The 56,497-nt window shown below is 61.0% G+C and carries 52 protein-coding genes (2 of these 52 cut by a window edge); 30 read left to right on the top strand and 22 right to left on the bottom strand.

Going from position 1 to position 56,497, the window contains the following annotated elements:
• The 7 genes from murG to lpxC all read left to right on the top strand — a co-directional run.
• Positions 1-186, top strand: the 3' portion of a protein-coding gene (gene murG, locus EXN22_RS22650) for an undecaprenyldiphospho-muramoylpentapeptide beta-N-acetylglucosaminyltransferase (protein WP_130266163.1). 894 nt of this gene lie to the left of the window's left edge; only the last 186 of its 1,080 coding nucleotides appear in the window; its start codon lies beyond the left edge, outside the window; its stop codon occupies positions 184-186.
• Positions 179-1,633 (top strand): UDP-N-acetylmuramate--L-alanine ligase, encoded by a 1,455-nt coding sequence (gene murC / locus EXN22_RS22645; RefSeq protein WP_130266162.1) that lies wholly within the window; start codon positions 179-181, stop codon positions 1,631-1,633. Before murG ends, murC begins: the two co-directional genes overlap by 8 nt.
• Positions 1,630-2,589 (top strand): D-alanine--D-alanine ligase, encoded by a 960-nt coding sequence (locus tag EXN22_RS22640; protein ID WP_130266161.1) that lies wholly within the window; start codon positions 1,630-1,632, stop codon positions 2,587-2,589. Before murC ends, EXN22_RS22640 begins: the two co-directional genes overlap by 4 nt.
• A gap of 4 nt (positions 2,590-2,593) precedes the next feature.
• Positions 2,594-3,463, top strand: a complete 870-nt coding sequence (locus EXN22_RS22635; protein ID WP_130266160.1) for a cell division protein FtsQ/DivIB — start codon at positions 2,594-2,596, stop codon at positions 3,461-3,463.
• Positions 3,464-3,478: 15 nt separating this feature from the next.
• On the top strand, positions 3,479-4,735 hold the full coding sequence (ftsA, locus tag EXN22_RS22630) for a cell division protein FtsA (protein ID WP_130266159.1): 1,257 nt from the start codon (positions 3,479-3,481) through the stop codon (positions 4,733-4,735).
• Between the two features lie 56 nt (positions 4,736-4,791).
• On the top strand, positions 4,792-5,982 hold the full coding sequence (gene ftsZ / locus EXN22_RS22625) for a cell division protein FtsZ (protein WP_130266158.1): 1,191 nt from the start codon (positions 4,792-4,794) through the stop codon (positions 5,980-5,982).
• A 112-nt stretch (positions 5,983-6,094) separates the two neighbouring features.
• The gene (gene lpxC, locus EXN22_RS22620; RefSeq protein ID WP_130266157.1) at positions 6,095-7,006 is read left to right on the top strand and encodes a UDP-3-O-acyl-N-acetylglucosamine deacetylase; all 912 of its coding nucleotides are present in this window, start codon (positions 6,095-6,097) and stop codon (positions 7,004-7,006) included.
• A 54-nt stretch (positions 7,007-7,060) separates the two neighbouring features.
• Here lpxC and EXN22_RS22615 read toward each other — a convergent pair whose 3' ends face one another.
• Together EXN22_RS22615 and EXN22_RS22610 are read right to left on the bottom strand one after the other, a co-directional pair.
• Positions 7,061-7,954: a carbohydrate binding domain-containing protein gene (locus EXN22_RS22615; RefSeq protein ID WP_130266156.1), complete on the bottom strand. Its 894-nt coding sequence runs from the start codon at positions 7,952-7,954 to the stop codon at positions 7,061-7,063.
• A 98-nt stretch (positions 7,955-8,052) separates the two neighbouring features.
• Positions 8,053-8,520, bottom strand: coding sequence for a DUF721 domain-containing protein (locus EXN22_RS22610; protein ID WP_130266155.1), 468 nt, complete (start codon positions 8,518-8,520; stop codon positions 8,053-8,055).
• A gap of 282 nt (positions 8,521-8,802) precedes the next feature.
• Here EXN22_RS22610 and secA point away from each other — a divergent pair, with 282 nt between their 5' ends.
• The 4 genes from secA (at position 8,803) to EXN22_RS22590 (ending at position 14,536) form a co-directional block, all read left to right on the top strand.
• The gene (secA, locus tag EXN22_RS22605) at positions 8,803-11,535 is read left to right on the top strand and encodes a preprotein translocase subunit SecA (protein WP_130266154.1); all 2,733 of its coding nucleotides are present in this window, start codon (positions 8,803-8,805) and stop codon (positions 11,533-11,535) included.
• 126 nt (positions 11,536-11,661) lie between these two features.
• Entirely contained in the window at positions 11,662-12,879 is a 1,218-nt protein-coding gene (gene argJ / locus EXN22_RS22600) for a bifunctional glutamate N-acetyltransferase/amino-acid acetyltransferase ArgJ (RefSeq protein WP_130266153.1), read from the top strand.
• A gap of 83 nt (positions 12,880-12,962) precedes the next feature.
• Positions 12,963-13,595, top strand: a complete 633-nt coding sequence (locus EXN22_RS22595; RefSeq protein WP_130266152.1) for a glutathione S-transferase family protein — start codon at positions 12,963-12,965, stop codon at positions 13,593-13,595.
• Entirely contained in the window at positions 13,592-14,536 is a 945-nt protein-coding gene (locus tag EXN22_RS22590; protein ID WP_130266151.1) for a Nudix family hydrolase, read from the top strand. The genes EXN22_RS22595 and EXN22_RS22590 overlap by 4 nt, the downstream gene beginning before the upstream one ends.
• A 67-nt stretch (positions 14,537-14,603) precedes the next feature.
• Here EXN22_RS22590 and EXN22_RS22585 read toward each other — a convergent pair whose 3' ends face one another.
• From EXN22_RS22585 to EXN22_RS22575, 3 genes are read right to left on the bottom strand one after another with little or no spacing between them, the layout of a single operon-like run.
• A complete protein-coding gene (locus EXN22_RS22585; RefSeq protein WP_130266150.1) occupies positions 14,604-15,164 on the bottom strand; it encodes a cob(I)yrinic acid a,c-diamide adenosyltransferase in 561 nt (186 codons plus the stop codon).
• 2 nt (positions 15,165-15,166) lie between these two features.
• A complete protein-coding gene (locus tag EXN22_RS22580) occupies positions 15,167-17,179 on the bottom strand; it encodes a sensor histidine kinase (protein WP_130266149.1) in 2,013 nt (670 codons plus the stop codon).
• Positions 17,180-17,230: 51 nt separating this feature from the next.
• On the bottom strand, positions 17,231-18,148 hold the full coding sequence (locus EXN22_RS22575; RefSeq protein ID WP_130266148.1) for a putative 2-dehydropantoate 2-reductase: 918 nt from the start codon (positions 18,146-18,148) through the stop codon (positions 17,231-17,233).
• A 113-nt stretch (positions 18,149-18,261) separates the two neighbouring features.
• Here EXN22_RS22575 and EXN22_RS22570 point away from each other — a divergent pair, with 113 nt between their 5' ends.
• From EXN22_RS22570 to EXN22_RS26260, 3 genes are all read left to right on the top strand, one after another.
• Positions 18,262-18,747, top strand: a complete 486-nt coding sequence (locus EXN22_RS22570; protein WP_130266147.1) for a YajQ family cyclic di-GMP-binding protein — start codon at positions 18,262-18,264, stop codon at positions 18,745-18,747.
• Positions 18,748-18,863: 116 nt separating this feature from the next.
• On the top strand, positions 18,864-19,706 hold the full coding sequence (locus EXN22_RS22565) for a mechanosensitive ion channel family protein (RefSeq protein WP_130266146.1): 843 nt from the start codon (positions 18,864-18,866) through the stop codon (positions 19,704-19,706).
• A gap of 198 nt (positions 19,707-19,904) precedes the next feature.
• A complete protein-coding gene (locus tag EXN22_RS26260; RefSeq protein WP_165392251.1) occupies positions 19,905-20,054 on the top strand; it encodes a hypothetical protein in 150 nt (49 codons plus the stop codon).
• Between the two features lie 24 nt (positions 20,055-20,078).
• Here the strand turns inward: EXN22_RS26260 and EXN22_RS22560 are convergent, their stop codons facing one another.
• Both EXN22_RS22560 and EXN22_RS22555 read right to left on the bottom strand, forming a co-directional pair.
• Entirely contained in the window at positions 20,079-21,620 is a 1,542-nt protein-coding gene (locus EXN22_RS22560) for an AmpG family muropeptide MFS transporter (RefSeq protein ID WP_130266145.1), read from the bottom strand.
• A gap of 43 nt (positions 21,621-21,663) precedes the next feature.
• Positions 21,664-21,969 carry an MGMT family protein gene (locus EXN22_RS22555; RefSeq protein WP_130266144.1) on the bottom strand — a complete coding sequence of 102 codons (306 nt, stop codon included), beginning with the start codon at positions 21,967-21,969 and terminating at the stop codon, positions 21,664-21,666.
• A gap of 201 nt (positions 21,970-22,170) precedes the next feature.
• Between EXN22_RS22555 and EXN22_RS22550 the strand changes: the two genes are divergently transcribed.
• The 7 genes from EXN22_RS22550 (at position 22,171) to groL (ending at position 30,281) form a co-directional block, all read left to right on the top strand.
• Positions 22,171-23,178 carry a DUF481 domain-containing protein gene (locus EXN22_RS22550; protein WP_130266143.1) on the top strand — a complete coding sequence of 336 codons (1,008 nt, stop codon included), beginning with the start codon at positions 22,171-22,173 and terminating at the stop codon, positions 23,176-23,178.
• 238 nt (positions 23,179-23,416) lie between these two features.
• Entirely contained in the window at positions 23,417-25,273 is a 1,857-nt protein-coding gene (locus EXN22_RS22545) for an FAD/NAD(P)-binding protein (RefSeq protein WP_130266142.1), read from the top strand.
• A 179-nt stretch (positions 25,274-25,452) separates the two neighbouring features.
• Positions 25,453-26,604: a hypothetical protein gene (locus EXN22_RS22540; protein WP_130266141.1), complete on the top strand. Its 1,152-nt coding sequence runs from the start codon at positions 25,453-25,455 to the stop codon at positions 26,602-26,604.
• A 126-nt stretch (positions 26,605-26,730) separates the two neighbouring features.
• On the top strand, positions 26,731-27,462 hold the full coding sequence (locus EXN22_RS22535; RefSeq protein ID WP_130266140.1) for a HugZ family pyridoxamine 5'-phosphate oxidase: 732 nt from the start codon (positions 26,731-26,733) through the stop codon (positions 27,460-27,462).
• A gap of 64 nt (positions 27,463-27,526) precedes the next feature.
• Positions 27,527-28,030: an FxsA family protein gene (locus tag EXN22_RS22530; protein ID WP_130266139.1), complete on the top strand. Its 504-nt coding sequence runs from the start codon at positions 27,527-27,529 to the stop codon at positions 28,028-28,030.
• A gap of 257 nt (positions 28,031-28,287) precedes the next feature.
• Complete coding sequence (locus EXN22_RS22525) at positions 28,288-28,581, top strand: co-chaperone GroES (protein ID WP_008032125.1); 294 nt, start codon at positions 28,288-28,290, stop codon at positions 28,579-28,581.
• Between the two features lie 47 nt (positions 28,582-28,628).
• Positions 28,629-30,281 (top strand): chaperonin GroEL, encoded by a 1,653-nt coding sequence (groL, locus tag EXN22_RS22520; RefSeq protein ID WP_130266138.1) that lies wholly within the window; start codon positions 28,629-28,631, stop codon positions 30,279-30,281.
• Positions 30,282-30,342: 61 nt separating this feature from the next.
• Here groL and EXN22_RS22515 read toward each other — a convergent pair whose 3' ends face one another.
• Positions 30,343-31,080: a phosphatase PAP2 family protein gene (locus EXN22_RS22515; RefSeq protein ID WP_130266137.1), complete on the bottom strand. Its 738-nt coding sequence runs from the start codon at positions 31,078-31,080 to the stop codon at positions 30,343-30,345.
• 180 nt (positions 31,081-31,260) lie between these two features.
• On the opposite strand from EXN22_RS22515, the gene colR reads away from it, so the two are divergent.
• From colR to EXN22_RS22490, 5 genes are all read left to right on the top strand, one after another.
• Complete coding sequence (gene colR / locus EXN22_RS22510) at positions 31,261-31,944, top strand: two-component system response regulator ColR (RefSeq protein ID WP_045197381.1); 684 nt, start codon at positions 31,261-31,263, stop codon at positions 31,942-31,944.
• A complete protein-coding gene (locus EXN22_RS22505) occupies positions 31,934-33,232 on the top strand; it encodes a sensor histidine kinase (RefSeq protein WP_130266136.1) in 1,299 nt (432 codons plus the stop codon). The genes colR and EXN22_RS22505 overlap by 11 nt, the downstream gene beginning before the upstream one ends.
• A gap of 136 nt (positions 33,233-33,368) precedes the next feature.
• A complete protein-coding gene (locus EXN22_RS22500) occupies positions 33,369-34,049 on the top strand; it encodes a class I SAM-dependent methyltransferase (RefSeq protein ID WP_130266135.1) in 681 nt (226 codons plus the stop codon).
• A 7-nt stretch (positions 34,050-34,056) separates the two neighbouring features.
• Positions 34,057-34,767, top strand: coding sequence for a lipopolysaccharide kinase InaA family protein (locus EXN22_RS22495; protein WP_130266134.1), 711 nt, complete (start codon positions 34,057-34,059; stop codon positions 34,765-34,767).
• Positions 34,767-34,994 carry a hypothetical protein gene (locus tag EXN22_RS22490; protein ID WP_130266133.1) on the top strand — a complete coding sequence of 76 codons (228 nt, stop codon included), beginning with the start codon at positions 34,767-34,769 and terminating at the stop codon, positions 34,992-34,994. Before EXN22_RS22495 ends, EXN22_RS22490 begins: the two co-directional genes overlap by 1 nt.
• Here EXN22_RS22490 and EXN22_RS22485 read toward each other — a convergent pair.
• The 9 genes from EXN22_RS22485 to EXN22_RS22445 form a co-directional block, all read right to left on the bottom strand.
• The gene (locus tag EXN22_RS22485; protein WP_130266132.1) at positions 34,984-38,016 is read right to left on the bottom strand and encodes a multidrug efflux RND transporter permease subunit; all 3,033 of its coding nucleotides are present in this window, start codon (positions 38,014-38,016) and stop codon (positions 34,984-34,986) included. The two genes, EXN22_RS22490 and EXN22_RS22485, sit on opposite strands and share 11 nt — an antisense overlap.
• A 13-nt stretch (positions 38,017-38,029) precedes the next feature.
• Entirely contained in the window at positions 38,030-39,172 is a 1,143-nt protein-coding gene (locus EXN22_RS22480) for an efflux RND transporter periplasmic adaptor subunit (RefSeq protein WP_130266131.1), read from the bottom strand.
• Between the two features lie 125 nt (positions 39,173-39,297).
• Positions 39,298-40,395, bottom strand: a complete 1,098-nt coding sequence (locus EXN22_RS22475) for a DUF1513 domain-containing protein (protein ID WP_130266130.1) — start codon at positions 40,393-40,395, stop codon at positions 39,298-39,300.
• A gap of 2 nt (positions 40,396-40,397) precedes the next feature.
• Positions 40,398-41,462, bottom strand: a complete 1,065-nt coding sequence (locus EXN22_RS22470; RefSeq protein WP_130266129.1) for an imelysin family protein — start codon at positions 41,460-41,462, stop codon at positions 40,398-40,400.
• Between the two features lie 15 nt (positions 41,463-41,477).
• On the bottom strand, positions 41,478-42,905 hold the full coding sequence (locus tag EXN22_RS22465; RefSeq protein ID WP_130266128.1) for a di-heme oxidoreductase family protein: 1,428 nt from the start codon (positions 42,903-42,905) through the stop codon (positions 41,478-41,480).
• Between the two features lie 183 nt (positions 42,906-43,088).
• Entirely contained in the window at positions 43,089-44,414 is a 1,326-nt protein-coding gene (locus EXN22_RS22460) for an imelysin family protein (RefSeq protein WP_130266127.1), read from the bottom strand.
• Between the two features lie 148 nt (positions 44,415-44,562).
• Complete coding sequence (locus tag EXN22_RS22455; RefSeq protein WP_407691984.1) at positions 44,563-46,644, bottom strand: putative bifunctional diguanylate cyclase/phosphodiesterase; 2,082 nt, start codon at positions 46,642-46,644, stop codon at positions 44,563-44,565.
• A gap of 319 nt (positions 46,645-46,963) precedes the next feature.
• On the bottom strand, positions 46,964-47,560 hold the full coding sequence (locus tag EXN22_RS22450) for a superoxide dismutase (RefSeq protein ID WP_009394731.1): 597 nt from the start codon (positions 47,558-47,560) through the stop codon (positions 46,964-46,966).
• 189 nt (positions 47,561-47,749) lie between these two features.
• Positions 47,750-48,349 carry a LysE/ArgO family amino acid transporter gene (locus tag EXN22_RS22445; protein WP_130266125.1) on the bottom strand — a complete coding sequence of 200 codons (600 nt, stop codon included), beginning with the start codon at positions 48,347-48,349 and terminating at the stop codon, positions 47,750-47,752.
• Positions 48,350-48,471: 122 nt separating this feature from the next.
• Between EXN22_RS22445 and EXN22_RS22440 the strand changes: the two genes are divergently transcribed.
• From EXN22_RS22440 to EXN22_RS22430, 3 genes are all read left to right on the top strand, one after another.
• A complete protein-coding gene (locus tag EXN22_RS22440) occupies positions 48,472-49,362 on the top strand; it encodes a LysR family transcriptional regulator ArgP (protein ID WP_130266124.1) in 891 nt (296 codons plus the stop codon).
• 52 nt (positions 49,363-49,414) lie between these two features.
• Positions 49,415-50,419 (top strand): NAD-dependent epimerase/dehydratase family protein, encoded by a 1,005-nt coding sequence (locus EXN22_RS22435; protein ID WP_130266123.1) that lies wholly within the window; start codon positions 49,415-49,417, stop codon positions 50,417-50,419.
• An 87-nt stretch (positions 50,420-50,506) separates the two neighbouring features.
• Complete coding sequence (locus EXN22_RS22430) at positions 50,507-51,349, top strand: ATPase (protein WP_130266122.1); 843 nt, start codon at positions 50,507-50,509, stop codon at positions 51,347-51,349.
• Positions 51,350-52,151: 802 nt separating this feature from the next.
• Here the strand turns inward: EXN22_RS22430 and EXN22_RS22425 are convergent.
• From EXN22_RS22425 to EXN22_RS22415, 3 genes are read right to left on the bottom strand one after another with little or no spacing between them, the layout of a single operon-like run.
• Positions 52,152-53,201, bottom strand: coding sequence for an alkene reductase (locus EXN22_RS22425; protein WP_130266121.1), 1,050 nt, complete (start codon positions 53,199-53,201; stop codon positions 52,152-52,154).
• Between the two features lie 17 nt (positions 53,202-53,218).
• Positions 53,219-54,388 (bottom strand): MFS transporter, encoded by a 1,170-nt coding sequence (locus tag EXN22_RS22420; protein WP_130266120.1) that lies wholly within the window; start codon positions 54,386-54,388, stop codon positions 53,219-53,221.
• A gap of 13 nt (positions 54,389-54,401) precedes the next feature.
• Positions 54,402-54,704, bottom strand: a complete 303-nt coding sequence (locus EXN22_RS22415; RefSeq protein WP_038998919.1) for an ArsR/SmtB family transcription factor — start codon at positions 54,702-54,704, stop codon at positions 54,402-54,404.
• Between the two features lie 155 nt (positions 54,705-54,859).
• Between EXN22_RS22415 and EXN22_RS22410 the strand changes: the two genes are divergently transcribed.
• Positions 54,860-55,432 carry an acyl carrier protein phosphodiesterase gene (locus tag EXN22_RS22410; RefSeq protein WP_130266119.1) on the top strand — a complete coding sequence of 191 codons (573 nt, stop codon included), beginning with the start codon at positions 54,860-54,862 and terminating at the stop codon, positions 55,430-55,432.
• On the opposite strand, the gene EXN22_RS22405 is transcribed toward EXN22_RS22410, so the two are convergent.
• Both EXN22_RS22405 and olsB read right to left on the bottom strand, forming a co-directional pair.
• The gene (locus tag EXN22_RS22405) at positions 55,429-56,214 is read right to left on the bottom strand and encodes a lysophospholipid acyltransferase family protein (RefSeq protein WP_130266118.1); all 786 of its coding nucleotides are present in this window, start codon (positions 56,212-56,214) and stop codon (positions 55,429-55,431) included. The genes EXN22_RS22410 and EXN22_RS22405 overlap by 4 nt on opposite strands.
• A protein-coding gene (gene olsB / locus EXN22_RS22400; protein WP_130266117.1) for an L-ornithine N(alpha)-acyltransferase crosses the window boundary here: on the bottom strand, positions 56,214-56,497 show its end. The gene runs 472 nt beyond the window's last position; the window shows 284 of its 756 coding nt (coding positions 473-756); its start codon lies off the right edge, out of view; the stop codon is at positions 56,214-56,216. The genes EXN22_RS22405 and olsB overlap by 1 nt, the downstream gene beginning before the upstream one ends.

The following is a 56,497-nucleotide window of genomic DNA, read 5'->3' as shown; positions in this document are numbered from 1 at the left end:
CGTGAAGGCGCTGCCTTCCTGATGCCACAAGCGACAACTGGCGCAGCGCAACTCGCTGAACGCCTGAACGAGGTGCTGATGCAACCGGAAAAACTCACCACCATGGCCGCCACTGCCCGGCGCCTGGCCAAGCCCGCGGCTACCCGCACCGTGGTCGATATCTGTCTGGAGGTGGCCCATGGTTGAAAGCAAGAAAGCCATCCCGCAACCGGAAATGCGCCGTATCCGCCGCATCCACTTCGTCGGCATCGGCGGCGTGGGCATGTGCGGTATTGCCGAAGTGCTGCTGAACCTGGGTTACCAGGTGTCGGGCTCCGACCTCAAGACCTCGCCGGTCACCGAGCGCCTGGAATCCTTCGGTGCGCAGATCTTCATCGGTCACCGTGCCGAAAACGCTGCCAGCGCGGATGTGCTGGTGGTGTCGAGCGCCATCAACACGGCCAACCCGGAAGTTGCTACTGCCCTCGAGCGGCGCATTCCGGTGGTACCACGGGCCGAGATGCTCGCCGAGCTGATGCGCTACCGCCACGGCATCGCCGTTGCCGGTACCCACGGCAAGACCACCACCACCAGTCTGCTGGCCTCGGTATTTGCCGCGGGTGGCCTGGACCCTACCTTCGTCATCGGTGGCCGCCTCAATGCAGCCGGCACCAATGCCCAGCTGGGCACCAGCCGTTACCTGATCGCCGAAGCCGATGAGAGCGATGCCAGCTTCCTGCACCTGCAGCCGCTGGTCGCGGTGGTCACCAATATCGACGCCGACCACATGGCGACCTACGAAGGCGACTTCAACAAGCTGAAGAAGACCTTCGTCGAGTTCCTGCACAACCTGCCGTTCTATGGGCTGGCGGTGATGTGCCTGGACGACCCGGTGGTGCGCGAGATCCTGCCGCAGGTCAAGCGCCCGGCGGTCACTTACGGTTTCAGCGAAGAAGCCGACGTGCGCGCGATCAATGTTCGCCAGTCGGGCATGCAGACCCACTTCACCGTGCTGCGCCGCGATCGCGAGCCGCTGGACGTGTCGGTCAACATGCCGGGCAACCACAACGTGCTCAATGCGTTGGCAACCATTGCCATTGCCACCGACGAAGGCATCAGCGATGAAGCCATCGTCCAGGGCCTCTCGGGGTTCCAGGGGGTAGGGCGGCGCTTCCAGGTCTACGGCGAACTGCCGGTGGATAACGGTAGCGTGATGCTGGTCGACGACTACGGCCACCACCCGACCGAAGTCGCGGCGGTGATCAAGGCCGTGCGTGGCGGCTGGCCTGAGCGGCGCCTGGTGATGGTTTACCAGCCGCACCGCTACAGCCGTACCCGTGATCTGTACGACGATTTCGTCCAGGTCCTGGCCGATGCCAATGTGCTGTTGCTGATGGAAGTCTACCCGGCCGGCGAAGAGCCGATTCCCGGTGCCGACAGCCGCCAGCTGTGCCACAGCATCCGCCAGCGCGGTCAGCTTGACCCGATCTACATCGAGCGCGGCATTGAGCTGGCGCCGCTGGTCAAGCCGCTGCTGCGCGCCGGTGACATCCTGCTGTGCCAGGGGGCCGGTGACATCGGTGGCCTGGCCCCGCAATTGCTCAAGAGTCCGTTGTTCGCTGGTGCCGTTGCCAGTCAGGGGAAGTCCAAATGACTGTTAATGCCTACGACAAATTGCACTCGACCTTGGCGGTCAAAGATTTCGGCCGCGTCGCCGTGCTCTACGGCGGCAAGAGCGCCGAGCGCGAGGTTTCGCTCAAATCCGGTGCCGCAGTCATCCAAGCGCTGACCAGCGCCGGTGTCGACGTGGTCGCCATCGACGTCGGTGACGACCTGCTCGATCGCCTGCAAAGCGAGAAGATCGATCGCGCCTTCATCATCCTCCACGGCCGTGGCGGTGAAGACGGCAGCATGCAGGGCCTGCTGGAGTGCCTGGGTATTCCTTACACCGGCAGTGGCATCCTTGCCTCGGCGCTGGCCATGGACAAGTTGCGGACCAAACAGGTCTGGCACAGCCTGGGTATTCCGACCCCGCGTCACGCCGTGCTCAGCAGCGAAGCCGATTGTATTTCTGCAGGCGCGGAACTGGGCTTCCCTTTGATCGTCAAACCGGCCCATGAAGGCTCCAGTATCGGTATGGCGAAAGTGAACAGCGTCGACGAATTGATCGCCGCCTGGAAAGACGCCGCCACCTACGACTCGCAAGTGTTGGTTGAACAATGGATCAAGGGTCCGGAGTTCACCGTGGCCGTACTGCGTGGCCAGGTTTTGCCGCCAATCGCCCTGGGTACCCCGCATACCTTCTACGACTACGACGCCAAGTACATCGCCAACGATACCCAGTACCGCATCCCGTGTGGCCTGGACGCGACGAAAGAGCAAGAGCTGATCGACCTGACCGCCCGTGCCTGCGACGCCGTTGGCATCGCCGGCTGGGGGCGCGTGGACGTGATGCAGGACGAGCAGGGGCGTTTCTGGCTGCTCGAGGTCAACACCGCACCAGGCATGACTGATCACAGCCTGGTCCCCATGGCAGCACGTGCGGCCGGTCTGGACTTCCAGCAGTTGGTGCTGGCGATCCTGGCGGCCAGCGTAGAGGCGCGAGGTTAAGCCCATGCAAGGCGCGATGTTACGTCATCAGCAACCCGCCCCCGGCCGTAACAAGCCGGTGCCGCGTGGTGCCAGCCGGATGGTGGCCAAGGAGCCACTGTCGGCGCGCCTGCCCAAGGCCAACTTCAGTGTGTTCAAGCGCCTGCTGTGGCCGGTGTTGCTGGTCGTCGCCGGCTTTGGCGCCTATGAAGGCGCCCAGCGCCTGATGCCGTACGCCGACCGGCCGATCACCAAGATCGCCGTGCAAGGTGACCTCAGTTACATCAGCCAGCAGGCGGTGCAGCAGCGGATCGCCCCGTACGTGGCGGCAAGCTTCTTCACCGTCGACCTGGCAAGCATGCGTGCGGAACTGGAGCAGATGCCCTGGATCGCCCACGCCGAAGTGCGCAGGGTCTGGCCGGATGAAGTAGTGATCCGCCTGGAAGAACAGTTGCCCGTCGCGCGCTGGGGTGACGAAGCCTTGCTCAATAACCAGGGCCAGGCCTTCACCCCGCGCGAGCTGGCCAATTACGAGCACCTGCCGCAGCTGTTCGGGCCGCAGCGGGCGCAGCAAAAAGTAATGCAGCAATATCAGGTCCTGAGCCAGATGTTGCGGCCGATGGGCTTTTCGATTGCCCGGCTGGAGTTGCGCGAGCGCGGCAGCTGGTTCCTGACCACCGGTGCCGGAAGCGCTGGGCCAGGTATCGAACTGCTGCTGGGACGCGATCATCTGGTGGAAAAGATGCGCCGCTTCATTGCCATTTACGACAAGACACTCAAAGAACAGATCACGAACATCGCCCGCATCGATCTGCGTTATGCCAATGGCCTGGCCGTTGGCTGGCGGGAACCGATTGCACCGACGACGGCCCAACCCGCCGTTGCGAAGAATTAGAGAGAGGCAGGACCCATGGCAAATGCGCATAGCGGCAAAATGATCGTCGGGCTGGATATCGGCACCTCCAAGGTTGTGGCTCTGGTGGGTGAAGTCGCCGCCGACGGCACTCTGGAGATCGTCGGTATCGGCACTCACCCCTCGCGCGGGTTGAAGAAGGGCGTCGTGGTCAACATCGAGTCCACCGTGCAGTCGATCCAGCGCGCGGTCGAAGAAGCGCAACTGATGGCCGGCTGCCGGATTCACTCGGCGTTCGTCGGTGTTGCCGGCAATCACATTCGCAGCCTGAACTCCCACGGCATCGTCGCGATTCGCGACCGTGAAGTCAGTGCGGCCGACCTTGAGCGCGTGCTCGACGCCGCCCAGGCCGTGGCTATTCCTGCCGATCAGCGGGTCCTGCACACCCTGCCGCAGGACTATGTGATCGACAACCAGGAGGGTGTACGCGAGCCCCTGGGCATGTCCGGCGTGCGTCTGGAAGCCAAGGTCCATGTGGTCACCTGCGCGGTCAATGCCGCGCAGAACATCGAGAAGTGCGTGCGTCGCTGTGGTCTGGAAATCGATGACATCATTCTCGAGCAACTGGCCTCGGCCTACTCGGTATTGACCGATGACGAGAAAGAGCTGGGCGTGTGCCTGGTCGATATCGGTGGCGGTACCACCGACATCGCCATCTTCACCGAAGGCGCGATCCGTCACACCGCAGTGATCCCGATTGCCGGCGACCAGGTGACTAACGACATCGCCATGGCCTTGCGCACGCCGACCCAGTACGCCGAAGAGATCAAGATCCGTTACGCCTGCGCCCTGGCCAAGCTGGCCGGCGCCGGTGAAACCATCAAGGTGCCGAGCGTCGGCGACCGTCCGCCGCGCGAACTGTCGCGCCAGGCCCTGGCCGAGGTGGTCGAGCCGCGTTACGACGAGCTCTTTACCCTGATTCAGGCCGAACTGCGTCGCAGCGGCTACGAAGACCTGGTACCGGCGGGCATCGTCCTGACCGGCGGTACCTCGAAAATGGAAGGTGCGGTGGAACTTGCCGAGGAAATCTTCCACATGCCGGTACGCCTGGGCGTGCCGCACAGTGTTCGCGGCCTTAGCGATGTGGTGCGCAACCCGATCTATTCCACCGGTGTGGGCCTTTTGACCTACGGCCTGCAAAAGCAGTCCGACGGCTTGACCCTGACCGGTATCAGCAGCAGCAACAGCTATGGCGATGAACCGAAGGCTCCAGCGTTCGAACGCTTCAAACGTTGGGTCCAGGGCAACTTTTAAAGTTTCAAAGCAGTAGTAGTAGGCGCAAAAACTAGAGAACTGTAAGGAGAGGGAAAATGTTCGAGCTCGTAGACAACGTCCCGCAAAGTCCGGTCATCAAGGTGATTGGTGTCGGTGGCGGCGGTGGCAACGCCGTTAATCACATGGTCAAGAGCAACATCGAAGGCGTCGAGTTCATCTGCGCCAACACCGATGCTCAGGCGCTGAAAAACATCGGCGCGCGCACCATTCTGCAACTGGGTACCGGCGTGACCAAGGGCCTGGGTGCCGGTGCCAATCCGGAAGTCGGCCGTCAGGCCGCGCTGGAAGACCGTGAGCGCATCGCCGAAGTGCTGCAAGGCACCAACATGGTGTTCATCACCACCGGCATGGGCGGCGGTACCGGTACCGGTGCGGCGCCGATCATCGCCGAAGTGGCGAAGGAGATGGGCATCCTCACCGTTGCAGTCGTCACCCGGCCATTCCCGTTCGAAGGCCGCAAGCGCATGCAGATCGCCGATGAGGGCATCCGTGCACTGGCTGACAGCGTCGACTCGCTGATCACCATCCCCAACGAGAAGCTGCTGACCATCCTGGGCAAGGACGCAAGCCTGCTGTCGGCGTTCGCCAAGGCTGATGACGTGCTGGCCGGTGCCGTTCGCGGTATCTCCGACATCATCAAGCGTCCGGGCATGATCAACGTCGACTTCGCCGACGTGCGTACCGTGATGAGCGAGATGGGCATGGCCATGATGGGCACCGGTTGCGCCAGCGGTCCTAACCGTGCACGTGAAGCGACTGAAGCAGCCATCCGCAACCCGCTGCTCGAAGACGTCAACCTGCAGGGCGCTCGCGGCATCCTGGTCAACATCACCGCAGGTCCTGACCTGTCGCTGGGTGAGTACTCGGACGTCGGTAGCATCATCGAAGCCTTCGCTTCCGATCACGCCATGGTCAAGGTCGGTACCGTTATCGATCCGGACATGCGCGACGAGCTGCACGTTACCGTGGTTGCCACTGGCCTGGGTGCGAAAATCGAGAAGCCGGTCAAGGTTATCGACAACACCATGCAGACCGCGTCGGCGCAAACCCCGGCTCCGGCCCCGGTACGCAACGAGCAGTCCTCGGTGAACTACCGTGATCTGGAGCGTCCGACCGTGATGCGCAACCAGGCTCACGCCGGTGCTGCCGCTGCTGCAAAACTCAATCCGCAAGACGATCTGGACTACCTGGACATCCCGGCATTCCTACGTCGTCAGGCCGATTAATGAAATTTATCAGGGGTATAAGGGTGATTGGTGTTCAGCAAAGGCCGGGTCTGGTATTATCCTCAGCCTTTGTTGATACCAGTTCGCAATTTGCGCTGAAGCGGCCAATGCCATGATTAAACAACGCACCCTGAAGAATATTATCCGTGCCACAGGTGTCGGCCTGCACTCCGGGGAGAAGGTTTACCTGACCCTCAAACCTGCACCTGTGGATACCGGCATCGTATTTCGCCGTGCCGACCTCGACCCCGTGGTGGAAATTCCCGCCCGCGCGGCCAACGTCGGCGAGACCACCATGTCGACGACACTGGTCAATGGCGATACCAAGGTAGACACGGTTGAGCATTTGCTCTCGGCCATGGCTGGCCTGGGCATCGATAACGCCTACGTCGAGCTCTCCGCGTCCGAAGTGCCGATCATGGACGGTAGCGCTGGACCCTTTGTATTCCTGATTCAATCTGCCGGCCTGGAAGAACAGGACGCAGCCAAGAAGTTCATCCGCATCCTGCGCGAAGTGACAGTGGAAGACGGCGACAAGCGCGCCACTTTCCTGCCGTTCGACGGGTTCAAGGTGAGTTTCGAGATCGATTTCGATCACCCGGTGTTCCACAACCGGACCCAAAGTGCCAGCGTGGACTTTTCCAGCACCTCGTTTGTGAAGGAAGTCAGCCGCGCCCGTACCTTCGGGTTCATGAGTGACATCGAGTACCTGCGCAAGAACAACCTCGCGCTCGGTGGCAGTGTGGAAAACGCCATCGTGGTCGACAAGGACGGCGTGCTCAACGAAGACGGTCTTCGCTACGAAGACGAATTCGTCAAGCACAAGATCCTCGACGCCATCGGCGACCTCTACCTGCTGGGCAACAGCCTGATCGGCGAGTTCAAGGGCTACAAGTCCGGACACGCGCTGAACAACCAGCTGCTGCGCAAGCTGATCGAGGAAACAGACGCCTGGGAAGTGGTGACTTTCGAAGATGCCAGCACGGCACCGATCTCTTACATGCGTCCGGTTGCGGCAGTGTAAGTACGAACACTCTCTTCTTTAGTTTCTTTGGGCCACCTTCGGGTGGCCCTTTTTTTATGGGATGTTTTTGAAGACAAAGAAGTCAAAGTAAGACCAGTCTCTGCAAATTAACTCGATTCTGGCAATACAGTTATCGTTTGCCGTATAGCTGATCGTTTCGTGCAGCTGTTGGAGTGTATAGCTCCACAGCAGCTCGTTGGCTGTATTGTAGAGTTTGACCTCGCCGCTAGTGTGCTTGTAGGACCAACCAAACGATATGGAATTGTACGCGCCTGGTAAGTCGATGTGCAGCCGTTGTGTATAGCTGCCGTCGTCCTGGCCGTGGCACATTACCAAGCCTTCTTTTTCGTGAAGCGCTGACCATGAGGGATCGTTATAGATACCTGCCTTGCCCATGGAATCGGGCAGGAAGTATATGCTCATGGTATTTAATTCAATGCGTGCTCCGGGATCCTGGAGCTTACATTCGCGCCCGTCGAAGTCTTCTTTCACCTCGATCGGTTGGATACGAATGTCATCGAAGATAAAGTCCGCGCCGGGAGCGTTCCCATGGCCCGATTCGTCTCTTCCAATCAGCTCAAACGAGTGCTTTGAATCAGTCGCGTCGAAACGCCAGGTCAATGTGTGCCAGTTCGTATCTTCGACCTTGTAGTTTGTTGGCAATGGTTCTTTGCCAATGTGCCAGCTCAACGTGGTCGTCCTCGGGCTTTGGCCCAAGCGTTTAACCCGCAGAGACAGGCTATATGCGGTACCTGGTGTGAATCCCATCAGCGTCTTTTGCAAGATAATGCCTAGCAAGTTGCCGTCAAAATTCTCGAATGCGAGGTGGTGATTACCCGCTTCACTCATTACTTTAAGCATGTTGCCGTTGGCGCCTTTGTTCCAACCGTTCCATGCAGCCTCGCCGGGTTGTTCGAACGAGGTGTAGTCAAACACGTAGTTTTCCATCTCCAGTCCCGCCTTTAGGGTAAGTGGCAGAAGGATTAGATCGACTGGAGGCGGGGGCGACAACTGACAAAAATATCAGGTGAAGGGGAGGTCGCTATTCAATCAGTTGAATTGTCCTTGTCCCGCGCATGACTGGCCAGCCGCTCCAATGCCGCACGCAACTTCGGATCGCTGATCCCCTCAGCCGTTGCCTGAATGCTCTCGGCGGCTCGGCTCGACAGGTCTGCGGTATGCCCGACGGCCTGGCTCTGGGTGGTCGGCGGCTGCACCTTGAACTGGATCCGGGTCAGGCTGGCAAACACCTCCAGAGTCTGCAACTGGCGTTGCAGGCGTTTTTGCTGGTAACGCAGGCGGGTGGCCCAGTGGCCATCGGTGACGATCAGCAGCAGCGTGCCTTCACGCCAGGAGGCAATATGGCAGTGCTCGCGTGCCGCCGGCTGCAACTGGCTGTCGAGCAGCTTTTGCAGTTGCGCCAGGCGCTGGGCGTGGCTGAACAGGGCTTTGAGCGGCCGGGCCTCGCGTAACAGAACGGCGGGGGCGCGGGCCGGCGAAGGGCGAAAAGCCATGAAGGGACACCTGAAGTTACAGAGAAGCCATCTTAGCAGATCGCCCGCACCCCGCCTTGTGTGGGCTTCAAGGGTAAAACTTCATGTTGCAATGGCTTGAAGTTGGCGAAAAAGGCCTTATTTTAACCAGGCCCCGTAAAAGCGCTGTGCCAGCATCGTGGAATCCGCCACTTTCCTCACCATCGTTTCCGGGTAGAATGCTCGTTCGCATGCGGCCATAAGGGCTGCACGGGCGACTCACGGGGCCGCCCTCCATCCCTACGTGTGGAAGATCCTGTCGATATGTTTGCGCCTTTGTTAAAAAAACTTTTTGGAAGCAAGAACGAGCGCGAAGTCAAACGCATGCTCAAGACGGTACAGATCGTCAATGCCTTCGAAGAGCAGATGTTGGCCCTCTCGGATGAGCAGCTGCGCGCCAAGACCGCAGAGTTCAAAGAGCGCCTGGCCAAAGGCGAGACCCTCGACCAACTGCTGCCTGAAGCCTTCGCGGTCGCCCGTGAAGCGGGCAAGCGGGTCATGGGCATGCGTCACTTCGATGTCCAGCTGATCGGCGGCATGACCTTGCACGAAGGCATGATCGCAGAAATGCGTACCGGTGAAGGCAAGACCTTGGTCGCAACCCTGGGCGTGTACCTCAATGCCTTGTCGGGCAAAGGCGTGCATGTGGTCACGGTGAACGACTATCTGGCCCGCCGCGACGCCAACTGGATGCGTCCGCTGTACGAATTCCTCGGCCTGACGGTCGGCGTGGTTACGCCGTTCCAGCCGCCGGAAGAGAAGCGCATCGCCTACGCCGCCGACATCACCTACGGCACCAACAACGAATTCGGTTTCGACTACCTGCGCGACAACATGGCCTTCAGCATGGAAGAGAAATTCCAGCGCGAGCTGAATTTCGCCGTGATCGACGAAGTCGACTCCATCCTGATCGACGAAGCGCGTACCCCGCTGATCATCTCCGGCCAGGCCGAGGACAGCTCCAAGCTGTACATCGAGATCAACAAACTGATCCCGCGCCTCAAGCAACACATCGAGGAAGTCGAAGGCCAGGTTACCCAAGAGGGTCACTACAGCATCGACGAGAAGAGCCGTCAGGTTGAGCTCAACGAAGCCGGTCACCAGTTCATCGAAGAGATGCTCACCCAGGTTGGCCTGCTGGCCGAGGGCGAGAGCCTGTACTCGGCGCACAACCTGGGCCTGTTGACCCACGTCTACGCCGGCCTGCGTGCGCACAAGCTGTTCCATCGCAACATCGAGTACATCGTTCAGGACGGCCAGATCCTGCTGATCGACGAGCATACCGGGCGTACCATGCCGGGCCGTCGTCTGTCCGAGGGCCTGCACCAGGCGATCGAGGCGAAAGAGAACCTGAACATCCAGGCCGAAAGCCAGACCCTGGCTTCGACCACCTTCCAGAACTACTTCCGCCTGTACAGCAAGCTGTCCGGGATGACCGGTACTGCCGACACCGAAGCGTTCGAGTTCCAGTCGATCTACGCGCTCAACGTGATGGTGATCCCGCCGAACAAGCCGTTGGCCCGTAAGGACTTCAACGACCTGGTGTACCTGACTGCCGAAGAGAAGTACCAGGCGATCATCGCCGACATCAAGGAAAGCATGACCGTGGGTCGTCCGGTCCTGGTCGGTACGGCGACGATCGAGACCTCCGAGCACATGTCCAACCTGCTCAAGCAGGAAGGCATCGATCACAAGGTCCTCAACGCCAAGTACCACGAAAAGGAAGCCGAGATCATTGCCCAGGCCGGTCGCCCGGGTGCGTTGACCATCGCCACCAACATGGCCGGTCGCGGTACCGACATCCTCCTGGGCGGTAACTGGGAAGTTGAAGTCGCCGCCATGGACAACCCGACCCCTGAGCAGGTCGCGCAGATCAAGGCCGACTGGCAGAAGCGTCACCAGCAGGTGATCGAGTCCGGTGGCCTGCACGTGATCGCCTCCGAGCGTCACGAGTCGCGTCGTATCGACAACCAGCTGCGTGGCCGTTCCGGCCGCCAGGGCGACCCGGGTTCGAGCCGTTTCTACCTGTCGCTCGAAGACAGCCTGATGCGTATCTTCGCCTCGGACCGGGTGAAGAACTTCATGAAGGCACTGGGCATGCAGTCCGGTGAGGCCATCGAGCACCGCATGGTGACCAACGCCATCGAGAAAGCCCAGCGCAAGGTCGAAGGCCGCAACTTCGATATTCGTAAGCAACTGCTCGAATTCGACGACGTCGCCAACGAACAACGTAAAGTCATCTACCACATGCGTAACAGCCTGCTGGCAGCCGACAACATTGGCGACACCATCGCCGACTTCCGCCAGGAAGTGCTCGACGTCACCGTCGCCCAGCACATTCCGCCACAGTCGCTGCCCGAGCAGTGGGACGTGGCTGGCCTGGAAGCGGCCCTGGCCAGCGATTTCGGGGTCAAGCTGCCGATCCAGCAATGGCTCGACGAAGACGATCACCTCTACGAGGAAACTCTGCGCGCCAAGCTGCTGACCGAGCTGTTGGCGGCCTACAACGAGAAGGAAGAGCAGGCCAGCGCCGAAGCCCTGCGTACCTTCGAGAAGCAGATCCTGCTGCGCGTACTCGACGACCTGTGGAAAGACCACCTGTCGACCATGGACCACCTGCGTCACGGTATCCACCTGCGCGGCTATGCGCAGAAGAACCCGAAGCAGGAGTACAAGCGCGAGTCGTTCAACCTGTTCCAGGAACTGCTCGATTCGATCAAGCGCGACACCATCCGCGTGCTTTCGCACGTTCAGGTACGCCGCGAAGATCCGGTCGAGGAAGAAGCCCGTCTGCGCCGCGAAGCCGAAGAGCTGGCGGCACGCATGCAGTTCCAGCACGCCGAGGCCCCAGGGCTGGAAGCTGAGCTGCAGGATGAAGGCGCTGACGTTGCCGTGGCCGCCGCGCCCGTGCGCAACGAGCAGAAGCTGGGCCGCAACGAGCCATGCTGGTGCGGTTCGGGCAAGAAGTTCAAGCAGTGCCATGGCAAGATCGACTGATCATACTGCCGTTGTACCTCGCTGACATCTGAACACCGCGCCGCGACTGGTCCCCACCGTCGCGGCGTTGTTCCATCTCAAGTGCCGGTAATCTCGACCCGGTGCATTTTTTCTAGGAGCGCTTTCATGGCTGTTGGTCTTGGTCCTTTGCCAACGTTGCACCCGGTTCCAGGTTTTGAACTCGGCATCGCCTCTGCGGGCATCAAGCGCCCTGGGCGCAAGGACGTGGTGGTGATGCGCTGCGCCGAAGGCGCAAGCGTCGCCGGCGTGTTCACCCTGAACGCCTTCTGCGCCGCTCCGGTGATCCTCGCCAAGCAGCGCGTGCAGGGCTCCGTGCGCTACCTGCTGACCAACACCGGCAACGCCAACGCCGGCACCGGCGCGCCGGGCCTGGCTGCGGCCGAGCGCACCTGCGCCAAGCTGGCCGAGCTGACCGGTGTTGAAGCCAGCGCCGTATTGCCATTCTCCACCGGCGTGATCGGTGAGCCGCTGCCGGTCGAGAAGATCGAAGGCGCGCTGCAGGCCGCCCTGGACGACCTGTCGGAAAGCAACTGGGCCGCTGCGGCCACCGGCATCATGACCACCGATACCCTGCCAAAGGGTGCCAGCCGTCAGTTCCAGCATGATGGCGTGACCATCACCGTCACTGGCATCAGCAAGGGCGCGGGCATGATTCGCCCGAACATGGCGACCATGCTTGGCTACATTGCCACTGACGCCAAGGTGGCCCCGGCCGTGCTCAAGGACTTGATCCTCGATGCTGCCAACAAGTCGTTCAACCGCATCACCATCGACGGCGACACCTCGACCAACGACTGCTGCATGCTGATTGCCACCGGCAAGGCTGATGTCGAGGAAGTCACCGAGGCTCGTGGCCCGTTGTTCGAAGCGCTGAAAAAGGCCGTGTTCGAAGTGTGCATGGACGTGGCCCAGGCCATCGTGCGTGACGGCGAAGGTGCGACCAAGTTCGTCACCGTTGCAGTCAATGGCGGTGGCAACCACCAGGAGTGCCTGGACGTCGGCTATGCCGTGGCCCATTCACCTTTGATCAAGACCGCGCTGTTCGCCTCCGACCCGAACTGGGGCCGAATCCTTGCCGCCGTTGGGCGTGCTGGTGTGCCGGACCTGGACGTCAGCCTGATCGACGTCTTCCTGGGTGATGTGTGCATCGCCAGCAAGGGCGGGCGCAGCGCCAGCTACACCGAAGCCCAGGGCTCGGCGGTGATGGCCGAGCAGGAGATCACCATTCGTATCGAATTGGGCCGTGGCCAGTGCAGCGAAACCATCTGGACCACCGACCTGTCCCACGAGTACGTGAAAATCAACGCCGAATACCGTACCTGACTTCATCGCGGGTCAAGCCCGCTCCCACAGTGACTTTGTGGGAGCGGGCTTGACCCGCGATAAGCCTCTGATGGAGCCGCACCATGCGCTACCAACTGATCATCGGCGACAAGCTGTATTCCTCCTGGTCGCTGCGCGGCGCCCTGGCCCTTGAGCTGGCCGGCGTCGACTATGACGAAACCCTGATCAAACTCAACCAGGCCGATACCCGTCAGCGTCTGCTGGAGCACTCGCCAACCGGCAAGGTGCCGCTGCTCAAGAGCGAGCACGGAGTGATCGCCGACTCCCTGGCCATCGCCGAGTACCTGGCCGAGCGCCATCCGCACGCCAACCTCTGGCCCACCGACGTCGCCGCCCGTGCCCTGGCCCGTTCGGCCTGCGCGCAGATGCACAGTGGCTTCTTCGCCCTGCGCGGCAACATGCCGTTCGACCTGTCCCGCAATGAAGCGCTGGAAACCGTGCCGCTGGACGTGCAGGTCGACATCGACCGCATCGTCGCGCTGTGGTCCGAATGCCGTCTGGCAGCCAAAGAGACAGGCCCGTACTTGTTCGGCAGCCTGAGCCTGGCCGACGCCTTCTTTGCCCCGATTGCCGTGCGCCTGCGTACCTACCGGGTCGAAGTCCCGGCAGACGCTGCGGCCTATATTGAAACCATCTACCAGTGGCCAGCCTTCCAGGCCTGGCAAAAAGCTGGCCTGGCGGAGTGTGAAGGGTGAAACGTGTACATGTAGCCGCTGCAGTCATTCGCGGCAGCGACGGACGAGTGCTGATTGCTCGCCGCGCCGATAAACAACATCAGGGCGGCCTGTGGGAGTTCCCTGGCGGCAAGGTCGAAGACGGCGAAGCGATCGAAGCAGCCCTTGGCCGTGAGTTGCAGGAAGAGCTGGGCATTGTCGTCACGGCGGCGCGACCGCTGATCAAGGTCAAGCACGATTACCCCGACAAGCAAGTCCTGCTGGATGTCTGGGAGGTCAACGGCTTTACCGGCGAGCCCCATGGCGCCGAAGGCCAGCCGCTGGCCTGGGTCAGCGCGCGGGAACTGCCACAGTATGAGTTTCCTGCAGCCAACCAGCCGATCGTTGCCGCCGCGCGTTTGCCGGCCGAGTACTTGATCACGCCCGAAGGCCTGGAGGTCCCGCAAATGCTGCGTGGTATCCAGAAAGCTATCGCCGGCGGGATCAAGCTGGTGCAACTGCGTGCGCCGAACATGTACGACCCCAAGTACCGCGATGTGGCGGTGGATGCGGTCGGGCTGTGTGCCGGCAAGGCGCAGTTGATGCTCAAGGGCCCGCTGGAATGGCTGGGCGACTTTCCGGCGGCGGGCTGGCACTTGACCAGCGAGCAGTTGCGCAAGTACGCCAGCAAGGGGAGGCCGTTCCCCAAGGAGCGCTGGCTGGCAGCGTCCTGCCACAACGCTGAAGAGCTGGCGCTGGCCGAGCAGATGGGCGTGGATTTCGTCACCCTGTCGCCAGTGCTGGCGACCCAGACTCATCCGGACGCCGTGCCGTTGGGTTGGGCGCAGGTGCAGCAACTGATCGAAGGTTTCAACAAACCGGTCTATGTGCTCGGTGGCGTCGGCCCGGCAGAGCGTGAGCTTGCCTGGCAGCACGGCGCCCAGGGTGTGGCGGGGATCCGCGCGTTCTGGCCTGAAGCCTGAGTCAATCGCGGGGCAAGCCCGCTCCCACAAAAACTTGTGGGAGCGGGCTTGCCCCGCGATGAGGCCCTCAGGGTTTGGCTGCAGCCTGCCATAACACCTCGGCCACCCCCTGGCGCCGGGCAATCAAGCGCGCCGCGACAAACAGCAAATCCGACAACCGATTGATATACGCCAGGCCCACCCCGGCCAATGGCTCGACACTGTTCAACTGCTGGCAACGCCGCTCGGCACTGCGCGCCAGGCTACGGCACACATGGGCCTGGGCAATCAGCAGCGAACCACTGGGCAGGATGAAGTTCTCCAGCGGCCCCAGTTCTTCATTCCAGCGATCGATGGCCGTCTCCAGGCGTTCTACTTCGGCGTTGTTCAGCGCCTGGTAAGCGGGCATCGCCAGTTCCCCGCCCAGATCGAACAAGCGGTGCTGACAAGGCGCCAGGACCTCGCTGAGCTCATCCAGCCGCTGTTCGGCCAGCCCGGCCAGCAACACGCCCAGCTGGCTGTTGAGGCTGTCGACCTCGCCAATCGCTTCGATCCGTGGGTGGTCCTTGGGCACGCGGCGGCCATCGCCCAGGCCGGTCTCACCTTTGTCGCCAGTGCGGGTGTAGATCTTCGACAATCGAAAACCCATGCTCAAGACTCCGTTTTCAGGGGGGCAAGTGGCAGGCGCAAGGTGAAGCAAGTGCCCTGGCCCGGTGCCGATTGCACCTCCATCTGCCCTTTGTGATTGTTGGTGATGATGAAATACGACACTGACAGGCCAAGGCCAGTGCCCTGGCCGATCTCCTTGGTGGTGAAGAACGGCTCGAAGGTACGTTTGCGCACCGCCTCGGGCATGCCGATGCCGTTGTCCTCTACCTGGATCTCCGCCCATGGCGGGTTGAGCCGGGTGCGCAGGGTGATGCGCCCAGGTTCGCTTTCGTCCTGGCGCAGGTGAATGGCCTGGGCAGCGTTTTTCAACAGGTTGAGCAGCACCTGCTCAAGCTCGTTGGCGGTGCAGGGCACTGGTCCGAGGCTGGGGTCGAACTGGCGGACGATGGCCTGGCCCTTGAAGTCGAAACCGATGGTCAGGTCGAAGTCGTTACCGGCAATTTCCACCGCCTGGTCGATCAGCGCCGGGAGGTCGCAGGGCGCCAACTGGCGGTTGCTGCGGCGGCTGAAACTGAGCATGTGGGTAACGATCTTGGCGGCGCGGGCGCCGGCCTGCTGGATACCATCGAGCAACTGCGGCACTTCGCGGTTTTGCAGGTAGCGGTTGACGGCGGCCAGATCAATACCGGTCTCATCGGCTTGTTCGAGGTTTCTGGCCAGGTCCGGCGACAGCCGTCGGCGAATGTTCTGGACGTTGTGCAAGATGGCGCCGAGGGGGTTGTTGATCTCATGCGCCATACCTGCCGCGAGGCCTCCGACCGAGAGCATCTTCTCCGATTGCACCATCATTTCTTCCAGTGACAGGCGCTGGGTGATGTCGTCGATACGAATCACCACACCGCGGCCGCCGCCGCCCATCAACGGGTAGAAGGTCAGGGCGTAGTGACGAGCATCGTCTTCCTTGGTCCAGGTCACCCGCTCGATCTTCGCCACCCGGTGCTTCTCGACGCTCTCCTTGAGCTGCGGCAGGAACGGCTTGAGCGGTTCGAAGGCGAGGAAGATCGGCTGGTTCAGGGCTTCGTCCAGGGGCGTCCCGGAGAGCGCGCTGGCTTCCTGGTTCCACTGGGTGACGTAGAGCTGCTCGTCGAGGGCGATCAGGGCCGAGGGCATGGAGTCGATGATGCTGTTGAGGTAATTCTGAAAGCCGGTGAGTTTTTTCTCGATCTTGCTGCGTACCTGGACTTCCAGCTCCAGCTTGCGGTTGGTGTGACGGGTTTCCTCGGCCAGACCCTGGGCCTGGTCGTAGGCCTCCTGGAATTCGTCGCGGGTGCGCTTGAGCTGCTGCTCGCGGGCTTCGATGCGCGAGAGCATGGTATTGAAGGCGTCGGCCAGGCTACCGATCTCGTCATCGTTGCCGCGTTTGGCGCGCAGGGCGTAGTTTTCTTCGCGGGTGACCTGGCGCGAGAGCTCTTCGAGCTGGTGGATTGGCTGGGTAATCAGGCGCTTGATCTGCCGGGCGATGATCATCCACAGCAAAATACTGAACACCAGGATGCCCAGGCTGGCGGTCAGGGTGCCGGTGTAGAAGGCCATCGGCAGTTCGCTGCTGGCCACCAGCAACAGGTGGCCGGGTGGGCCGCCAGCGCGCGGCAGGCTCACCAGTTGCGTGCTGCGAAACTCGGTCAGGCGCCAGTTGTCGATGTTGCGGTAGCGCTTGGGCAGTGGCAGGACCTCGCCATGTTGCACCTGCGCGAGCATCTTGCCGTCGCTGCCGTACAGGGCGGCGGCGCGCAGCGGGGTGTAGCTGTCGAGTTCCTTGAGCAGGGCCTTGGCGGCTTCGGGCGAGTCGCTGGCCTGTTGCGCCAGCTGCGGGTTGGACACCAGCCGACCAATGGTCTGCAGGGCCTGCGGGGCCATGCTCTCCTGGGAAATCCAGTAGGCGGCGCTGATGAAGGTCAGGTTCGCCACCAGCAGGATGGTGATCAGCAACACCAGCAGGGCGGCCAGCAGTTTCTGGCCGACCGGCAGGTTTTCCAGGCGTTCGCGCAAGGTCATGTGAAAGGCGTAGTCCCGGTCTGAAGGTGAAAGGGCAGGGTAGCGTCGTGCTTAGTCGCAGGGCAATCCACGCGTGCTCAGGTGTTCGACCAGGCGCCGGTACAGCCGTTCCAGATGTGGCAACTGCCGGTTGTGGCGGTTGGCGGTGCGGCAGGCATGGCCGAGCAAGTAGTGGATCTCGGTGCGCCGGCCGTGGCGAACATCCTGGTACATGGAAGAGTAGTTGGCCGCGGTGGCATGGATCACCCGCTCAACCTCATCGACCAGGCCCTCGGCCGCCTGCGGCTGGCCGCAGTACTGCAGCAATTCGGCGAGCTCGGCGCACAGGGTGGTGACTTCGCAGTGATGTTCTTGCAAGCCGCCATTGCGGCAGTCATGCAGCACCGTCAGCGGGTTGATCGCGCAGTTGAGCGCCAGCTTGCGCCACAGGCGGGTGAGGATGTCCGGAGTCCACTGATGGGGAATGCCGGCATCCTTCAGATCGTCGAGCCAGTCTGGGGCGCCGGGGTTGGCCGGATCGCCCAGCCAGTTGAAGCCGTGACCGGCGAAGTTCACCTGCCAGTCCTGCTCGCGGAATGCGCCTTCGGTGCTGGAGGCAAACACGCAGCGGGCGTGGGGCACTCGATTGGCGACAGCTTCCTGGCTGCCCAGGCCGTTCTGCAGCAGGATCAGCTCGACATCCTTTGTCAGGCGCGGCGCCAGTTGCGCCACGGCCTGCTCGGCGTCGTAAGCCTTGCAGGCCACCAGCAGTCGGTGGATTGGCGCGTTGTCGCTGGCCAACTGCGCGGGGATTGCCTGCAGTTGCTCCTTGCCCTGCTCCACCAGGGTCAGGCCGCCTGCGGCTTCATAAGCCTGCAAGCGCAGCTCGTCGCGCAGGATCAGCCGGACCGGTTTGCCTGCACGGGCCAGCCGACAGGCCCAGAGGCTGCCCAGACTGCCGGCGCCGAGAATATGCCAGGTGCTGCTCATCAGCGTTTCGCAACCGTTATAATGATCCGGTATTTTAACCGTCAAACCCTGCGCGCTCCATCGCGCTCTTCAAGCAGAGCCGCGAGGGTGCCTTTATTTTTTGGAGAAAAGGTATGCCGTCGTTCGACGTGGTATCGGAACTGGACAAGCACGAAGTCACCAACGCCGTGGAAAACGCGGTCAAGGAACTGGACCGCCGCTATGACCTCAAGGGCAAGGGTAGCTTCGAGTTCAAGGAAAAGGAACTGGCCGTCAACCTGACCGCCGAAGCCGAATTCCAGCTCGAGGCGATGATCGAGATCCTCAAGCTGGCCCTGGTCAAGCGCAAGATCGACGTGCAGTGCCTGGAAGTGAAGGACGCCTTCGCTTCGGGCAAGGTCATGAAGCAGGAAGCGGTGCTCAAAGAGGGTATCGATAAAGAACTGGCGAAGAAGATCGTCGCTCACATCAAGGACGCCAAACTCAAGGTCCAGGCTGCCATCCAGGGCGAGCAGGTGCGTGTCACCGGCAAGAAGCGTGACGACCTGCAAGAAGCGATCGCTGCCTTGCGCGCCAAAGAGTTCGGCATGCCCCTGCAGTTCAACAATTTCCGCGACTGACTTCACGGAGCCCGGAACCTTGGCGCCTCTTTGGCGTCCGAGGGCCCAGGTGCCGCTGAAACGTTTGCGGCAGGTCTTTTTCAGCTCTTTGCCGCTCGGCATCAGGAGAACATACGATGGATTTAAACGCTGAGGTTGACCAGCTGGTCAAGGCTTCGCAAACCTGGCTTCCGCTGATCATGGAATACGGCAGCCGCCTGTTGCTGGCGCTGCTGACCCTGGCCATCGGCTGGTGGGTGATCAACAAGGTCACCTACCGCCTGGGCAAACTGCTCGCCCTGCGCAATGCCGACCTGGCCCTTCAAGGTTTCATCAGCAGCCTGGCCAACATCATTCTGAAGATCCTGCTGATTGTCAGCGTGGCCTCGATGATCGGTATCGAGACCACCTCGTTCGTCGCCGCCATCGGTGCCGCGGGCCTGGCCATTGGCCTGGCCCTGCAGGGCAGCCTGGCCAACTTCGCCGGCGGTGTGTTGATCCTGCTGTTCCGTCCGTTTCGCATCGGCGACTGGATCGAAGCCCAGGGTGTGGCGGGTACCGTCGACAGCATCCAGATCTTCCACACCGTGCTGCGTACCGGTGACAACAAGACGGTGATCCTGCCCAACGGCAGCCTGTCCAACGGCATCATCACCAACACCAACCGCCAGCCGACGCGCAAGGTGGTGTTCGATGTGGGTGTTGACTATGACGCTGACCTGCAAAAGGCCCGCAACGTGCTGCTGGAGCTGGCTCAGGACCCACGGGTGCACCAGGACCCGGCGCCACAGGCGGTAATTTCGACACTGGGCGACAGCTCGATCACCGTATCGCTGCGCATCTGGGTCAACACTGCCGACTACTGGGACGTGCTGTTCATGCTCAACGAGCATGCCCGTGACCGCCTGAAGGCCGAGGGCATCGACATTCCCTTTCCGCAGCGAGTGATTCGCGTGGTGCAGGAAGCGGCGGTGCAGTAAGTTCCTCGCGGGGCAAGCCTGCTCCTATCGGTAGGAGCGGGCTTGCCCCGCGATCACATCTGTAGACTCTGTGATGAGGGCAAGGCGCAGGCCTTGAGATGGGGTACAGCCTGCCAGGTGTACGCCGCAAGGCTTGTAGTGCTCTTGAGATCGAGCGCCGCCCGCGCGGCGCATCGCGGGCAAGACCCGCTCCCACATTTGTTGCAACGTGCCATGGCCTGTGAGGGCGGCGTTGCCAGCCTGTTGCACTTCGCCCTGGCGGTGGGCATGGCGGGAGTGCTGGCGCTGTGGCGGCTGAAGGTCGCTCTGGGCGCTTCTGCCGCCTTGCCTGAGGTTATCCAGGAGTAACACCTTCAATAGCCTCAGCGCGCTTCAGGGGCGCTCTGCAGCCGAGTGCTCGATCGGCTCCTGCTTGCCCCGCTCCTGACGCCATTGCAAGGCGATCAGGATCAGGGTCGGCACGCCGAGCAGGGCGGTGATCAGGAAGAAGTCGTGGTAGCCGAACTTCTCGACCATGACCCCCGAGTAGCCACCGATCAAGCGTGGCAACAGCAGCATGATCGAACTCAGCAGGGCGTATTGGGTGGCCGAGAACTTGAGGTTGGTCAGGCTCGACAGGTAGGCGACAAATGCCGAGGTGGCCAGCCCCGAACTGAAGTTGTCGAGGGAAATGGTCACCACCAGCATCTGCAGGTTGGCGCCCATGTCGGCGAGCATCAGGAACAGGATGTTGGTCGCCGCTGACGCTACGCCGCCAATGAACAGGATGGGCAGGATGCCGAAACGCACGATCAGCAGGCCACCGAAACCGGCGCCTACCAGGGTCATGATCAGGCCGAAGATCTTGCTGACGCTGGCGATCTGGTCCTTGGTAAAACCCTGGTCGATATAGAACACGTTAGCCATCACACCCATGACCGTATCGGACATCCGGTAAGTGGCGATCAGCCCGAGCAGCAGCAGTGCCTGCCAGCGATAGCGGGTGATGAAATCGTTGACCGGTGTCAGCACCGGCGCAAGGCCCCGGCGGCCCATGGACGACAGGCACAGGGCGGTGAGGGTGATGTAGAGGATCGCACGCAGGAAGGCGCGGTCTTCAAGCAACAGGTCGAGCAGGCTGACGCCTTCGAACAGCACGCTGGCGAAATCGGTGTTGTACAACTGGGTGAAGGTCGCCGGCACCGACACCAGCAGGATGATCAGCACGAACACCGACGCCAGTTGGTGGGCCAGGCCATAGCGCGCCGCCGACAGCTGGGTGCGCAGCGGCACCGGGGGTTCACGCATCAGCAGGGTGGTAATGACTGCGGGCAGCATCAGCACGCCGAACAGCACGTAGGTACCGGTCCAGGCCTTGTGCAGGTAGCTGAAACCGGTGGAGCCGAAGCCTTCGGCGAAGAACAGCGCACCTGCGGTGGCCAGCAGTGCGGCGACCCGGTAGCCGGCCATGTAGCTGGCGGCGAGGGCTGCCTGGCGCTGGTCGTCGGCGATTTCCAGGCGGTAGGCGTCAACCGCGATGTCCTGGGTCGCCGAAGCAAAGGCCACCAACACCGCCAGGGCAATCAGCCACGACAGGTGTTTTTGCGGGTCGCAGAAGCCCATGCCGACCAGGCCGATGACCACCAGAATCTGTGACAGTACCAGCCAGGAGCGGCGGCGCCCGAGTTTGCCGAGCACTGGCAGGCGCCATTGGTCGAGCAGGGGCGACCACACCCACTTGAAGGCATAGGCCAGGCCGATCAGGCTGGCGTAACCGATGGTTTCACGGGCCACGCCCGCTTCGCGCAACCATACCGACAGGGTCGAAAACACCAGCATGTAAGGCAAGCCGGCGGCAAAGCCAAGCAACAACAGCACCAGTGTCGACGGGCTGGCATAGGCAGCGAGCGCAGCGCGCCAGGTTTTACGGGGCATGGGCCAACATCTGCCTCAAGTTTACGAAAACAAAGCGCGCACTCTAACCGCTGTGCTCCATTGGGCGCCAGCCATGGCGCGACATATCCACACGATTATTGTGCAAGGTGACGCCTTCTGCCCGTAACCGCGCGCGCTGTTCGTCGCCGGAGGGGGTTCCCAGGGCCAGGCTCAGGCGGCCCCCCGCACCCAGCACCCGGTGCCAGGGCAGTTGGGTGTCGCCGGGTAACTGGCTCAGGGTACGCCCGACCCAGCGCGCTGCGCGGCCAAGGCCGGCCAACTGGGCCAGCTCGCCATAGCTGATGACCTTGCCCGCAGGGACCTGAGCGAGCACCAGATACAGTGCCATTCGTCGGGCTTCGCTGCTGGCGGTCGGATCGCCCGGAGGGCCGTTCAACGCCGGATGCGCCCGTGTCGTGCGGGGAGCACCGGGTCAGGCCGGCAAATAAGAATTGAACTCATCGACATGGTTGCTGGTCAGTCCTTGCTCTGATGGCGGGTATCTGGATAATGCCCGACTTTTTTCGCCAACCCGAGTCTGTTGCTGCTTATGTTTTCTAGAGCCCTGTTGTGCGTTGCCCTCGCTGCTACCTGTTCCCCAGCCCTTGCCGACACCGTATGGATGAAGAACGGTGACAAGCTCAGTGGCAAGATCAAGGTTTTCGATGGCGGCAAACTGTTGCTCGAAACAGCCTACGGTGGCTCCATTGCCCTGGACTGGAAACAGGTCAAAACCCTGGAGAGCGACCAGGAACTGCTGGTCAAGCAGGACGCCTATACCGGCGAGAAGGCCAAGTCGTTGCAGGCGTCGGACAATGGCAAGGTAATCCTGGCCAATGGTGAGGCGCCCAAGACCGTCGAACTGGCCAGCATCCAGCAGATCATGAAGCCCAAGCCTGTGGTTGAAGACCTGTCGTGGAAGGGCAACGTCGACCTGGCGCTGGACTACAAGCGCGCCGAGACCGACAGCGACGACTACGACATCGATTTCAAGACCATTGCGCGCCATGGCCGCTGGCGGCACCAGGCCGAAGGCGAATACAACCGCGAGAGCAAGGACGAGGTCACCACCACCAACAACTGGAGCGCCGAGTACGCACTGGACCGCTTCATTACCGAGAAATGGTTCTGGCAGGGCCGTTTGGAGTACAAGCGTGACCATATCGAGGACCTGGCCCGCCAGCGTACCGTGGGTACCGGTCCGGGTTACCAGTTTTGGGATGACGAGCTGGGCGCGTTCTCGCTTGGCTCCCTGGTCAACCGCACTGACTATGAATACGCCGACGGTGGCAAGGACAACTTCTACTCACTGGCCATGAAGTGGGACTACAACCGCTATTTGATTGGCAAGCGCGTCGAGTTCTTCACCAACGGGGAAGTTGGCAAGCCGCTTGGCGGCGTTGCCGAGTATGCCCTGGATGCCGAGGTGGGCCTGCGCTACAAGGTCACCGAATGGGCCTCACTCAACCTCAAGGCCGAGAAGGACATCATCAGTGGCACCCGTGAGAGCGATCTGGACAAGACTCGCTATACCGCAGGTTTCGGTGTTGCCTGGTAACAAGTTGAGAGTTGAGGCAGGTATGTAGTCAGGGAACACGCTGGCGTTAGTTAAAGATAATATTCAAATTGTATGGGGTGAACGTTCCTACGGACAGTATTGGAAAATCCTGTTTTAATTTTTGATGTGTTGTGTGCGTTATGTTGTAGTTTTAATATGAAACATTATTTTTAGTGCGTGCAATTTATCCTCTGTTAGTGTGCTCTTTTTTCAGTAGAGTCGCTGGTTAGGAGAGGGCATGAGGCACTGGGTTGTTGCTATTGTTGGGATGGGGGCTCGCGGGCTTGGAGTCCTGGAAAGAATATCGGCCATCCATTCGACGCTTGGCAGTTCTTCAAAGCTCACGTTGTTCTTAGTAGATTCTCTGGGGACGGGGCAAGGCGTGCACAGTGAGGGCCAGGCCAGGAATTTATTAACCAATACCGTGGCTTCACAAATTACCATGTTCAACGACACGTCGGTAACCGGTGCTGGGCCAGTGCGCGAAGGACCCTGTTTTTGGCAGTGGGCGCGCCAGGTCGGCTATCGGAACTTGAATGGTGATGTCTTGCGCTCCGGTAACAGTGGTCGCGAAATTGATCCTGACGATTACTTGCCTCGAGCGGTGTTGGGCGAATACCTGACAGACTGCTATCGTGATCTGTTCGTTGAGCTTCAAGAGGGCTTAAAGTTGCATCAGGTCAGGCAGGACGCTGTCGATTTTATTCCGCATTCGCAGGGAGTGGATGTGTTGACTAGCGACGGCTACCGTATTGCCGCTGATTTTGTTTTTATCACTACAGGGCATGGTAAATGTCGTCCTTCCGAACAAGAACGGAAGATGATGGCTTTCAAACAGCGCTGCGCTCAGGTCAATCATCGCCTTGATTACATACGCAATAGCTATCCGTTAGATCAATTGCAGCGCATCAGTTCACAAAGCTGTGTTGCAATTCAAGGTACAGGCTTAACAGCATATGATGTGATATCCGAACTGACCGTCGGACGCAAAGGACAGTTTGTGGAGCGAGAGGGGCGGCTGGAGTATATCGCCAGTGGATTGGAGCCTGAGATCGTTTTATTTTCGCGAAATTCGTTGCCGTTCTCGGCGAGAGCGAAGAACCAAAAGGGCACCTGCGGCCAATATCGCGCGCAGTTTTTGACGCTGGAGGCGATCGACAAGCTTAGAGCCAAGGCGTTGGCATTGACGGGATCGTCACAGCTGTCTTTCACTGAAGACGTCTACCCGTTATTGCTCGAGGATATGGCTAGTGTGTACGCCGCTACAAAACGACAGTATGAAGGCATTGACGTATCCCCAGCGCAAAGCTATTGGGCCATCAACAATGCACTCTGGCCCTTGCAAGGACGAGCGTTCGAGTCGTTGACGCATTTCTCTGGGTGGGTGAAATCCTATATCAGAGAGGATCTTGAACAGGCTCAGCGGGGTAACGTCAATAGCCCAATCAAGGCTGCGATGGATGTGATCAGGGACATCCGCGATAACTTGCGATACGCCATAGATCATTGCGGTTTGACTTCCAGCTCGCACCAGGCTTTGATTGAAGAATATTGTCCTGTGTTCAATCGAGTTGCAGTGGGCCCGCCCTTGCAACGTAATCGCGAGCTACTGGCGCTGCTGGAGCAAGGGATTGTGAACATGGCCTGCGGACCACGCCCCACTTTGCAGATCAACGAAGTTGAAGGGTGTTTTGAAGTCGTCTCCTCGTTCACTGCGGATAAATCAGTCGTGAAGGCTGATGTCTTGGTTCAGGCCCGACTCGACAGTTTCTCGCCTTTAACCGATACCTCACCATTGATCAGGAACCTGTATGAACGAGGCGTTATTCGGGCGTACTTCAATGGAAACTATCATCCTGGGGGGATTGACGTGGATAAGAACCAACACCCGATAAATCAACAGGGAGAGGTGCAGGAAAATATATGGGCGTTGGGCAACTTGGTGGAAGGGCCAAATTTCTATACTTATGTATTGCCTAGGCCAGGTGTCAACTCACGCTCCCTCAAGGATGCCGGTTGTTGTGTTCTGCAAATGTTTAACAAAATAGCCAAGGTTCGCAAGCAGGAAGTCGAAAAGCGGAACACGTTTGCGTGAGTGACCGCCCAGAGGCTAGACATACCCTTTACGCTGGTCATACTTCCCCGTACGTTACGGCTCTGATGTGTTTAGCGATCGTCGCAATAATGGTAGGCTTCTCTCTCATAGCTGCTTTTGCGTTGCTGGCATCTCTACTGTTCGTCGCGGGTGCCTGGCAGAGCAACAGGGTTGCCAGAATGGCGCTGTTGATTACTGTGATCGTGTTGCCGTGGTTGGCATTGGCGGGGGGGCTGGAATTGGCCAGCAACGCCGTGGTGCGGTTGGATGATGCGATCTTGCTGATACTCGCGATATCGTTGTTCAGAGAAACTATTTTACGGCGAGGCTTTTTCTCGCCATGGGTACAGTTTTTTTCCGGCCGCCCGCATAAACGCATAGAGGGGCGACTGACGACGTTAGCTTGCTTTCTAGCATTGCCCTTGAGTGTCGGTGTGGTCCCCTTGCTCATCGATGCGTTAAAAGACGCCGTGGTATCACCTTTACGCTTGGCCGCAGTTGTTATGCGAGCGCTGTGCGCAACAATGTTCATTTTACCAACAACCATTGGTGCCGCCGCAGTGGTGTCACAATTCCCCGCAATGGACTCCTTTGTACTGTTCGTCTTAGGGACTGGATTGTTTATCGTTTCGGCGCTTTTGGCTGGGGCCGTCGCGATACGTACAATCGAGCCCCCCCAAGAGTGTACAGCTACTATCCAGTCGACGATGCCAGTGCTTCTAAGCTTGGCCAGTGTATACCTTATTGGTCACTGGGCGATGGGCCTGAATACTGTGCAATCGACGGTTCTGTCTATGTTCATTGTCAGCGGTTGGGTGTTGTTCAACGAAACTGCAGAAGCACGGTGGACGGTACTAAGTGTCGCCTTCCGGCGAACAACACCAGAGCTGTGGTTGCTAATGGCTTGCGGCGTCTTGATGGGGCTGATCGAGACGCTGCAGGCCGTTTATCCGATTTCACCGACCCTACTCGCAACTGCAGAGGATGTGCCGACCTGGGTGGCCTATGCAATGGTCATTTTTGTTTTGCCCCTAGGGTGCGTGATCGGTGCTCATCCGATGATCGTATTCAGTCTTGGCTTTCCATTATTGCTACCGTGGCTGGGGCTCAAAGAGGACGCCTACGTAGTATGGATAACTTTTTTTATTTCAGCGCAGTTGTTGTCCCCAGTATCGATCAGTGCGGTACTGGCGGCAGGTTGTTTGAATATCCCCCCCTACCGTGTCAGCTTTGGCCTTCAGCTTCCCTATGTGATGACGTTGGGGGGGCTGGTTCTTTTTGTATTGCTCGTTGGCTATCCATTACTGCTTGGGATGGGGGCGCAGCAATGAAACAGAAACTTTATGAGGCTTGCACTGGCACGCGTAGCTGATAATGATTATTTTGTTGGATAACCAGGCGGGTCGAGGATTCGCACGACCAGCTACTACGACGATTATCGAGCGGGGAGTCATACAGTGAGCGCTAAAGCCGCAACACAGGCACGGGAGCTGCTGCTCAAGGAATACCGCGGGGTGCTGTCGACCCATTCCAAGTCGATGCCGGGCTTTCCCTTCGGCTCGGTGGTGCCTTACTGCCTGGATGCCGAGGGTAACCCGCTGATCCTTATCAGCCGCATTGCACAGCACACCCACAACTTGCAAAAAGACCCCAAATGCTCGTTGCTGGTAGGTGAGCGTGACGCTGAAGATGTCCAGGCCGTGGGCCGCCTGACGGTATTGGCCGAGGCGCACAAACTTGTCGATCCTGAAGCGGTCGAAGCTGCGGCAGAACGTTACTATCGCTACTTTCCCGATTCGGCCAACTATCACAATGCCCACGATTTTGACTTCTGGGTACTCCAGCCGGTGCGCCATCGCTATATTGGCGGTTTCGGCGCAATTCACTGGATCGATCATCTGAACCTGGCCAACCCCTTTGCCGGCAAGGCCGAGCTGAGCATGATCGAGCACATGAACAGCGATCATGCCAACGCCATTGAACACTACGTCCAGCTCAGTGGACTGCCACAGGGGGCGGCGGCGCAGATGGTCGGTATCGACAGCGAGGGCATGCACCTGCGTATTGGCCAGGGGCTGTACTGGTTGCCATTCGCGGCGTCTTGCAATACGCCGATACAAGTGCGCGAAGCCCTGGTTTTTCTGGCTCGCGCCGATCAATGGCCGGTGCGTGAAACCGCCGAGGCTTGAAATGGCGATGGCGCGCATCCATTAAAGGTGTACTGCAAGAACATCTTGCGCAGAGGAACCGTTGATGCGTGCTTTTCTATTGCTGTTTCTGATTTTTCCGGTGCTGGAGCTGTATGTGTTTTTCAAGGTCAGCACCGCGATCGGCTTTTTCCCGGCGCTGCTGCTGATCATTGCCGGCTCCGCCCTGGGTGTGCTGGTGGTGCGGGTGGCAGGTCTTGCCACTGCCCTGCGTGCCCGCGAGAGCCTGCAGCGGGGCGAGCTGCCTGCCGAAGACATGTTCCACGGCCTGATGCTGGCGTTGGGTGGCGGCTTGTTGCTGTTGCCGGGCTTTATCAGCGACGTGATCGGCCTGGTGTGCCTGCTGCCATTCACCCGTCGCTTGCTCGGGCGCAAGATGCGCGAGCGCGCCGAAGCCCAGGCCATGCGCCAGCGCGCTTTTGGTGATGAGCCGTTCATGGCCCGTCCAGGCCAGTCTGGCCGAGCTCACCAGCCGACGGTGATCGAAGGTGAAGTGGTGGGCCGTGACGACCCCGATCAGCCTAACCTGCGGGGCCCGCGGGATCTGTAACAGATACCTGTGGTTTGCCGGCGGCCCCTTGTGGGGCCGTTTTGCATTACACGGAGCCGATCGCTAAAAATTTTCGTCAGCAAGCCTTGTAATTGCCCTTAGCGACCTCATGTATGGGTCACCGCAAGGTTTCTGGTGATTTGCACCAGACATTACATGCGTGGTCCGCCCTGCGGGCTACGAGCGGCTACGCCGCATGCATCAACCCGCCGGTGTCGATACCGGTCGATGAAAACCACAATTAGGAGAGATCGACAATGAAGCTTCGTCCTCTGCATGACCGCGTCGTTATCCGTCGCAGCGAAGAAGAGAAGAAAACCGCTGGCGGTATCGTTCTGCCAGGTTCGGCTGCCGAAAAAGCCAACAGCGGTGAAGTCCTTGCTGTAGGTACCGGCCGCGTCCTGGACAACGGTGAAGTGCGTGCGCTGGCCGTGAAAGTGGGTGACAAGGTGGTTTTCGGTCCTTACTCGGGCAGCAACACTGTGAAAGTTGACGGCGAAGACCTGCTGGTGATGGCTGAGAACGAGATTCTCGCTGTCATCGAAGGCTGATTCCACTGGTTTCCCGTTACTCCAAAGTATTCAAGGATTAAACGATCATGGCTGCTAAAGACGTAATTTTCGGCGACTCCGCCCGTAAGAAAATGCTTGTTGGTGTCAACATTCTGGCTGACGCTGTAAAAGCCACCCTGGGTCCGAAAGGCCGTAACGTTGTTCTGGCCAAGAGCTTCGGTGCTCCGACCATCACCAAAGACGGTGTGTCGGTTGCCAAGGAAATCGAACTCAAAGACACTTTCGAAAACATGGGCGCCCAACTGCTCAAAGACGTAGCCTCCAAGGCCAACGACGAAGCAGGCGACGGCACCACCACCGCGACCGTCCTGGCTCAGGCTATCGTCAGCGAAGGCCTGAAAGCCGTTGCTGCCGGCATGAACCCGATGGACCTCAAGCGTGGTATCGAAAAAGCCACCATCGCCATCGTCAAAGAGCTGAAGTCCCTGTCCAAGCCATGCGCCGACTCCAAGGCCATCGCTCAGGTCGGTACCATCTCGGCCAACTCCGACAACTCCATCGGTGACATCATTGCCGAAGCCATGGAAAAAGTCGGTAAAGAAGGCGTGATCACCGTCGAAGAAGGCTCGGGCCTGGAAAACGAACTGTCGGTCGTCGAAGGCATGCAGTTCGACCGCGGCTACCTGTCCCCTTACTTCGTCAACAAGCCGGACACCATGGTCGCCGAGCTGGATGGCCCTCTGCTGCTGCTGGTTGACAAGAAGATCTCCAACATTCGCGAACTGCTGCCAGTGCTGGAAGCCGTTGCCAAAGCCGGCCGTCCGCTGCTGATCGTGGCTGAAGACGTTGAAGGCGAAGCGCTGGCGACCCTGGTCGTCAACAACATGCGCGGCATCGTCAAGGTTGCTGCGGTCAAGGCCCCTGGCTTCGGCGACCGCCGCAAGGCCATGCTGCAGGACATCGCTGTCCTGACCGGCGGTACCGTGATCTCCGAAGAAATCGGCCTGAGCCTGGAGTCCGCTACCCTGGAGCACCTGGGTAACGCCAAGCGTGTGACCCTGTCCAAGGAAAACACCATCATCGTCGACGGCGCCGGTGTACAAGCCGACATCGAAGCGCGTATCGCCCAGATCCGCACTCAGGTTGGTGAGACGTCCTCGGACTACGACCGTGAAAAACTGCAAGAGCGCCTGGCCAAACTGGCTGGCGGTGTTGCCGTGATCAAGGTCGGTGCTGGCACCGAAGTCGAAATGAAAGAGAAGAAAGCCCGCGTTGAAGACGCCCTGCACGCTACCCGTGCAGCCGTCGAAGAAGGCGTGGTGCCTGGCGGTGGTGTTGCCCTGGTTCGTGCACTGCAAGCCATTGCCGATCTCAAAGGCGACAACGAAGAGCAGAACGTTGGTATCCAGCTGCTGCGTCGTGCTGTTGAAGCGCCACTGCGCCAGATCGTCGCCAACGCTGGCGACGAGCCAAGCGTGGTTGTCGACAAGGTCAAACAAGGTTCCGGCAACTTCGGTTACAACGCTGCTACCGGCGAGTACGGCGACATGATCGAAATGGGTATCCTCGACCCTGCCAAAGTAACCCGTTCGGCCCTGCAGGCTGCAGCTTCGATCGGTGGTCTGATGATCACCACCCAAGCCATGGTTGCTGACGCTCCAGTAGAAGCTTCTGCTGGTGGCGGCATGCCAGACATGGGCGGCATGGGTGGTATGGGCGGCATGGGCGGCATGATGTAAGCCAGCCTTACCCGTTCGCTAAAAAGCCCCGCCTTGTGCGGGGCTTTTTTTTACCTGCTTTTTACACCCTGTAGGAGCGCCGCATCCCCGCTCCCACTGGAACCAGTGCTGGCCGGTGGTACAGCACCCAGTAGTAACACCCAAGGCTGATCAGCCAGCAAAACACTGCGGTCCAGACGTTGTGCGAAAAGAAGTGAGCGCCCTGCAGCATGCGCCCGATCGAAAACAGCGTGCCCAGGCCAAATGCGAACAGCAATGCCGCTCGTGCCAGCCGTGGACGGCGGTCACGCAGGGCAAAGAACAGCGCAAACAGGGTGAACCCCGTGGCAGCGTGGCCACCCGGCCAGCAGCGACCGGGCTTGTCGGTTGGCGGACGCGGGCTGAGCAGCTCGCTGTAGGTTTGCTTGCCACCGAACTCGCTCAAGCTCCATGGGCATTGCACTGCCGTCACTGCCTTGAGCGGTGTGACAAAGCTGGTCGACAAGCCCATGGCCAGGACCAGGCACCCCAGCTCGCGGCGCCAGCTGAACAGCCGTGGCCAGAAAAAACTGGCGACAAAGGCGACGATAGCCGCCACACCCATGGCGATCACTACCTGTTTGGCTCGATCATGCAGGATATCTTCTAGAAAGTAGCTGTGCCGACCAATGAACTCTCCGGCCACTGGGTCGAACGCCAGCTTGGCCAGGTCCATGTCCAGTGAGGTCAGCTCCAGCAGAATCAAGATCAGCGCAGTGATGGTCGGGATGCCAAGGGCAATCCACACGTTGAGCGGGCGGGAAGGGGCACGTAGGAGCATGTCAGGTCCAGGCAGGTCAGTTCGACCGGTAATTCTCTGGGCATCGCCATCGCTTGTGCGTGAAGTCTGAGTGAAAAAAACATTAACCTTCAATAAAGTCGCGGTGCCCTAGCCGAGCGTGGCTGATGGCCTTAAGCTGCGCCTGCCAAGCGGGCAAAAGCGTCAGACAGGAGATACTCCATGCGCATTCTTTTGGTTGAAGACAACCGCGATATCCTTGCCAACCTGGCTGACTACCTGGGCCTCAAGGGTTACACCGTCGACTGTGCACAGGATGGCTTGTCTGGCCTGCACTTGGCCGCCACCGAGCACTATGACCTGATCGTGCTCGATATCATGCTTCCGGGCATTGACGGTTACACCCTGTGCAAGCGCCTGCGCGAAGATGCCCGGCGCGATACCCCGGTGATCATGCTCACTGCCCGGGACCAACTGGATGACCGCCTGCAGGGCTTTCGCTCCGGGGCTGATGACTACCTGCTCAAGCCATTCGCATTGTCGGAGCTGGCTGCGCGTATCGAGGCGGTACTGCGCAGAGCCCAAGGCGGGGGCCGGCGTACTCTGCAGATCAGCGACCTGATCTACGACCTGGACACCCTGGAGGTGACCCGCGAGGGCAAGTTGCTCAAGCTCAACCCGGTTGGCCTCAAACTGCTGGCGGTGCTGATGCAGAAGAGTCCCCATGTGCTGCGCCGCGAAGTGCTTGAAGAGGCCCTGTGGGGAGATGATTGTCCCGACAGCGACAGCCTGCGCAGTCATGTTCATCAATTGCGCCAGGTGATCGACAAACCGTTTGAAAAGCCCCTGCTGCACACCGTCCATGGCGTCGGCTATCGCCTGGCCGAGGGCCGTGATGGAGTTTAAGCAGAGCCTTGCCCAGCGGATCATCATTGCCTTTGCCTTGATGAGTGCGCTGGTGGCGGGGGCTTTTGCCTTCGGCATCGTCGCCACGGTACACCTGGTTGAAGAGCGGCTGATTTCCGCCGTATTGGGCGGTGACCTGCAGCGTTTGCTGCGCATGGACAGCGTTGGCGACTGGAGCCACCGCCCGCGGCCGGATCAGTTGTTCTATTTCAGCGGCGGGCGCGACGAATTCGAACTGCCCAAAGACTTGCGCCATCTTGATCGCGGCTTTCATGAAGTGTTTCGCGACGACCTGTCCTATCACGCGATGGTCGAGATCGTTGATGGACGGCGTTATGTGCTGCTTCAGGACCAGAGTGATTTCGAAGAGCGTGAGCGGGTGCTGTTCGCGGTCGTGGTGGTCGGCTTCGTGCTGAGCCTGGCGCTGGCAGTGTTTCTGGGTTGGGTCCTGGCTCGACGGGTAATGGCGCCGGTCATTCGCCTGGCCCGCCAGGTTCGTCATCGTGATCAACTGCTTGGCCTGGCGCCGCCACTGGCGCCGGATTACGCGGCGGACGAAGTCGGTCAGCTGGCGGTAGCCTTCGACGACACCCTGGGGCGTCTGCGTGATGCCCTGACCCGTGAGCGGCTGTTTACCAGTGATGTCAGCCATGAGTTGCGTACTCCGCTGATGGTCCTGGCCAGCTCCTGTGAACTGTTGCTGGTCAACCCCAACATCGACCCGCGAGCGCGCTCGCAGGTCGAGCGCATTGCCCGGGCCACCGAAGAGATGCAGGAGCTGGTGAAAACCTTCCTGATGCTTGCCCGCGCCCAGCGCGATGAAGGCGCGGTTGCTTCGCAAGCGAGCATGAAGGAGGTGGCGGACGACCTGATTGGCGTCTGGCGCGACACCATCGAGCAGAAAGGCCTGACCTTGCTGTACGACGCCAAGGCCGCTCCCTCGACGCTGTACAACGCCACTTTTCTCCAGGCGGTCATGGGCAACCTGTTGCGTAACGCCGCGCATTACACCGATCGGGGCTTTATACGCCTGACCCTGGAACCGGCAGGCTTTCTGGTCGAAGACAGTGGCGTCGGGATTCCTGAAGAGCAGCGCGAAGCCATGTTCAGACCGTTCGTACGCGGTGATGAGCGACGCGGCGAAGGCTTGGGCCTGGGCTTGTCATTGGTTCAGCGGATTTGCGATGACCAGGGTTGGACCGTCGGCCTCACGGCCATGGTGCCCCACGGATGCCGCTTTCATGTGGACCTGAGCCTGGCCCCCGAGTGCGGGCAAGAGGGGCAATAGGGCGATTGGCCAGCTGTAAGTTTCTGTAATTAATTGAAACCTTTGTTACGGCAACTAACAAATTTTTCACACCAGCATGACCTGACGCCAACGCTTGCTTGCCTAAGGTGGGCGCATTGGAGTCAGGAGATGCACCATGCGTAGCCCCATCAAACTCGAGTTTTCGGACAAGTACGACCAGCAGCATGCCCAGGAGTATTTCCTCAAGCACCATGACGGCATGGCGCGCAGGATGTCCCATCAGCGTGACGAGCAACTGGCCCGTCGCGCCCTGGCCCTGGCGGGTGAACCCGGGTTGGTACTGGATCTGCCGTGTGGCGCCGGGCGCTTCTGGCCATTGCTGGCGGAAAAACCCAACCGGGTGATCATCGGTGCCGACAACTCCGAAGCCATGCTCGAGACCGCACGGGCCTCGCAACCGGCACATGTGGTGGAACGGGTACGTACTTTGCAGACTTCTGCGTTCGCCATCGATTTACCGGATAACTCGGTCGACAGTATTTTCTGCATGCGGCTGATGCATCACATCGGCGAAGCGGCCCACCGCAAGACATTACTTTCGGAATTTCAAAGGGTTACCCGCGACAGCGTGATTGTTTCGCTGTGGGTGGACGGCAATTTCAAAGCCTGGCGACGCAAGAAACTCGAGCAACGGCGTTACGCGCAAAGCGGGCAGGGCAGTTACCAGAATCGCTTTGTGTTACCAGCTGCTACGGTTGAAGAAGAATTTGAGGCCGCAGGTTTCCGCATTCAGGAACGATTGGATTTCCTGCCGTTCTATGCCATGTGGCGAGTCTATCTATTGCGTAAGGGGTAAGCGGGGCATGGGGTTCGAGCGCACAGCAGCAACGACGAACAAGGATCAGTTCGATCATTTCTGGCAGCAGCAGGGCGAATGGGTGGAAGAGCCCAACCAGCGCCGCGGCGGCGAGAGTGGTGTACAGCGGCTGAGCGACGACACTGGCCATACGTTTTATGCCAAGCGCCAGATTGGCCACATCTATCGCAGTTTGTTGCACCCCTTTGGCCGCCCTACCGTGCTACGCGAGTACGATGCCCTGAACAGCTTCGAGCAACTTGGGGTGCGGGTGCCGCATATTGTCTATTGCGGTGTCGAGCGCGACGCCGAGCACCAGTGGCGGGCATTGCTGGTCAGCGAGGCGCTGGAAGGGTTCGAGGATATCGACAGCTGGTTCGCCGATGGCGCCCGTGAACGCTATCACCCAGCACTGCTTGAGCGAGTCCTGCAGGACCTGGCCGGCAACCTGGCGCGCATGCACCGTGGCCACTGGCAGCACGGTTGCCTGTATGGCAAGCATGTATTCGTCAAAGTCATTGGCGAAGGCGCTCAAGCCCGGGCTGAAGTGGCGCTACTGGACCTGGAAAAGTGCCGTCGGCGTATCAGTTGCCAGCGCGCTGCCGCCAATGACCTTAAACAATTGCGCCGCCACTCGTCTTTCAACGACGCAGAGTGGCAAAAACTGCTCTATTTTTACCAAATGGCGTTTGGCAGCCCTGTCAAAGGTTTAGAGTAATGAAACTAGAAATAGCTAGAGGTCTGTTTCTGCTCGTCGCCCTGGGCGTGGCAACCGCTGCGGTGGCGGCGTGGGAAGAGCCGCGCCCGCAGATCTTCAGCAAGATCGACGCCGGCGCGCAATGCCCGTTGCCACGGGTGTTAAAGCCCCAGGTCGATGCCAAGCCCGATCACGATCTGCTGTTGTTGCTGTTCGGCCTCAGCCAGGGCGTACGCGCTAGCGGTTGAGCGCTGCAGGAGCGGCCAGCAAGGTGTAGATGCACGGCAGCACGAACAGGGTGAACAGCGTGCCCACCGACATTCCGGTCGCGATTACCGTACCGATATCAAAACGGCTGACCGCTCCGGCGCCAGTGGCCAGGATCAGCGGCACCATGCCAAAGACCATTGCCGCGGTGGTCATCAACACCGGGCGCAAGCGGATGGAAGCGGCTTCCTCCACCGCCTCGCGGGCGCTCAGACCCTTCTGCACACGTAACTGGTTGGCAAATTCGACGATCAGAATACCGTGCTTGCTGATCAGCCCGATCAGGGTCACCAAGCCCACCTGGGTATAGATGTTCATGCTCGAGATACCCAGGAACAGCGGGATCAATGCCCCGCAGATCGACAACGGTACAGTCACCAGGATCACCAGCGGGTCGCGAAAGCTCTCGAACTGAGCGGCCAGCACCAAAAAGATGATCGCCAGGGCCAGGCCGAAGGTTACCCACAAGGCACTGCCCTCCTGGACAAACTGACGCGCCGCGCCGCCATAGTCAAAGCCATAGCCTTCTGGCGCTTCTTCACGGGCGATGGTACGTACGGTATCCAGCGCCTCGCCCATGCTGACCATCGGAAAACCCTGGATGATCGCCGAGTTCAACTGCTGGAACTGGTTGAGCTGGCGCGGGCGGGCACGGTCGCTGATGCTGATCAGGGTCGATAGCGGCAGCATCTGCCCCTGCTGGTTCTTCACGTAGTAATTGTTCAGCCAGTCGGGGTTGTCGCGGTAGGGGCGCTCAACCTGGGCAATGACCTTGTAGCTGCGCCCATCGATGGTAAAGCGGTTGATCTCCGCTTCACCCAGCAGCGTTGCCAGGGTGCCGCCCAGAGCATCCATGGACACCCCCATTTGCGCAGCCTTGGCCCGGTCGATATCGACTACCACCTCGGGTTTGTCGAAGGCCAGGTCGATATCGAGGAAGGCGAACTTGCCCGACGCCTGCGCGCGAGCCTTGACCCGTTCGGCCACCTCCAGCAGTGAGGCGTAGTCGTTGGCGGTATTGATCACGAAGATGAACGGCAAGCCTTCGCCGGTACCGGGCAGTGACGGCAGGTTGAAGCCGAATATCTGCAGGCCACTGATGCTCTCAAGCTTGGCCTGTACCAGCGGTAGCAGTTCCATCTGGGTGCGCTCGCGTTCGTTCCAGGGCTTGAGCAGAAAGCCGCCGATGCCTGACTGTACGCCATTGAAACCGTTGATCTGGAACGACGAGTAGTACTCGGGGAACGCCTTGAAGATCTTGACGAACTCGTCGGTATAGCTGTTCAGGTAGTCGAGGTTGGTTGGCTGCGGGGCGGTGGCCATCATGAAGATGACGCCCTGGTCCTCGTCCGGCGCCAACTCGTTCTTGGTGAACATCAAAAACACCGGAATCAGGCACAGCATGATCAGCGCGAACACCAGCACCACCGGCCGGGTGTTGAGGGTGGCATGGAGGATGGTCTGGTAGCGTTGCTTGAGCCGCTCGAACAACACATCCAGGCGGTGGGCCAGGCCCGTGGGGTTCTCTTCGTGACGCAGGAGCAGGGCGCACATCATCGGCGATAGGGTCAGGGCGACGATGCCGGAGATCACCACGGCGCCGGCCAGGGTCAGGGCGAACTCCTTGAACAGCGCGCCGGTGAGGCCTTCGAGAAAGCCGATCGGCGCATAGACCGCGGCCAGGGTAATGGTCATCGACACCACCGGCATGGCGATTTCGCGTGCGCCTTCCAGGGCCGCCTGGTGGGGAGATTTGCCTTCTTCGATATGCCGGTGGATGTTTTCCACCACGACGATGGCGTCGTCGACCACAAGGCCGATAGCCAGAACCATGGCCAGCAACGTCAGCAGGTTGAGCGAGTAGCCCATCAACTGCATGAAGAACAGTACGCCGATCATCGACAGCGGAATGGTGATCACCGGGATCAGCACCGAACGCAAGGCACCCAGGAACAGGAAGACCACGACAATGACGATCAGCACCGCTTCGACCAGGGTTTTCACCACCTCGTCGATCGAGGCCTGGATGAACAGGGTGGCGTCGTAGGCGATCGAGGCTTTGAGGTTCGATGGCAGCTGGCTTTCAAGCTCGGGCATGAGCTTGCGCACTTCCTTGATCACTTCCAGTGGGTTGGCTGCCGGGGTGGCTTTGATGCCGATGTACACCGATGGCGTGCCATCGAAGGAGCTGACTGTGTCGTAGTTTTCTGCGCCCATTTCGACCCGTGCCACATCGCCGAGCAGCACCCGGCTGTCACCGCTGGTCTTGAGCGGGATATTGGCGAAGGCTTCGGCGGTTTTCAGCTCGGTGGTGGCATTGATGCTGGTGACGATGTATTCACCCTTGAGCTCACCGGCGGCGGAGAGGAAGTTGTAGCCGCGCACCGCCTGGGTCACGTCATTGGCGCTCAGGCCATAGCCGGCCAGCTTCACCGGGTCGATCCACAGGCGCATGGCGAACAGCTGGTTGCCAAGGATTTCTGCCTCGGCCATGCCTGGCAGGGTCGCAAGTTTGGGCTGGATCACCCGTGACAGGTAGTCGGTGATTTGCGGGTTGCTCAGTTCACTGCTGTAGAAGCTTACGTACATCAGCGCCGAGGCATCGGCGGCTTCCTTGCTGAGCACCGGGTCTTCGGCATCCTGGGGCAGCTTGTTCTTGACCTCGTTGGCCTTGGCCAGCAGTTCGGTGAACAACCGGTCGCTGTCCGAGCCGATACGCGCGTAGATCGAAATCACCGAGAAGTTCTGCCGGCTCACCGAGGTCATGTAGTCGATGCCTTCGGCGCTGGCCAGGCTTTGCTGCAGTGGCTGGGTGATATAGCCCTGGATGGTCTCGGCGTTGGCCCCGGGGTAGGCGGTGGTCACCGTGATCAGGGCGTTTTCCATTTGCGGGTATTGACGGATCGGCAGCTTGCTCCAGGCCTGCAAGCCCAGCAGGACGATCAGCAGGCTGACCACACTGGCCAGCACCGGACGGCGGATGAACGGATCGGTAAAGGCCATGACGGTTCCTTGATCAGTTGCCGCGCGGCGGGCTGGTTGGCGCTTGCAGGGCCTTGTCCGGGCTGATGCTGATCGAGGCGCCCTGGGTGAGTTTCAACTGGCCGGCAGTGACCACGGTTTCGCCGGCCTTGAGGCCCTTGTGGATGACCACCAGGCCATCACGGCGTTCGCCGGTTTCAACGAAGCGGCGTTCGGCTATCAGTGGCGGCCGGGCCTGGGTGTTGCCTTCGGTCTTTTCAGCCTCCTTCGGCACCGCGACATACACCGAGTTGCCATACAGGGTGTAGGTCACCGCGCTTTCCGGCACCACCACCTGCGGCTGCGGGTCGGGCAGCAGCACCTGCAGGCTGGTGAACATGCCCGGAAGCAACTTGCCGTCGGGGTTGGCCAGGGTGGCGCGGACCTGCACGTTGCGAGTGCTGTCTTCGACTTTGGGGTTGATGGCGCTGATGCTGCCGGGGAATTGTTCCTGTGGGTAGGCGGCAACATTGACCAGCACCTGCTGGCCGATGCTCAGCTTGGGGATTGATTGTTCCGGGACGAAAAAGTCGACGTAGAGGCTACTCAGGTCCTGCAGGGTGGCGATCACCGTGCCGCTGGCCAGGTAATCGCCGACGTCCACCTGGCGGATGCCGATGGTGCCGTTGAAGGGCGCGTCGATGCTCTTTTTCGCCAGTGCCGCCTTGAGTTGCTCGACCACCGCCTTGTTGCGCTTGAACTGTGCGCTCAAGCGATCGAACTCGCCCTTGGAAATGGCCTGGCTGCCGACCAGTTGGCTGCCGCGGTTGTAGTCGACCTGGGCCAGCCCCAGATCGGCCAGGGCGGTACCCAGCAGCGCGGTTTCGACATCGCTGTCCAGTTGCAGCAACTGCTGGCCCTTGCTGACCTTCTGCCCGGACTCGAACAGCAGGGCCTTGACCGTGCCGGCGATTTCCAGGCTCAGGTCGACCCCTTGCAGGGCCTTGAGGCTGCCGACCGCAGGCAGGCGGTTCTGCCAGACGCGCTCGCGGGCCTCGGTCGCCGCCACGCTGATCGCAGGCTTGGGGACCGAGAACAACTGGATTTGCTGATAGAGGGTAAAGGCCTTGTAGCCCCCCAGAATCAGCACGAGCAACAGGACAACACCCAACATGATCAGCATGCGGCGGCGCAGCATAGTCCAGTTCCTTGGATACTCGTTATTGTTCGTTTGGCACGACAACGGGCGTTCCTGCCCACGTGCGCTGTAGCCGAATAGTACTCTGTTGACCGGGCCTGGGAAGCCTGTGTTCCAGGCTATTTTCAGGCCAGGTGCAAGTGGTTGTCCCAGAGCCCCGAAGGCAGTTGCAGCGGCTGGCCGATCAGCTCGCTTTTGCGGCAATCGTACAGGCGGCAGCGGCCTTGGCCCGACGTCACGACAAAACCGTCGGCAACGGCGCCGACCCCGGCGCAATCGGGCATCGGTGCGTCCAGCCGCACTGCGCCGCTGTCCAGGTCCCAGATAAACAGGCGGTTGGCCCGGGGCGCGGTGAGGGCGACCAGGCGCAACTCGTTATGAATGGCGACGCTGGCAGTGTAGTGGGCCATTGACTGCAATTGCTGCTCGGGCACCGGGAAGGCTGTGAAGGCCTGGCCCGGCCGCTTGATCGCCAGCAGCTCGGCGGTTTCATGGCTGGCACCCATGAACTGTTGGCCGGCGACGATGGTGCCATCGGCGGCAATTGCCAGGTGGCGCACGCTGTTCATCTGCTGGCTGAGAACGTCTTTGCTCAGCAGGGTGCCATCGCGCTGCATCAACACCAGGCTCGGCTGCATGGCGTCGAGGTTCATCTCCACCCGGCTTTCGGCCTCGGTACGAATGCCGCCGTTGGCCACCACCAGGGTTTCACCGTCGGGCATCCACGACACCTGGTGCGGGCCGATCCCATGGGTCGATATCTCGCCGGTGTGGCTCAGGCGCTCGCCGTCGAAACGGTAGACACCGAGCACGCCGCGACCAGGGTCGGTGGTGTCGTTCTCGGTGGCGTACAGCCATTCACCGCTCTTGTGGATCACCGCATGGCCGTAGAAATGCCGGTTTGGCTGCGAGGCGATGGTCTGCAGCAAGCGACCGTCGCGCAGGTCGATCAGGTAACTCTCGGTGCCGGGGCGGCGGGCGACGAACAGGGCAATCGGCTGCTCGGGATGGTTGATGATGTCGTGGCAACGCTGGCCCACCTGGGTGGCGAACACCTGGGTACCGTCCAGGCGGTAGCCGACGGCGTAGTGCCTGCCCTCGCTATCGTCGCGCGCCGAGAGCAGCAGTGGTGCGCTGCTCTTGTTGCGAAACAGGGTCCAGCCGCCGAGGGTGAGGGCGCTGAGCACAACGCTACCGAGTTTGAGAGCCTGGCGTCGCAACATGATCAGTCACCGTCGTTGGCATTGAAGCCCAGCTGAATGCCCAGCGCCTTGGCCAGTTCGCCTTCGTGCAGGCGGTGGACGACGTTGAGGCTGTCGTAAAGGGTGTTGAGCTGCTGGCGACCGGCTTCGTCGTCGAGCAATTCGCCCAGGGTCTTCTGGTTGCTGGCCAGCAGCTTGATCGAGTTGGCGTAGGCGGCGTCGATCTTCTCGGCCAGGGCTTGCTGGTCTTTGCCCAACAGGCCGCGCAGGCCTTTGTTGTCGACCCCGACCCAGACGGTCTGGGCGGCGTTCAGGCTGGCCTCCAGGCTCTTGAGCGAGGCATGGCTGCGCCAGGCTTCAGCCTGCAGCGGCTGTGGGATGCCCTTGCTCAGGCGGCCCATGGGTGCGCCGAGCTTCTTCTTCAGGGTGTCCAGGGCGGTGACCTGGGCACGCAGCAGGTCGGCGATGGCCTCGTGGGAATCGGCATAGCGCTGGTTGGGGAACTTGGTCATCTGCGCGAGCATGCCGTCGGTGCTGTTCCAGCCCTTGAGGATCTCTTCGGCCAGAGTCTTCTGGTGTTCGCCGATGGCTACCAGCAGTGGGCAGTAGCGGGCTTTGTGTTCGGCGTTGGCAGTGTCTGGCTTGCTGTCGAAGAGAATGTATTCGTAAGCCGACAGGCCGCGCACGACGACGCTGGATTTGCCCAGAGTCTGGGCATCGACTGGCGTGTCAGCGTTGACCAGTTGCTCGACCTGGCGGCCGACCAGGTTCTTCTTGTCGGGCCAGAACTGTACCTGCCAGGCGCGATTGCCTTCGGCCAGCGGGCCGATCAGCAGCGGCTGCAACTCGGCCCAGGCTTTTTGCGCGTGGAGGAAGTCGGCGCGGGCTGTGGCCAGGTCGGCCTTGCCTTCACAAAAGGCCAGGGCGCTGACCGCCAGTTGCCGGTCGGCTTCCACCCAGCGGCTGTAGGTCGGCAGGATCACCTGTTTGGCGATCGCCGCCGAAGTCACGGCTTGCGGGTCTTGCGGCGAGCAGGCGCCAAGGGCGAGGGCGGCAAGGCTGGTGAACAACAGTTTGGGACGGAACATGCCCGGCTCCTTTGCTTAAAGTGAATTCAGAAAGGCCAGCAACGCGGCGCGCTGCTCGGCATTGAAGGTCAGTACATGCTGCTTGGCCGCCTCGGCCTCGCCACCGTGCCAGAGCACGGCTTCGAGCAGGTTGCGGGCGCGGCCATCGTGAAGGAATTGGGTGTGACCGCTGACAGTCTCGTTCAAGCCGATGCCCCACAGCGGCGGCGTGCGCCAGTCCTGGCCGCTGGCGGCGAACTCGCTGCGGTTATCTGCCAGGCCCGGGCCCATGTCATGCAGCAGCAGGTCGCTGTAGGGGCGAATCAGCTGGTTGGCCAGCTCCGGCTCGGCGGCGTCGCTGGCCGTGGTGAATTGTGGGGTGTGGCAGCTTTGGCAGCCGGCCTGGTGAAACAGGTTCTTGCCCGCCAGCACCTGAGTCGAGTCCACATCCTTGCGCATCGGCACGGCAAGATTGCGGGTGTAGAACAGCACCAGGCGCAGGATGTTGTCACTGACTTCCTGCTCGCCATTGGCACCGTTGCCATTGGGCGCGTTCAGGCAGTCGGTTTGCGCCTGGGTGCAATCGTCCATGGGGCGCAGGCCCGTGGTCAGGCCCATGTCGCCGGAAAAAGCGTGGACATTCTGCTGGTTGAGGTTCGGCTGCCCGGCCTTCCAGCCAAAACGCCCGAGCACAGTCTTGCCCTGGGCATCGTCCCACACCTGGTTGGCTCGGCCACGAATGCCATCGCCGTTGCGATCTTGCGGATCGGCATTGGCCAGGATCGCCGCCTCGGGTATCGCCTCGAGCAGGCCCAGGCCAATCATCGGCGGGGCGATGCGGGCCGAGAAGCGGGTGTCCGGGTGCATGGCGCCATAGCCCAGCTGTGTGATCCGCAGCCGGGGCTTGCGCAGCTCGACTGCGGTACCGTCCTTGAAGGTGACCTGCTGGGGCTCGTACTCGACCCGGACCTTGCCTTCCGGGGCGACACCGGGCACCGCCATGTCTTGTAGCTGACCGCCGTAGACCGGCTCCGGGACGATGCCCAGTTGTTCGATGACCTTGGCGTATTGCGGCTGGTTGGGGATCGACAGGCGTACCAGCATGGACACCGCGTTCGTCGCGTTGGGGCCGGGCGGGTGGCCACGGCCGTCCTTGATGTGGCAGTTCTGGCAGGCGTTGGTATTGAACAACGGACCGAGGCCGTCGCGGGCGGTGGTGGTCGACGGGGCGATCACCCAGGGATTGCGAAAGAAACTGTTGCCGACGCTGAAGTCCAGGCGCCGGCTCGGTGCCAGATTGGCCGAGGGCATGGAGTAGGCATTCTGGTCGTGCTTGTTCACCGTCGCCTTGCCACCGGCGAGTGCTTCACCGGGCTCGGCCTGGGTAAATCGCGGGGCGTCGTCGCAACCGGCCAGGAACAGGGCCAGAAGCAGGGGACTGAGGCGGGGAAGCAACGAGGACATCAATGATCCTGGGGCTTGGGCAAAACCGGCGTGCAAGCTTATCAGGCTCAGGGTAATTGAATAAGAGGGATTTGCGTTTGCTTGATGAAATCTATCGCGGGGCAAGCCCGCTCCCACAGTAGATCCGCGATGATGTAAATGAAAAAGGCGACCCGAAGGCCGCCTCTTCAAACTGTCGCCGAATCAGAACTCGTGATCAGCGGTGTCTGGTGCCAGGTTGGTGATGCCCAGTTTGCTTGCGGCCTGCTCGATCGCACCGGTCTGCTTGACCAGGGAAGCGATGGCGTCACGCACGATCTGGTTGCCGGCGGTGTTGTCGGCGGCGATCAGTTGGTCGTAGTGCTCACCTTTGGCGGCGTGGTCAACGATCACTTGGATCTTGGCTTCGGTGGCTTCCAGGTCAGCCTTGAGGGTGCTGTCGGTAGCGGCGTCGACCTTGGCGACCAGCGAGGACAGGCTCGGGCCGCTCAGCTTGGTGCCGTCGGTGCGGGTGTATTCGCCCAGGTAGACGTTACGGATGCCCTTGGCGTCGTAGAAGTGCGAGTTGTGGGTGTTGTCGCTGAAGCAGTCATGCTCGTCTTCAGGCGAGTTGGCTTCCAGGGAAACCTTCATGCGCTCGCCAGCCAGTTCGCCCAGCGACAGGCTGCCCATGCCGAACAGCATTTTGCGCAGGCCGTCGGCGACAGGCTCGGCTTCAAGGGTAGCGCGGTAGTTGGTTGCAACGTTCGGCGCCCAGTTGCCGACCATTTCTTCAAGGTCGCTGACCAGCAGTTGAGTCACGGCTTTCAGATAGGCACGACGGCGCTCGTTGTGGCCGCCGGTAGCGCCCTGGCCTTCGAGGTAATCGGATGCCGGACGGGCACCGGCGCCTGGGCCGGTGCCATTGAGGTCCTGGCCCCAGAGCAGGAATTCGATCGCGTGGTAGCCGGTGGCGACGTTGGCTTCGGAGCCGCCCAGCTCGTTCAGGCTGGCCAGTTTCTCCGGGGTGATGTCGTTGACGTCTATCTTGTCTTCGCCGACCTGGATTTGCGTGTTGGCGATGATATTGGCAGTAGCGCCAGGGTTGCCCAGGGCATGCTCGTAGCTCTTGTCGACATAGTCGATCAGGCCTTCGTCCAGCGGCCAGGCGTTCACCTGACCTTCCCAGTCGTCGATGATGGTGTTGCCGAAACGGAACACTTCGCTCTGCAGGTATGGCACGCGGGAGGCGATCCAGGCGGCCTTGGCGGCGTTCAGGGTCTCGGCGTTGGGCTTGGCGAGGAAGGCGTCGACAGCGGTTTGCAGGGTCTTGGCGGTGCTCAGCGAATCGCTGTAGACCGCATGGACGATATCGGCGTAATGCTTGACCACGGCCTTGGCCGCTGCCTCGTCGACGGCGGCTGGAGCGGCAGCGGAGGTGCTGGCGGCCGGCGTTTGTGGTGCGGCGGCTTTGTCCTTGCTGTCGCCGCAACCGGCGAGAGAGATGGCGATGGCCAACAGACTGGCGGTGGCCAGAGGCATACGAATCATGGCGAATTCCTGCGTCGAGAGGTTGGACAAGCGTACCGGGGCACGCAAAACTGCAACATAATGCGAAAGATTTGCATTTTCTGTAAAGAGGCAGTCACGTAAATATTCAAATGCGTGTTTCTGCCTCTCCGGGCCATGCAGACAAGGGTTACAGGATCGAAACCTGGTTGCGCTGCGCCTGTTTGAGGAATGCGGTCAGCTCCCGTGCCGGCAGTGGTTTGCTGTAGTGGTAGCCCTGACCTTCGTGGCAACCCTGGGCAATGATGTAGGCCTCCTGCTCGGCGGTCTCCACACCTTCGGCGATGACCTGCATGCCCAGGCTCTTGCCCAACTGGATGATGGCGCGAACGATGGTGGCATCGTCGTCATCATCGAGCAGGTCTTGAACGAAACTCTTGTCGATCTTGATCTTGTCCAGCGGGAGTGACTTCAGGTAGCTGAGCGAGGAGTAGCCAGTGCCGAAGTCGTCAATGGCAATCAGTGCCCCGGAGCGGCGCAGGCTCAACAGGTGCTGGGCCGCGGTGCTGATGTCTTCCATCAGGCCGGTCTCGGTGACTTCCAGCTCAAGGCTGCGGGGTGGCAGGCGGTAGATTTGCAGCAGGTTGTTGACCACCCGCGGCAGTTCGTTGTGGTGCAACTGCACGGTGGACAGGTTGACCGCCATGCGCAGTTCGCTGAAGCCCTGGTCGTGCCAGTCGCGCAACTGCCGGCAAGCCTGGTCGAGCACCCATTCGCCGATGGTGATGATGTTGCCGTTCTGCTCGGCCAGGGGGATGAACTGGTCCGGCGGCACCATGCCCAGTTCCGGATGCTGCCAGCGCAGCAGCGCCTCGACACCGACCACGCGGTGGTCGCGGTAGCTGATCTGCGGTTGATAGACCAGGAACAGCTGGTTGCGTGGCAAGGCTTCGCGCAGGTCCTTTTCCAGCTCGCGACGTCGGCGCATCTCGCTGTCGACGCTGGCGATATAGAACTGGTAGCGGTTGCGCGAGCGGGCCTTGGCCAGGGTCATGGTCTGCTCGGCCTTTTGCAGCAGCTTCTCGGTGCTGTCGCCGTCTTCGGGGAACAGGGTGATGCCGATGGTGGCGCGCAGGCGGATTTCCTGATGGTCGAGGGCAAACGGCGCCTCGAGGTCATCGAGAATGCTCTGGGCCAGTTCGGCCGCTTCGTAGGGTTGCTCGATATCGGCCTGGACCAGGGCGAACTGGTCGCCACCCAGGCGCGCCAGGGCGCCGAGCCGGCCACTGTGGGCGCGCAGGCGGTCAGCCAGGGCCAGCAGCAACTGGTCGCCGGCCTGGTAGCTGAACTGCTCGTTGATGCCCTTGAAGTCGTCCAGGCCGACGCACAATACCGCCACCCGACGTTGCAGGCGGCCGGCGTCGACGAGGATCTTGTCCAGTTGCTGTTGCAACTGCTGACGGTTCGGCAGGCCGGTGAGGAAGTCATATTGGGCCATGCGCAACAGGCTGTTCTCGGCCTCGTGACGCAGGTGGGTGTTGCGCTCGATCGACGCCAGCAACTGGTTGGCAGTGTTCACCCACACGCCCAGTTCGTTCTTTTCGTGGCCCTTGATCAGCGGCAACTGATGCTGGCTGGGGCGGTCGGGGTTGATCTGGGTAAGGTGCTCGATGATCTTGGACAGCGGTTTGGTCAGCATCCAGTGATAGACCAGGTACAGCACCAGGCCCATGGCCAGGGCGCGCAATACCCCGGAAATGAAGATGATCACCGAGCTGACCAGAAAACCTTCGCCGTAGGAGGCGGTGTCGAGGGTGATGCTCAGGTCGCCGTAATATTCACTGTAGGGGCCGCGGCCGACCAGTTGGGTGGTGAAGCTGCGCTCCTGGCCCAGAATGAGGTCGGTCAGCCAGCGACTGGACACTTCCTGCAGCGGGCGGGATTTCTCTGCGAGCATGGTTTCGTTGGGATGGCCGATGGAGGCCATGCGCACGGACTCGTCCTGGAACAGACCCTCCATGACCTGCATGCCCATTTCCTTGTCCAGGCTGTACACCGCCTGGGTCGAAGGATCACGGAACATGTCGAGGATCCGCTGGGCGTCACTGGCGACGGCTTGGCGGGTCTTGTAAGCATCGAAGACGATCTGCGCACAACTGAGAACTACACCGACGACCAACGCCGAGAGCAGTACTACCCTGAGCAACTTGACCGATAAGCTGTTCTTGAGTTCCAGCTTCAATGGGGTTTCCTTAATCCATGCGCATGGCATCATTTTGCCATCAAACTTGGCAATCCACTATCGGCCGTCAACAGGACTTCTCCAGCGCCATCAGGGTGCTGTGTTCCAGCAACAGGCGCAGGATGCATCCCCGCGATCACTGTATCGGTTGCCCGGCCTTGCGACTTTAATCGGTAGGAACGAGTTTCCCAACGTTTGATGTTAGCGCGCCCTGCGTTCGCGGCAAGATACCTGATGCGGGAAATAGGATGAAAAATGTTGCAGCGCAGTCGCCAACAAAAAAGCCCACCGCAAGGGTGGGCTTTTCGGGCGCTCGATACGTGGTGAAAAGTATCGATCAGCAGCGGCCTCAGGCAGTGAAAGTCTTGCCTTCGAACTGCTCGGCGACGAACTTCCAGTTGACCAGGTTCCAGAACGCCTCGACGTATTTCGGACGGACGTTGCGGTAGTCGATGTAGTAGGCGTGTTCCCAGACGTCGCAGGTCAGCAGCGGGGTGTCGCCATTGGTCAGCGGGTTGCCGGCGCCGATGGTGCTGGCCAGGGCCAGGGAACCGTCAGCTTTCTTCACCAGCCAGCCCCAGCCGGAACCGAAGGTGCCGACCGACGTCTTGGTGAACTCTTCCTTGAACTTGTCGAAGGAACCGAACGCAGCGTTGATGGCTTCAGCCAGGGCGCCGGTTGGTTGGCCGCCGGCGTTTGGCGCCAGGCAGTTCCAGTAGAAAGTGTGGTTCCAGACCTGAGCGGCGTTGTTGAAGATACCGCCCGAGGAAGTCTTGACGATTTCTTCCAGGGTCTTGCCTTCGAACTCGGTGCCTGGCACCAGGTTGTTCAGGTTCACGACATAGGTGTTGTGGTGCTTGTCGTGGTGGTATTCCAGGGTTTCCTTGGAAATGTGCGGCTGCAGGGCGTCGTGGGCGTAAGGCAGCGGCGGCAATTCAAAAGCCATGGTGATTCTCCTAATCAGGTCTGTTGCGGTGAGCGCAAGGCCGATCACGGGCGGCCGGTGTGCGTCGGCGAGTCTGTACTCTTTGCGACGCAAGGGCTGGATCATAGCACCGGGGCCAGTGCTTAACCACGCAACAAGTGTATGGGAAAGAGGTTCCAGAGCCTTTGCCGGTGGCAGACCAGCGGCGTCTCAGGTCATGATCAGTTGCGCCGCCACGGCAAACATCATGACCGCCACCATCAAGTCGAGCAGCCGCCAGGTGCCCGGCCGCGCCAGCCACGGGGCCAGCCACGCCGCGCCCAGGGCCAGGGTGAAGAACCACAGCAACGAGGCGCTGGCGGCGCCGGCCACATAGGCGCCAGGCACCGCCTGCTGGGCACCCAGCGAGCCAATCAGCAGCACGGTATCGAGGTACACATGCGGGTTGAGCAGGGTCACCGCCAGGGCGCTGAGCAACACTGCCCGGCGTGAGCGCAGGCCTTGGCCTTCGCCTTGTTGCAGGCTTTGCTTGGAACAGGCGCGCATCAGGGCCTTGGCGCCGTACCAGAGCAGGAATACCGCACCGCCCCAACGCGCTACCGCAAGCAGCGTCGGGTTTTGTGCCAGCACGGTGGCCAGGCCGAACACGCCCGCGGCAACCAGCAGCGCATCACAGACCACGCACAAAACCGCCACCGGCAGGTGATGTTCACGACGCAGGCTTTGCGCCAGGACGAAGGCGTTTTGCGTGCCGATCGCCATGATCAGGCCGAAGGCGACCAGCAGGCCGTTAAGGTAGCTTTGCCACATAGGGAAGACTCCACGGACGCTCGCGAGGCGCGGGCGCAAATGCAAAAGAAGATGCTGGCCATTGTGGGGATATCATCTGTATAAGAAAAACAAATAAAGCTGATCAGGCATTAGGAAAAATAATGTTCGATTACAAACTGCTTTCTGCCCTCGCTGCGGTTGTCGAACAGGCCGGTTTCGAGCGCGCCGCCCAGGTACTTGGCTTGTCGCAGTCGGCAATTTCCCAGCGCATCAAACTGCTCGAAGCGCGGGTCGGCCAGCCAGTGCTGGTGCGTGCCAACCCGCCGAGCCCCACCGATGTCGGCCGGCGCTTGCTCAACCATGTACAGCAGGTGCGCCTGCTTGAGCGTGACCTGCAGAGCCAGGTGCCGGCGCTGGACGAAGAAGGCATGCCCGAGCGCCTGCGCATCGCTCTGAATGCCGACAGCCTGGCGACCTGGTGGGCAGGGGCGGTTGGTGAGTTCTGCGCCGACCAGCAGGTGCTGCTGGACTTGGTGGTCGAAGACCAGGAGGTTGGCCTCAAGCGCATGCGTGCGGGTGAAGTGGCAGCGTGCCTGTGTGGCAGTGAACGGCCGGTGGCCGGTGCGCGCAGCCTGCTGCTCGGGGCCATGCGCTACCGCGCCCTGGCCAGCCCGGCGTTCATGGCCCGCTACTTTCCCGCAGGTTTCGACGCCGCCCGCGTGTCGCGTACACCGGCGCTGGTGTACGGGCCGGATGATTTTCTCCAGCACCGGTATTTGGCGTCGCTGGGGATTGAGGACGGCTTTCTGCATCACTTGTGCCCCTCGTCCGAGGGTTTCTTGCGCATGACCGAGGCGGGCCTGGGCTGGGGCCTGGTGCCGGAGCTGCAGGTGCGCGACCAGTTGGCCAGCGGACGGCTGGTAGAAATATCCGCGGATAAACCCATCGATGTGCCCTTGTACTGGCATCATTGGCGCAACGGCGGGCAGTTGCTCGGCCAACTGACGGAACACCTGCGCCTGACGGCAGGGCAATGGCTGGTGCCGTTGTAGGCACTGGCGGCGTCAGCAGTATCTGAAAAACCTGGTTTAGGTGGAGTGTTACATGCGAATTCTGGTCACCGGCGCGAGCGGCTTCATTGGCGGGCGCTTTGCGCGCTTTGCCTTGGAGCAGGGCTTTGACGTCCGGGTCAACGGTCGCCGCGCCGAAGGTGTCGAGCACCTGGTGCGGCGCGGCGCGCAGTTCATCCCCGGTGACCTGAACGAGCCGGACCTGGCCCGGCGCCTGTGCCAGGGCGTCGAGGCGGTGGTGCATTGTGCGGGGGCGGTGGGCAACTGGGGGCGCTACCAGGACTTCTATCAAGGCAACGTGGTGGTCACTGAAAACGTGGTCGAGGCCTGCTTGAAGGAGCATGTACGGCGCCTGGTGCACCTGTCGTCACCGTCGATCTACTTCAATGGCCGTTCGCAGTTGGGCATCACCGAGGACCAGGTGCCGCGGCGCTTTCATGACCATTACGGGGCCACCAAGTACCTGGCCGAGCAAAAAGTTTTCGGCGCCCAGGAGTTCGGCCTTGAAGTCCTGGCCCTGCGCCCGCGTTTCGTCACCGGTGCCGGCGACGTCAGCATCTTCCCGCGCTTGCTGCAGATGCAGCGCAAGCGACGCCTGGCGATTATCGGCAATGGCCTGAACAAGGTCGACTTCACTAGCGTACAGAACCTCAACGAAGCACTGATCAGCGCTTTGCTCGCTGACAATGCCGCGTTGGGCCAGGCCTACAACATCAGCAATGGTCAGCCGTTACCGTTGTGGGATGTGGTCAATTACGTGATGCGGCAGATGCAACTGCCTCAGGTCACCCGCTATCGTTCCTACGGCTTGGCCTACAGCCTTGCTGCCTTGAACGAAGGCGCCTGCCTGCTCTGGCCGGGGCGCCCGCAACCGACCCTGTCGCGCCTGGGGATGCAGGTGATGAGCAAGGACTTCACCCTCGACATCAGCCGCGCCCGGCAGTTTCTTGATTACCGTCCTGGCGTGAGCCTGTGGTCGGCGCTGGATGAGTTCTGCGGCTGGTGGAAAGCCCAGGACCTTGCGTCCGGCAAGCACTGAACCGGATCACGGCTTTGCGGTCGATCAGTACGCTGATCAGGCTTTATACTACTGACCATTTGCTATCACCGTGGTTGAAGGGATCCCATGCGTAACGATGCTCCAGATGATTTCGATAACGTGCCGACCTTGAGTGCCGGCAGCCGTGATGACGACGATTTCGTCCCGGTAGCGGGGGTGCGACGTGGCGGTCCGGCAGCTGCGCATGCTCAACCCAAGTCGGCCAGCACCGGCCCGCTGTGGGCATTGCTCGGCGCCTCGTTCATTGCCCTGGCAGGCCTTGGCTGGTGGAGTTTTCAGCAGATTTCCCTGATGGAGCAGCAACTGGTTGCCACCCAGGAGAGCTTTGCCCGCATCAGTGAAGACGCGGCGGGGCGCCTGCAGGCGATCAGTGGCAAGGTTGCCGCCAGCGAGAGCAGTGTCAGCACCGACAGCGAGGCGCTGAAGCTGCAGATCAGGCAGTTGCAGACGAGCCTTAGCGAGCAGGGCAAGCAACAGCAGGGCGTGGCCGGGCAGACGGGCGATCTGGGCAAACGCCTGGAGCAGGTCCTGGCCCAGGCCAGCGAGCAACAGGCGGCCAACGCCAAGCTGCAAACGCAGTTGCAGGAGCAGTTGAAAGCGGTGGGCACTGAGCTGGCAGCGTTGAAGGCGGCGCAGGTGGATGGTGGCAAGCTCGAGGGTGAGCTCAAGAGCCTCGGTGGCGATGTCGCGGCGTTGAAGAAACAGGGCAATCCCGCGGCAGCGATTCAGCGCCTGGAGCAGGACTTGATCGTGCTCAAGAGCGAACAGGAAAACCGTCCGGCACCTGCGGCCGCAAGCGGTGCATCGACGGCGGAGTTCGATGCGTTTCGGGGGCAGGTGACCCGCAACATCAACACTCTGCAAAGCCAGGTGCAGAACCTGCAACAGCAGATCAACACCCGGCCTTGAGGGCCTCATCGCGGCATAGGTATCTACACATCTCTAATCCCGATCTATGAAGATGGCTCAGGGTTGGTCTGCGTGTGCTTATCCAGTTGATGTGGCGAGGCTGCCGGCCCCTTCCGCCTTTACGGCGGGTCCCTTTTGTCTTGGCAAAAAGGAACCAAAACCGCCTGCTCCTGCATCCGGCCCTACGCTGCGCTTCGGGTTCCCTCCTTACGCACCGACTCCGGCGGCCGCGCCACACGGGCTTCCTGCCCGTTGGCGCTTTGCGGGCCATCCATGGCCCTCCACCCCCTCCATCGGTGCTCCACTCGGCCTACTGAAGTCGCTGCAGATCAAGATCAAGATCAACAGCGCGGTGTGAACACAAATGTGGTGTGCGACCTCAGCCAGCAAGAGCGAAGCGAATTGTGCTGTTGATCTGGCTTTTGATTTTTTCGCGATTTCAGGAGGCCGAGTGGAGCACTGATGGAGGGGGTGCAGGCCCATGGATGGGCCGCAAAGCGCCGAGGGACATGGATGTCCCTTCGGCGCGGCCCCCGGAGTCGGTGCGTAAGGAGGGAACCCGGAGCGCAGCGCAGGGCCGGATGGTTGAGCGAGCGGTTTTGCTCACTTTTTCCAAGAAAAAAGTGAGCCGCCGTAAGGGCGGAAGGGGCCGGCAGCCTCGCCACATCAACGGGTTAAGCACGCCTATCAAGAGCCAATAGGCTGACTCGCTAGAGATGTGTCGATACCTATGCTCATCGCGGGGCAAGCCCGCTCCCACAGGATTTCACCCATCTCTGTGTGGGCTTGCCCCGCGATGCTTTTACAGCCGCGGATAATCGATATAGCCCACCGGCCCCTTGGCATAAAAGGTCTCCGGGTGCGGCTCGTTCAGCGGCGCATCCGCCGCCAGCCGCGCCGGCAGGTCCGGGTTGGCAATGAACGCAATGCCGAAGGCCACGGCATCGGCCTTGCCGCTGGCCAGTGAAGCGTTGGCGCTGGCTTTGGTAAACCGCTCGTTGACGATGTACGGGCCACCAAAGGCTTCTTTGATCAACGCGCCAAGGCTGTCGTCGGCTTCCTTCTCCCGCGAGCAGATAAAGGCGATGCCGCGCTTGCCTAGTTCCCGGGCGACATAGGTGAAGGTCTGGGCACGGTTGGCATCGCCCATGTCATGGGCATCGGCCCGTGGCGCCAGGTGCACGCCGACCCGTTGTGCGCCCCAGACCTCTATTACCGCATCCGTGACTTCCAGCAGCAGCCGTGCACGGTTCTCCAGTGAACCACCGTACTGGTCATGGCGCTGGTTGGTGCTGCTCTGCAGGAACTGGTCGAGCAGGTAGCCGTTGGCCGCATGCACTTCGACGCCGTCGAAACCGGCTGCCTTGGCATTTTCGGCACCGGTGCGGTAGGCCTCGACGATGTCGGCGATTTCTGCCGTTTCCAGAGCGCGGGGTGTCGGGTAATCGGCCAGTGGACGCACGAGGCTGACGTGGCCCTTGGCCGGGATGGCGCTTGGCGCGACCGGGGCTTCACCATTGAGGTAGCTTGAGTGGGAAATACGTCCCACATGCCACAGCTGCAGGAAAATCCGCCCGCCGGCGCCGTGCACGGCTTTGGTCACGTTGGTCCAGCCGCGTACCTGATCGTTGGACCAGATACCCGGGGTGTCCGGGTAGCCGACACCCATGGGCGTCACCGAGGTGGCTTCACTGAGGATCAGCCCGGCACTGGCCCGTTGTACGTAGTACTCGGCCATCAACGCGTTGGGTACCCGACCTTCGTCGGCGCGGCAGCGGGTCAGCGGGGCCATGATGATGCGGTTCGGCAGTTCAAGGTCGCCGAGGGTGATCGGATCAAAAAGCGTCGTCATAAATACCTCAAGGCTTATCAGTGAGTGGCAGGTGCCAGTTGGGCTTTATTGCCGCCCTGGCTGAAAGTGATCAGGGTGACGATCAGCGCCAGCACGGCCAGCACGGCGGCGGCCAGGGGCACGCGGGTCAGCCCCAGGCCCTGGGCGATGACGGTGCCGCCGACCCAGGCGCCGAGGGCGTTGCCCAGGTTGAAAGCGCCAATGTTCAAGGTCGAGACCAGGTTGGGGGCAGCCTTGCCGAAGGTCACCACATTGACCTGCAGGGCGGGTACGGCGGCAAAGGCTGCCGTGGCCCAGAGGAACAGGGTGATTTCTGCCGGAATCAGCGCGGCGCTGGTCCAGCTCAGTACTGTGGAAACCACCGCCATGCTGGCGAATACACCGATCAGGGTGGCGCTCAGGCGCTTGTCGGCGAGCTTGCCGCCAAGGATGTTGCCCAGGGTCAGGCCCAGGCCGATCAGCAGCAAGGTCCAGGTCACGCCCCGAGGCGAAACGCCAGTGACGTCACCGAGCAGCGGCGCCACGTAGGTGAACAGGGCGAACATCGAGGCTGAGAACAGCACGGTCATCGACAGCGACAGCCAGATACCGGCGCCTTTGAGCGCGGCAAGTTCGGCGCGCATGTCGAGTTTTTCTTCGTCATGGCGCAATGGCAGGAAGCGTATCAGGCCGATCATGGCAATCACACCGATCACGGTCACCGCCCAGAAGGTCGAGCGCCAGCCGTATTCCTGGCCCAGCGCGGTGCCCAGCGGCACACCGAGAACATTGGCCAGGGTCAGGCCGGTGAACATCAGCGCCACCGCCGAAGCACGACGGTTGGCCGGCACCAGGCTTGCCGCCACCACCGAGCCGATGCCGAAGAAGGCGCCGTGGCACAGGGCAGTCACCACCCGGGCGAACATCAGCAGGTTGTAGTCGCTGGCCACCGCGCACAGCAGGTTGCCGACGATGAACACGCCCATCAGTGCAATCAGCGCCGCTTTACGCGGCAGGCGCGAGGTGGCCAGGGCCATGAACGGCGCACCGATGGCCACGCCCAGGGCGTAACCGGTGACCAGCCAGCCGGCGCCGGGAATCGATACACCCAGGTCTGCCGCCACTTCCGGCAACAGACCCATGATGACGAACTCGGTGGTACCGATGGCGAAGGCGCTGAGCGCCAGGATTATCAGTGAAAGGGGCATTGCAAGGTCCTTGTCAGAGCTCTTGGCTCATCTGCTGGAGGAAGGCCTGGATGGTTTCCTCGTTGCGTTTGAAAAAATGCCATTGGCCAATCTTCTGGCTGCTGATCAGGCCGGCGCGCTGCAAGGTGGCCAGGTGGGCAGAGACGGTCGACTGCGACAGGCCGCAGCGTTGATCGATCTGCCCGGCACACACACCGTGTTCGGTGCTGTGGTGCTGGTCGGGAAACTGCGCGTCGGGGTCCTTCAGCCAGTTGAGGATTTCTCGCCGTACTGGGTGGGCCAGGGCTTTTATTATTTCGTCGAGATCGAGAGGCATGGTTGGGCTCGTGGTGTGTGTAGCGTTATATCGCGATGGAGCGAAATATAAATCGGTATTTCGCGATATACAAATATGATGTGGTTCTGAGCTCAGCGCAAATCGCTATATCGAGTTATAACGATATAGGTGCCGGGGTGCTAGAATCCCTCTCCATGAACTACCTCGCACACCTTCACCTTGGCGGCCAGCAGCCCGAGCAATTGCTCGGCAGCCTGTATGGCGATTTCGTCAAAGGGCCGCTGCAGGGGCGCTTCCCCCCGCCGCTGGAAGCGGCTATCCGGCTGCACCGGCAAATCGATGTCTACACCGACAGCCACCCGCTGGTACTGGCGGCGCTGGCGCGTTTTCCCCGGGAGCGGCGGCGTTACGCCGGGATCATCCTCGATGTGTTTTTCGACCACTGCCTGGCCTTGCATTGGCGGGACTACGCCGAGCAGCCGCTGGACCAGTTCACCGACCGTGTGTACCGGGTGCTCGCCGCAGAGCCGGCCTTGCCCGGGCGCCTGGCGCAGATAGCGCCGTACATGGCGGCCGATGACTGGTTGGGCTCTTATCAAGAGTTCGCGGTACTTGAACAGGTGTTTCGCGGGATCGCCCGGCGCCTGTCGCGCCCGGAAGGGATGGACGGTGCCCTGGAGGAAGTGACAAAGCTGTACGCGCCGTTGCTGGAAGACTTTCGCAACTTCTACCCAGAGCTGCAGCGCTTTGCCAGGGCCAACACTTAGGCCGCCTTGACCCGACGTTGCGGCTGGGCAACCGGTTCGCTGCCGAACAGTGCCAGCTGGATCGCTTGCTGGGCCTTGAAGGCCAGGGCGGCGCGTTCTTCACCGGCGCTGGCAATCGGTGCGAGCAAATGAATTTCGACCTCGGCGCAATCATTGGCAAACAGCCGGAACAGGTGCGACAGCAGATCATCATCACCAATAAATGGCGCGATCGAATCGCTGTGGCCATTGCGCAGGTAACGCAGGGCAACCGGCTGCAGCGGTGTTTGCGTGTCAATGGTGCTGGCCAGCAGGCGGCCATGGAAAGTGCGCAGGCTGCGCCCGTCGGTAGTAGTGCCTTCAGGGAAAATAAGCAGTGCACAGTCCTGTTGCAGGTGCTGGCTGATCTGTTTGCGCAGCAATTGGCTGTCGTTGCCGCCGCGACGAATGAACAGGGTACCGGCCTTGAGTGCCAGCCAGCCAGCTACCGGCCAGGTGCGCACTTCGGCCTTGGACAGAAACGACAGCGGGGCCAGCCTGCCCAGCAGTGGGATATCGGTCCAGGACACGTGATTGCTGACCCACAGCATCGGCTGCTGCGGCAACTGGCCGATCACCCGTACCTTGAACGGCAGGGCATTGCTCAGTGTGTTCATGAACAGTTGCGACCAGCGTTGGCGGCGCTCGGTCGTGGCCGGCACGCGCAAGCGTTCATAGAGGCTGAACAGCGCCGCCATGCCCAAGCCGAACAGCACCACCAATAGCACCCGTGCTACGCGTGTGTAGACGCGCAGGCGCTGCATCAGACTGCCGCCTTGAAGTGACGAGCATAACGTGGGCACAGCTCGTCGCGCTTGAGCAGGATGAACACGTCGGCGACCTGGAAGTCTTCGTCCCAGCAGGGCTCGCCGCAGATTTTCGCCCCCAGACGCATGTACGCCTTGAGCAGTGGCGGCATCTCGGCGATGACGTTGTTCGGCAGGGCCAGGCTGGGCAGTGGTTTTTTCGGTTCGGCGCGCAGGTGTTCGGTGCACAGGTAGCGTTCGCGCAGGCGCTGCATGATCGCGTGGGCCTGTACGCCGCCGT

Source organism: Pseudomonas tructae, from assembly GCF_004214895.1.
Classification (GTDB): Bacteria; Pseudomonadota; Gammaproteobacteria; order Pseudomonadales; family Pseudomonadaceae; genus Aquipseudomonas; species Aquipseudomonas tructae.
Note: the sequence above shows the minus strand (reverse complement) of the source record. Positions and strands in the feature narration are given on the sequence as shown.

Excerpts from the sequence above, each read along its gene's own strand:
- EXN22_RS22420 (WP_130266120.1), bottom strand. The coding sequence starts at position 54,388 with ATGCCCCTTTCACTGATAATCCTGGCGCTCAGCGCCTTCGCCATCGGT.
- EXN22_RS22615 (WP_130266156.1), bottom strand. The coding sequence starts at position 7,954 with ATGGAAAACTACGTGTTTGACTACACCTCGTTCGAACAACCCGGCGAG.
- lpxC (WP_130266157.1), top strand. The coding sequence starts at position 6,095 with ATGATTAAACAACGCACCCTGAAGAATATTATCCGTGCCACAGGTGTC.
- EXN22_RS22530 (WP_130266139.1), top strand. The coding sequence starts at position 27,527 with ATGCGTGCTTTTCTATTGCTGTTTCTGATTTTTCCGGTGCTGGAGCTG.
- EXN22_RS22525 (WP_008032125.1), top strand. The coding sequence starts at position 28,288 with ATGAAGCTTCGTCCTCTGCATGACCGCGTCGTTATCCGTCGCAGCGAA.
- EXN22_RS22610 (WP_130266155.1), bottom strand. The coding sequence starts at position 8,520 with ATGGCTTTTCGCCCTTCGCCGGCCCGCGCCCCCGCCGTTCTGTTACGC.
- EXN22_RS22495 (WP_130266134.1), top strand. The coding sequence starts at position 34,057 with ATGGGGTTCGAGCGCACAGCAGCAACGACGAACAAGGATCAGTTCGAT.
- EXN22_RS22450 (WP_009394731.1), bottom strand. The coding sequence starts at position 47,560 with ATGGCTTTTGAATTGCCGCCGCTGCCTTACGCCCACGACGCCCTGCAG.
- EXN22_RS22485 (WP_130266132.1), bottom strand. The coding sequence starts at position 38,016 with ATGGCCTTTACCGATCCGTTCATCCGCCGTCCGGTGCTGGCCAGTGTG.
- EXN22_RS22595 (WP_130266152.1), top strand. The coding sequence starts at position 12,963 with ATGCGCTACCAACTGATCATCGGCGACAAGCTGTATTCCTCCTGGTCG.
- EXN22_RS22575 (WP_130266148.1), bottom strand. The coding sequence starts at position 18,148 with ATGAGCAGCACCTGGCATATTCTCGGCGCCGGCAGTCTGGGCAGCCTC.
- EXN22_RS22515 (WP_130266137.1), bottom strand. The coding sequence starts at position 31,080 with ATGCTCCTACGTGCCCCTTCCCGCCCGCTCAACGTGTGGATTGCCCTT.
- EXN22_RS22550 (WP_130266143.1), top strand. The coding sequence starts at position 22,171 with ATGTTTTCTAGAGCCCTGTTGTGCGTTGCCCTCGCTGCTACCTGTTCC.
- EXN22_RS22455 (WP_407691984.1), bottom strand. The coding sequence starts at position 46,644 with ATGCCATGCGCATGGATTAAGGAAACCCCATTGAAGCTGGAACTCAAG.
- EXN22_RS22570 (WP_130266147.1), top strand. The coding sequence starts at position 18,262 with ATGCCGTCGTTCGACGTGGTATCGGAACTGGACAAGCACGAAGTCACC.
- EXN22_RS22480 (WP_130266131.1), bottom strand. The coding sequence starts at position 39,172 with ATGCTGCGCCGCCGCATGCTGATCATGTTGGGTGTTGTCCTGTTGCTC.
- EXN22_RS22475 (WP_130266130.1), bottom strand. The coding sequence starts at position 40,395 with ATGTTGCGACGCCAGGCTCTCAAACTCGGTAGCGTTGTGCTCAGCGCC.
- EXN22_RS22465 (WP_130266128.1), bottom strand. The coding sequence starts at position 42,905 with ATGTCCTCGTTGCTTCCCCGCCTCAGTCCCCTGCTTCTGGCCCTGTTC.
- EXN22_RS22505 (WP_130266136.1), top strand. The coding sequence starts at position 31,934 with ATGGAGTTTAAGCAGAGCCTTGCCCAGCGGATCATCATTGCCTTTGCC.
- EXN22_RS22500 (WP_130266135.1), top strand. The coding sequence starts at position 33,369 with ATGCGTAGCCCCATCAAACTCGAGTTTTCGGACAAGTACGACCAGCAG.
- groL (WP_130266138.1), top strand. The coding sequence starts at position 28,629 with ATGGCTGCTAAAGACGTAATTTTCGGCGACTCCGCCCGTAAGAAAATG.
- EXN22_RS22435 (WP_130266123.1), top strand. The coding sequence starts at position 49,415 with ATGCGAATTCTGGTCACCGGCGCGAGCGGCTTCATTGGCGGGCGCTTT.
- EXN22_RS22415 (WP_038998919.1), bottom strand. The coding sequence starts at position 54,704 with ATGCCTCTCGATCTCGACGAAATAATAAAAGCCCTGGCCCACCCAGTA.
- EXN22_RS22470 (WP_130266129.1), bottom strand. The coding sequence starts at position 41,462 with ATGTTCCGTCCCAAACTGTTGTTCACCAGCCTTGCCGCCCTCGCCCTT.
- EXN22_RS22555 (WP_130266144.1), bottom strand. The coding sequence starts at position 21,969 with ATGGCACTGTATCTGGTGCTCGCTCAGGTCCCTGCGGGCAAGGTCATC.
- EXN22_RS22585 (WP_130266150.1), bottom strand. The coding sequence starts at position 15,164 with ATGGGTTTTCGATTGTCGAAGATCTACACCCGCACTGGCGACAAAGGT.
- EXN22_RS22440 (WP_130266124.1), top strand. The coding sequence starts at position 48,472 with ATGTTCGATTACAAACTGCTTTCTGCCCTCGCTGCGGTTGTCGAACAG.
- ftsA (WP_130266159.1), top strand. The coding sequence starts at position 3,479 with ATGGCAAATGCGCATAGCGGCAAAATGATCGTCGGGCTGGATATCGGC.
- EXN22_RS22540 (WP_130266141.1), top strand. The coding sequence starts at position 25,453 with ATGGCGCTGTTGATTACTGTGATCGTGTTGCCGTGGTTGGCATTGGCG.
- EXN22_RS22410 (WP_130266119.1), top strand. The coding sequence starts at position 54,860 with ATGAACTACCTCGCACACCTTCACCTTGGCGGCCAGCAGCCCGAGCAA.
- colR (WP_045197381.1), top strand. The coding sequence starts at position 31,261 with ATGCGCATTCTTTTGGTTGAAGACAACCGCGATATCCTTGCCAACCTG.
- EXN22_RS22565 (WP_130266146.1), top strand. The coding sequence starts at position 18,864 with ATGGATTTAAACGCTGAGGTTGACCAGCTGGTCAAGGCTTCGCAAACC.
- murC (WP_130266162.1), top strand. The coding sequence starts at position 179 with ATGGTTGAAAGCAAGAAAGCCATCCCGCAACCGGAAATGCGCCGTATC.
- EXN22_RS22460 (WP_130266127.1), bottom strand. The coding sequence starts at position 44,414 with ATGATTCGTATGCCTCTGGCCACCGCCAGTCTGTTGGCCATCGCCATC.
- EXN22_RS22445 (WP_130266125.1), bottom strand. The coding sequence starts at position 48,349 with ATGTGGCAAAGCTACCTTAACGGCCTGCTGGTCGCCTTCGGCCTGATC.
- EXN22_RS22580 (WP_130266149.1), bottom strand. The coding sequence starts at position 17,179 with ATGACCTTGCGCGAACGCCTGGAAAACCTGCCGGTCGGCCAGAAACTG.
- EXN22_RS22430 (WP_130266122.1), top strand. The coding sequence starts at position 50,507 with ATGCGTAACGATGCTCCAGATGATTTCGATAACGTGCCGACCTTGAGT.
- EXN22_RS22635 (WP_130266160.1), top strand. The coding sequence starts at position 2,594 with ATGCAAGGCGCGATGTTACGTCATCAGCAACCCGCCCCCGGCCGTAAC.
- EXN22_RS22545 (WP_130266142.1), top strand. The coding sequence starts at position 23,417 with ATGAGGCACTGGGTTGTTGCTATTGTTGGGATGGGGGCTCGCGGGCTT.
- EXN22_RS22640 (WP_130266161.1), top strand. The coding sequence starts at position 1,630 with ATGACTGTTAATGCCTACGACAAATTGCACTCGACCTTGGCGGTCAAA.
- secA (WP_130266154.1), top strand. The coding sequence starts at position 8,803 with ATGTTTGCGCCTTTGTTAAAAAAACTTTTTGGAAGCAAGAACGAGCGC.
- argJ (WP_130266153.1), top strand. The coding sequence starts at position 11,662 with ATGGCTGTTGGTCTTGGTCCTTTGCCAACGTTGCACCCGGTTCCAGGT.
- ftsZ (WP_130266158.1), top strand. The coding sequence starts at position 4,792 with ATGTTCGAGCTCGTAGACAACGTCCCGCAAAGTCCGGTCATCAAGGTG.
- EXN22_RS22405 (WP_130266118.1), bottom strand. The coding sequence starts at position 56,214 with ATGCAGCGCCTGCGCGTCTACACACGCGTAGCACGGGTGCTATTGGTG.
- EXN22_RS22425 (WP_130266121.1), bottom strand. The coding sequence starts at position 53,201 with ATGACGACGCTTTTTGATCCGATCACCCTCGGCGACCTTGAACTGCCG.
- EXN22_RS22560 (WP_130266145.1), bottom strand. The coding sequence starts at position 21,620 with ATGCCCCGTAAAACCTGGCGCGCTGCGCTCGCTGCCTATGCCAGCCCG.
- EXN22_RS22490 (WP_130266133.1), top strand. The coding sequence starts at position 34,767 with ATGAAACTAGAAATAGCTAGAGGTCTGTTTCTGCTCGTCGCCCTGGGC.